The sequence below is a fragment of the Actibacterium sp. D185-2 genome (assembly GCF_054954595.1).
The window spans coordinates 57,672-112,008 of sequence record NZ_JBPWNX010000007.1 but is presented as its reverse complement, the minus strand read 5'-3'; the positions used below and the strand labels follow the sequence as shown (position 1 = coordinate 112,008).

Below are 54,337 nucleotides of genomic sequence, written 5' to 3'. Positions count from 1 at the left end.
GAACGGCGATTGAACACAGGCCTGATTCCAGTTCTCCTTCCACCACGGCATAGCCCTGCTCGCGCACCTCGGACAGCCGTGCGATCAGCGCCGCGCGATCGGTCAATGTGGTGTCAGTCCGGGGCACAAGATGAACAGCGTTCAGATAGCCGGCGAGGGCCGTCTGCGGCAGATGGGCCAGCAGGACCTGCCCCATGGACGTGCAATAGGCAGGCAGGTGGGTGCCGACGGCAATCTGCACGGCCATGACCCTGTGACGTGATGCAGAGCGCGCCACATAGACGACATCCAGCCCGTTCAGCACCGCGGCAGAACAGCTTTCATCCAGTGCCTCGGTCACGGCACGCAGATAGGGCTGGGCCAGCGACCAGAATGGCGCGGCGGCCAGCCATTGGCGCGCAATCCCCACAATTCTGGACGACAGCATGAAATGCCGCCCCTGCTGCACCGCATAGCCGTTGGCGACCAGCGTCAGCAGATAGCGTCGGGCGCCCGCGCGGGTCAGCCCGGTCTGCTCGGCCACCTCGGTCAGGCTAAGACCCTGTGGCTGGGTGGACAGCAGTTCGATCACGCGCAGCGCGTGGTCGACGGATTGAACGCGGTTGCGGTCATGTGGGGCAGAGGCATCGGGTGTCATGGCACATTCTTGACAGATCGGGGGGCTTTGGACTATCGATGCCTATCATAGCGAACAAAAGTGCGCAATGCGCACAACGGCGAATTCCAGTACTTGGGGAGAATAGCATTGGCCAAGTTCACCAGCCTGCACGACGCGGTCGCGGACAACCTGAAAGATGGCGATACCGCCGCCTTCGAGGGTTTTACTCACCTGATCCCCCATGCCGCCGCGCATGAGGCGATCCGGCAGGGGTTCAAGGATCTGACATTGGTGCGGATGACGCCGGATGTTGTCTATGACCAGATGATCGGCATGGGCATGGCTAGGCGGCTGATCTTTTCCTATGCGGGCAATCCGGGCGTGGGCCTGCTGCGGCGTCTGCGCGACGCGGTCGAAAACAACTGGCCCAACCGCCCCGAGATCGAAGAGCATTCCCATGCAGCCATGGCCAACGCCTATGAGGCCGGGGCGGCGGGTTTGCCCTGTGCCATTTTCCGCGGCTATCTGGGGGCTGGCCTGGCGCAGGTGAACCCGAATATCAAATCGGTGATCTGTCCCTTTACCGGCGAAAAGCTGGCCGCCGTGCCCGCGCACAACCCGGATGTGTCTTTCATTCATGCGCAAAAGGCCGACCGCAAAGGCAATGTGCTAATCGAAGGTATCGTTGGCGTTCAGAAAGAGGCCGTGCTTTGCGCCAGACGTGCCGTCGTGACGGTGGAAGAGGTGGTCGATGACCTTGAAAACCACCCCAACGCGACTGTGCTGCCGCATTGGACCATCACCGCGATTGCCGTGGTGCCGGGCGGCGCGCATCCGTCCTATGCCCATGGTTACTACGACCGCGACAACGCGGAATATCTGGCCTGGGACAAGATCGCGGCGGACCGCGATGTGTTTCTGGCCTGGATGAAGGAAAACGTGCTGGACGCAACGCCCGAGGATTTCAACACTCGCGTCACAGACCTGAGGAGTGCGGCATGAGCAAGCTTGGCTTTACCCCCGACGAGATGATGACCATCGCCGCCAGCCGCGTGCTGACCGACGACGACGTGTGTTTCGTGGGCATCGGCGCGCCCTCGGCCGCGTGCAACGTGGCGCGGCTGACCCATTCGCCGGACATCACGCTGATCTATGAAAGCGGCACGATCGGCACCACGCCCGATGTTCTGCCCCTGTCGATCGGGGATGGCGAGCTGTGCGATACCGCGCTGACCACCGTCGCCGTGCCGGAAATGTTCCGCTATTGGCTGCAGGGCGGCTGGGTCACCATCGGGTTTCTTGGCGCGGCGCAAATCGACAAGTTCGGCAATATCAACACCACCGTTGTCGGCGATTACGAGAACCCCAAAACCCGGCTTCCGGGCGGCGGCGGCGCGCCTGAAATCGCGTCGTCGAGCCAGAAGATCTATATCACCATGAAACAGTCCAAGCGTGGTTTTGTGGACAAGATCGATTTCTACACCTCCTTCGGCCATGGCGACGGCGGCGATCACCGCCAGCGTCTGGGCATCACGACCGAGGGTCCGGCGCTGCTGATCACCGATCTGGCGATCTGGAAACCCGACCCCGTGACCAAGGAATTCACCGTGGTGTCGCTGCACCCCGGCGTGACCCGCGAACAGGTGCAGGACACCGTCGGCTGGACCGTGAAATTCGCGGACGACCTGGCGGTCACACCCGCGCCGACCGCCGAGGAGCTGCAAGTTCTGCGCGATCTCAAGGCGCGCACGAAAGCTGCGCATGAAGGCAAGAAAGGAGCGGCCGCATGACCCGCGACGTATTCATCTGCGATTACATCCGCACCCCCATCGGCCGGTTCGGGGGCGCGCTGTCGTCGGTCCGCGCCGATGATCTGGGCGCGATCCCGCTGAAGGCCTTGATGGCGCGCAACGCTGGCGTCGACTGGGCCGCGGTGGACGAGGTCATCTTTGGCTGCGCCAACCAGGCGGGCGAAGACAACCGTAACGTGGCGCGCATGTCCTCGCTTCTGGCCGGGCTGCCCGAGACCGTGCCGGGCACCACCATGAACCGTCTGTGCGGGTCGGGTATGGATGCGGTCATCACCGCCGCCCGCGCGATCAAGGCCGGCGAATGCGAGCTGATCGTCGCCGGCGGCGTCGAAAGCATGAGCCGCGCGCCCTTTGTGATGCCCAAGGCCACAGCGGCGTTTTCGCGCAGCAACGAGGTCCACGATACCACCATCGGCTGGCGGTTCATCAACCCGTTGATGAAGGCGCAATACGGCGTGGATTCCATGCCCGAAACCGGTGAAAACGTGGCCGAGGATTTCAACATCAGCCGCGAAGACCAGGACGCCTTTGCGATGCGCAGTCAGGAAAAGGCGGCGGCCGCGCAGGCGAACGGCCGTCTGGCGCAGGAAATCACCCCGGTGACCATTCCCCAGCGCAAGGGCGATCCGGTTGTGGTGGATCGCGACGAACACCCGCGCCAGACCTCGCTTGAGAAACTGGCGGCTTTGGGCACGCCGTTCCGCAAAGGGGGCAGCGTGACCGCGGGTAATGCGTCGGGCGTCAATGACGGCGCCGCGGCGTTGATCGTCGCATCCGGGGCGGCGGTCAAGGCACATGGGCTGACCCCTATCGCGCGGATCACCGGCGGCGCGTCTGCCGGTGTGGCGCCGCGCATCATGGGGTTCGGTCCGGCGCCTGCGACGCAGAAACTGTGCGCGCGGCTTGGCCTGATTCCCACTGATTTCGATGTGGTCGAGTTGAACGAAGCCTTCGCGAGCCAGGGCATTGCCGTGCTGCGCGCGTTGGGGATCGATGAGGCCGCAGATCATGTGAACCCGAACGGCGGCGCGATTGCACTGGGGCATCCGCTGGGCATGTCCGGCGCGCGGATCACCGGATCAGCCGCGCTTGAACTGTCGAAAACCGGCGGCAAGCGCGCGCTGGCGACCATGTGCATCGGTGTGGGGCAGGGGATCTCGATCGCGCTCGAATCCGTCTGAAACGGCCCGTCTAGCGCGAATCACCCACCGACAGGGCACCCGCCTGATCGATCAGAAGATCGGTCAGGCACCGCTGCTCGGCTGACATGACGGCGTTCTCGCGCACGCTGACGCCGATTGGCCCGGCCAGAATATCGCTGTTCAGGGCGATTTGGGACAGGGCGCCGCTGGCGATCTCGTCCCGGACCACCCCGCGCGAGATGAACCAGACCACATCGGACATCTGCACCACCTTGCGCCCGAAGGCGAGCGAGACATTTTCAAACGCGGGTTCGCTGTGCTGCAACCCCACGGTCATCAGAAAGGCCCGCACGACCGGGCTGATCAGCGCGCCCTTGGGCGGCAGCATCAGCGGGAACCGCGACAGGGCCTCGGCCGAAAACGGCTGGCCGGTCAACGGATGGTCCGGGCGTGTGATCAGCGCCACCTGTTCGGTATAAAGCTGCCGGAACGACAGGCCCGCCATCGTGTCTGGCTGGGCCATGCGGCCAACGACCATATCAAGCCCCCCGTCGCGTAATTGCGACAGCAGCATCCAGTTCGGCCCGGTGGATACCCGCAGGATGCAATCGGGGTTGGTGTCACGAAACCGCAATGCGGTGCGCGGAAACAGATCGGTTCCGACCGAGGGCAGAACGCCGACCGAGACGCGCGATTTGCGCACGGCGCTTTTGCGCACCAGATCCTGCGCGCGGTTCAACTCGACCAGCGCCGCCCCGGCATGGTGCTGAAAGATGCGCCCCGCAGGGTTCAGCACCAGCCTGCGACCGACCCGGTCGAACAGGGCGGCGCCAAGCAGTTCTTCCAGTTCGCGCAGGGTTTTGGAGGCGGCGGGCTGGCTGATATGCAAGGCTTCGGCGGCGGCGCCAAGGCTGCCGATGCGCGCGGTTTCCAGAAAACACCGAATATGACGCAGGCGAATGCGGGGGTCCATTTGATAACCTGTGGGTTATGTTTTTTGTCGGAATTGATAATTTATCATCGCGCAAAAATATGCAATCCAGCATTGGCAGGCGCAAGTCATGCGGGCCTTTTCAAAGGATGGAACGGCCCTTCACCCGGTTTTTTGCGCCCGCCCGGCGGATCGCCGCAGTTCAGGAGGAACACGCCTATGTCCGACCGTTTCGACACCGGCATGACAACCCGCCGCAAGGTTCTGGGCGATGCCCATGTGGACCGTGCCGAAGCCGCCAAGACCGCCTTTGACGAACCGTTCCAGACGCTGATCACCGAAAGCGCCTGGGGCACGGTCTGGGCATCCGACGGGCTGACGCTGCGCGAACGGTCCATGCTGACCCTGGCGCTGTTGGCCGCGACCGGAAATTTCGAGGAAATCCCGATGCACATTCGCGCCACCGCCAATACCGGCGCCAGCAAATCGGATGTCATGGAAGCGTTCCAGCACGTCGCGATCTATGCAGGCGTGCCCAAGGCGAACCATGCGCTCAAGCTTGCCAAGCAAACCTATGCCGAGATGGAGGAGGCATGTGATGACTGACCTTGGACCCCTGATTCCCCGCAACCGGGACATGCACCCGGACCCGTACGACCCCGCCTACAAGACCAGCGTCGCGCGCTCGCCCTCTTTGCCGCTGTTGTCGATGGAATCGACCCCCTCGGAAGAGACCGGGCCGACCTTCGGCCACGCGCCGATCGGGGCGCTGGACAACAACCTGATCCTGAACTGGACCAAGGGCGCGGCCCCCGCCGTTGGCGAACGCATCCTGATGCATGGCCAGGTGATCGACGAAAACGCGCGCCCGGTGCCCAACACGTTGATCGAGATCTGGCAGGCCAATGCCGGCGGGCGCTATCGCCACAAGAAGGACGGTTATCTGGCCCCGCTCGACCCGAATTTCGGCGGCTGCGGGCGCACGCTGACCGACGCGGAGGGGCGCTATCAGTTCCTGACGGTCCGCCCCGGCGCCTATCCTTGGCCGAACCGGGGCAATGACTGGCGCCCGATGCACATCCACGTCTCGGTCTATGGCCACAGTTTCGGCCAGCGCCTGATCACACAGATGTATTTCGAGGGCGACCCGCTGATCGACCGATGCCCGATCGCGGCGACGATCAAGGATCGCGGTCAGCTCGACCGGCTGGTGGCGCCGCTGGATATGTCGAACTCGCGGCCGCTGGATTTCCTGGCCTACAAGTTCGACATCGTGCTGCGCGGCCGGCGCCAGACCATGTTCGAGAACAAGCTGGAAGGGATGTGAGAGATGGTTCAGAACCTTGAAACCCTGAATGAAACCCCGTCGCAAACGGCCGGTCCCTATGTCCATATCGGCCTGATGCCGACCTATGCGGGCAACCCCGGCTATTACGATCAGGAAATCGGAACCTCGCCCATCGCCGAAGGGGCGCAGGGAGAGATCATCGAGATCACCGGCGAAGTGTTCGATGGCACCGGCTGGGCGCTGCGCGACGCGCTGATCGAAAGCTGGCAGGCCGATGCCGCGGGCAAGTTTCCGGGGCAGGACGGCGCCGATCCGGCGGTCACCGGCCATTGCCGCTTTGCCGCCGATGCGATCAGCGGCACGTTTACCCTGCGCACGGTCAAGCCCGGCCCCGTTCCGGCGCGTGGCGGCAAGATGCAGGCGCCGCATATCGCGCTATGGATCGTGGCGCGGGGCATCAACATCGGGTTGCAGACCCGGATCTATTTCGAGGATGAGGATAACAGCACAGACCCGCTGCTGGCCCGCATCGAACAGCGCCCGCGCGTCGACACGCTGATCGCCAGGAAAACCGGCGAGGGGCAGTACCGCTTCGACATCCGTCTGCAAGGCCCGGGCGAAACCGTGTTTCTGGATATGTGAACCTGCAAGCGGGGCGCGGCGTCACCGTCGCCCCGCTTGCGCCGGTACAAAGCTGGGCGACAGTCCTCGTCCGAGGCGATAAGAAGATGTGAACAAGCACGCGCCCAGAATGCAGGAGCCCCGCAATGACAATCTGTGCCCTTGAAAGCCCGGTTTTCGGCGGGCTGTTTGGCGACCCCGAACTGGCGGCGCTTCTGGATGACAGCGCCAAGCTGCGCCAGATGATCACGGTAGAGGCCGCGCTGGCGCGGGCCGAAGGGCAGTGTGGCGTGATCCCGGCGGACTCTGCGCAGGTGATTTCGGAACTTCTGGCGACGGTCCGGATCGACCCCGCATCGCTGGGGGCGGGGACAGCCGGGTCGGGCGTGCCGGTGATCGGGCTGGTGGCCGCGCTGCGCAAGGCTGTGGGCGACGCGCATGGCGGTTTTGTTCATTGGGGCGCGACCAGTCAGGATATCATCGATACCGCGCTGGTGTTGCAGTTGCGCGATGTACTGGCGCTGATCGTGCCCCGGCTGGAGGCGCTGATCGCGGCGCTGCAAACAGCCAGCCAGGCACAGTCGGAACAGGTCATGGCGGCGCGCACCCGCAGCCAGATCGCGACGCCGATCACCTTTGGCCTGCGCATCGCGCAATGGGCGCAGCCGCTGATCGCGCTTGCCGGTGAATTGCCCGCGCTGAAGGCCGGGCTGCTGCGCGTACAATTCGGCGGCGCCAGCGGCGCCAATACCGCCGTCGCCCCGAACGGCGCCGGGGTTTCGGCGGCATTGGCCAGGGAACTGGGGCTGGCCGACAGCCCGGCCTGGCATGTGGACCGATCCGGCATTGCCGGGCTTTCCGCGTGGTGCGCGCGCCTGTGCGCGGCGCTGGCCAAGATGGCGCAGGATCTGGTGCTGATGGGCCGTTCCGAAAGTGACGAAGTGCGCGCAGGCGCGGGCGGCGGGTCGTCCACCATGCCGCAAAAGGCCAACCCGGTGCAGTCCGAGGCGATTGTCACGCTGGCCGGGTTCGTGGCGACCTTGCAGCCGGGCATGGTGCTGGCCGCCGCCCCAGCCGAGGAACGCGACGGTGCACGCTGGTCGCTGGAATGGCTGATCCTGCCGCAGATCCTTGTGGCGACGGGGGCCGCGCTGAACCATGCCCGCAGCATCGCCGGCACGATCGAGGCCAACCCCGACAACATGCGCGCGGCGCTGGCGCTTGGAAACGGCAGCGTGATGTCCGAGGCGGCGACATTCGCACTGACCGCGCATATGCCCCGGTCGCAGGCGCAGGGCATCGTCAAGCAGGCCTTCGCCACGGCGCGCGAAACCGGCCAGACCCTGGCCGAGGTTCTGGCCCGGGTAACGGATGCCCCGGTGAACTGGCCCGAGGTCATGCGCCCGGAAACCGCCATCGCCCCGTCAAAGGCGATGGCCGATCGCATTTTCGCGGGCTGGTCCCGCAGCGCGCCGCAGGGCTGAGCCCCGCGCGTCAGCCATCCAGCTGCTTGCGGTATTGGGTGGGCGACAGGCCGATATTGCGCTGAAACGCGCGCGAGAAATAGGCCGGATCCTCGAACCCCAGCTGATAGCCGATTTCGGCCACGGTGATCCGGGTATAGGCCAATTGGCGGCAAGCCTCTTGAAACAGCATGGTTTCGACGAATTTCGACGCGGGCAGGCCGGTCGCCTGCTGGCAGAGCCGGTTCAGATGGGTCGGCGTCATCGACAGGGCCTGTGCGTAATCGGCCACCCGCCAACGATGCCGGAAGTTCCGATGCACAAGCGCCTCGAACTGGGCGATGCGCGGGTCGTGCCCCCGGGCGGGAAGACCGACTTGCCGGTTATACAGCCCGCGCACCATCAGGCAGCTGATCTGCATTGCGATTGCCCGCAACAGCGGAACCCGGCCCGGGTCTGCCCCGCGATGCTCTGACAGGACCGCGTCGAAAAGTGGGATGACCTTTTCGGGGGGCGGGCAATGGCCCCAGGTTTCCAGCGTCGCGGACAGGGTGGCATCGCCGGCAAACGCCTCTGGCAGTTCAGCCACGGGGATGGTCAGCACATAGCCTTCCGTCCCCTTGGCAAAGCGGAAGCCATGCACGGTCAGGCGCGGAATGCTGATCAGGACCGGGGGTGTCAGGTCGTGCGACCTGCCGTCCACGCTGATCCGGATTGCGCCGCTTTGGATCAGGAAAAACTGATGCAGGTGCGGATGCCGGTGCGGCGCGATGTGCCAGTCGTGCAGGGCGGTGCGGTCGATGATCCGTTCGCAATGCAGGATGTCGGGGAAGGCCTGCCGCTCGCCGTACAGGCCATAGGCCGGAATGGCGCTGCGGGCCGCGGCGCCAGTTTCGCCGGATGTGACAAGAACCTGAGACATGTTCCGAAAGTACCATCTTCCGGCGGTTAGGTCCATTCAGAGCCGTGGCCGATGTTCTAGTTATACCGAAAATGGAGGAAACATGCGTACTCAGGTTGCAATCATCGGTGGCGGGCCTTCGGGGCTTTTGCTGTCTCAACTTCTGAACAAGGCGGGGATCGGTACGGTCGTTCTGGAACGGCGGACGCGGGATTATGTGCTGTCGCGTATCCGCGCGGGCGTGCTGGAATGGAGCACGGTCGAACTGTTGCGCGCTGCGGGCGTCGGCGAACGCATGGACCGCGAGGGCATCGTGCATGACGGCTGCTATCTGTCGACCGCGACGGGCATGTTCCATGTCGATTTCAAGGAACGCGTCGGCAAGCAGGTGATGATCTATGGCCAGACCGAGGTCACCCGGGATCTGTACGATGCGCAAGAGGCCATCGGCGCGACCGTGATTCACGGGGCCGAGGATGTCGCGCTGCATGGCGCAGACGGCGATGCGCCCTATGTGACCTATACCAGGGATGGCGCCGAGCATCGGGTCGATTGCGACTACATCGCCGGGTGCGACGGATTCCACGGTGTCAGCCGCCCGACCATCCCCGAAAGCATCCGCAAGGAATATGAGCGCGTCTATCCCTTCGGCTGGCTGGGCGTTCTGGCCGAAACCCCGCCCTGCGCGGATGAGCTGATCTATGCCAACCACCCGCGCGGGTTCGCGCTGGCCTCGATGCGCAACCCGAACCTGACGCGCTATTACATTCAGGTGCCGCTGACCGACAAGGTCGAGGACTGGTCGGATAATGCGTTCTGGGCCGAGCTGAAAAGCCGCCTGCCCAAAGAGGTGGCCGCGGGCATGGTCACCGGCCCTTCGGTCGAAAAATCCAACGCGCCGCTGCGCAGTTTCGTCAGCGAACCGATGCGCTGGGGCCGGCTGTTCCTGTGTGGGGATTCGGCGCATATCGTGCCGCCGACCGGCGCCAAGGGTCTGAACCTTGCGGCCTCTGACGTGCATTATCTGTTCGAAGGGCTGAAGGCGTTCTATCAGGCGGGGGACGCATCGGGGCTGGACAGCTATTCCGACGTTGCGCTGGCGCGGGTCTGGAAGGCAACGCGGTTCAGTTGGTGGATGACCACGTTGATGCACCGCTTTCCGGATCAGACCGATTTTGACCAACACATTCAGGAAACCGAGCTGGACTATCTGGCGCATTCGCCATCGGCTCAGGCCGCCATGGCTGAAAACGACGTGGGCTTGCCTTTCTGACAATGGTGCCCCCCCGTGCCTGCGGTTGTTATGCGGGCACGGGGGGGCATGTCTATCAGCGGACGAGGACCAGGGACAGCCAGGGCACCCCGATGATCAGCGCGAGCCTGACGATATCGGCCAGCCAGAATGGCAAAACGCCGCGAAAAATCGTGCCGAGCGAAATATCCCGCAGGACCGAGCGCAGGACGAAGACGTTCATGCCGACTGGCGGTGTGATCAGGCTTATTTCGGTCACCACCACGACGACCACGGCGAACCAGATCAATACCAGGTCGGGATCGCCCAGGATGCCGGTGCCGAAGTCGAGCTGTTCGATCACCGGATAGAAGACCGGAACGGTCAGCAGGATCATCGACAGGCTTTCGAACACGCAGCCCAGGACAAGATAGATGCACACGATCACGGCGATGACCATCCAGGCGGAAAGGTCCCAGCCATAGACAAGGTCCACCAACCCGTCAGGCAGCCCGGCAAAGTTCACGAAGGCCGAGAAAATTTCAGCGCCGATGATGATCGCGAAGATCATCGCCGAGGAAATGATGGTTTCGAAAACGGCCTGCCGGAAGCCGGAAAATGTCAGGGTTCTCAGGCCGAGCGTCAGGACAAGCGCGAAGATCGCCTCCATGCCGGCCGCCTCGATCGGGGTGAAAAAGCCGCCGTAGATGCCGATCATGATGAAGGCAAACAGCGCGATCGTCGAAAGGACGCCGACGGTGTCGCGCGGGCTCATCTTGGCGGCTTCGGTGACGGGGGGCGCCTGATCGGGGCGCAGGCGCACGGTTATGATCACCGCCAGAAGGTAAAGAAGGGGTGTATCCCCTCGGCGTCGCGCAGGCCCATGTCGCCGGTGCGCAGCCAGCCATCGCGGAAGGCCTCAGAGGTGGCATCGTCCTGCTTGTAATAGCCCAGCATCCCGCCAATGCTGTACATGCAGATCTCGCCCATTTCGCCATCGGGCAGCACATTGCCCGCGCCATCCATGACCGCGACCTTGATAAAGGCCGACGCCCGGCCACAACTGGACAGCCGTTCGCGCGGGGCGATTTCGCCGTTCACATAATGGTCCTGCGGCGGCAGGAAGGTGGCGGGGACCGCCATTTCGGTCTGGCTGTAGATCTGGCACATCACCGGGCCGAACACCCCCAGCGCATCGCGCAGCCGGTCGGGCGCCATCAGGGCGGCGCCGTAGATCAGGTATTGCAGCGATGAATAGTCGACGTCGCGCACATTGGCTTCGTGCAGCAGTTCATAGATCACCGTGGGCGGCAGGAAAGTTTGGGTGATGCCGTATTCGGGAATGGCGTTCAGCAGGTCCTGCTTGTCCACCCCTTTGTAGATCACCAACTGGCCGCCATAGACCAGAACGCTTTGTGCGATCATGCCGGCGGCATGGGTCAGCGGCGCCACGGCCAGAAAGACGGGGCGGGATTTGGGCGGCATGCAATAGACAAAGCTGGCCACCGTGATTTCCAGCGACCGGTTGGGGATCATCACCCCCTTGGAACGTCCGGTGGTGCCGCCGGTGGGCTGGATGGCAAAGACGCGCTCGGGGTCGTGCGGGGTGTCAAAAGGGGGCCGCGGGGCTGTCAGCTATCCATTCCGCCAGCGAAGGTGTATCGCCGTCGCGCCGGTCGATACAGACATAGTGGCGGATGCTGGGCACCTGATCGCGAAAGGTCTGGATCATCTCGGAGAACGAGCCGAGATAGAACAGAACGTCGCAGTCGAAGGACGCCAGGATGTTGGCAACGTCGGTCGCGACGTTGCGCGGATTGATCGGCAGCCATGTAGCCCCGCTGCGCAGGACGGACAGGACCGTGGCATAGGCCAGGGCATTGTTATAGCTCAGCACCGCCGCCTTCTGGCCAACGCCCACATTCGCGGGCGCGAGCCGATGCGCGCAGCGCAGGGTGAAGCTGCGGACCTCGTCATAGGTCATTTCGATGCCATTGCTGACATCCGTCATGCACACGCCATGCGGGTTCATTGACCATCCCTGGTCAAAGTAATCGATCGAGTTCAATGATCCCTCCCTGGACAAAGAACGACAGTGTATTACCTATCGTTCTTTTTATCGACTCATAGGTATATTTATTACGCGGTGGGCGGAGGTGTCAATATCGATATCTGTAAAGCCGTTCATAACGAACGCTAATGCGGAGTTGCCTCTTGACGTGACATCTATACCCGCTGGTATATAAATCGAATTATATACGCGGGTGGGGGTGCCAAAATCCGCGCAAGGCGGAAGGGAACAGATGACGCAACCACAGAACCCGGATCAGACGCTGGTGCTTGAGGCCCTGAAGACCGGCACCTTGCCGACAGCGTTTGACAGCACCCCTTTTGCGCGTTCGCTGAACGCCCGTCTTATCGAGGTGGACCTGAAGGGACGCATCGTGATGGAGTTCGATATCGGTGCCGACTATACGCAGGGCTGGGGGTAATTCAGGGCGGTATCGTGGCCTCGGTTCTTGATTTCGCGTTGGGATTATGCCCGTTTCCGCTGCTGGCTGCGGATAATACGCTGGCCACGACGAACCTGAACGTATCCTTCCTGCGTCCGGCACTGCCGGGGGTCGCGATCGTGCGCGCATCGGCCGATCGGCTGGGGCGGACGGTTGGTTTTACACATGGCGCGATGCATGATAGCGCAGGAAAACTCGTTGCGACCGGGACGGCGACGCTGTCAGTTTTCCCCGAACCGACATAAGCAGAGCCGAGGCCGAAGATTGGTAGAGAAACCCGCCCCAGCAAAACGATTGCGCGGTCGCCCCCGGAAAGACTACCGCTGGAGCGACGAAGCGCTTGATCGCGATACGCAGTTCGAATTGCGCCGCGAAGCGCTGGTGCGGACCGCCGCGCGCGAATTCAGCCGCAAAGGGTATTACACCACCTCGGTCGATGCGCTTGCGCGGCTGCTGAACGTGACCAAGCCGACGCTGTACCATTACATCAAGGACAAGGACGAAATCCTGTTCGAATGTCAGCGCCACGCCTTCATGATGATCGAACCCGCGATCCGTGACGCGGAACAAAGCGACGCGCCGGGGCTGGAAAAATTGCAGGCTTTCCTGCCGCATTTGGCGAAGATGATCACCAGCGAATTCGGCACATGCCTGCTGAAGACCGGGTTGGCGCCCCTGAAGCCTCAAAGCCGCGAAAAACTGGAAATCTTCGCCCGACAACTGGACGATACGATGATGAACATCATCCAGTGCGGCATCGAGGATGGATCGATCCGGGCGTGCAATCCACGCCTGACCGCCTTTGCCATTCTCAGCGGGTTCAATGGTCTGGCCAGTTGGTATGATCACGACGGCCCCCTGTCACCCGAGGACGTGGCCAGAACTTTCGCCGATCTCTATACGGGTGGCCTGTTGGCGCCGGAAAAGCTGCCCTGAGCAAGGACGTACAGGCCAGCCCGACGCCGGCCGGACCGTAGGGGTTGTAGCCCAATATAGGCGTTCTGCGGGGGCTGCCGGCAATTCCCTGAGGCTTGACCCATTCCATCAGCTTGGCGCGCAATTCGATGATCCGGTTCAACACATGGTTGATCACCGGGGCTTTTTGACGTCAGAACGCGGGGGCGCTCACAGAACCGTGGTGAGCGCCGTGGACAGTTTGCCGACGATTTCGTCGATATGGTTGTCTTCCAGAATGAAGGGCGGGGCCAGCAGGACGTGATCCCCTTGGCGCCCGTCGATCGTGCCGCCCATCGGATAGCAGATCAGCCCGGCCTCGAACGCGGCCTTTTTCAGCGCCTTGTGCACGGCGCGTTCCGGCGCGAAGGGCGTTTTCGTCTCGCGGTCCTCCACCAGTTCGATGCCGCGAAACAGGCCCCGGCCGCGGATATCGCCCACATGCGGATGCTGGCCGAAGGCGGCCTTGAGCGCGGTGTGCAGCCGCTCGCCCATCACTTGCGCGCGCGTGACCAGCCCGTCATCGGACAGCCGCGTCAGCACCGCCAGTGCCGCGGCGGCCGCGACCGGATGGCCCATATAGGTGTGCCCATGCTGGAAAAAGCCCGACCCATCCTCGACCGCCTTGTAGATCGCGGCGGAACACAGCATCGCGCCGACCGGCTGATAGCCCGCGCCCAGACCTTTGGCGATCGCGGTGATGTCGGGGGCCACGCCGTCCTGTTCGCAGGCGAACAGGGTGCCGGTGCGGCCCATCCCGCACATCACCTCGTCCAATATCAGCAAAACGTCGTATTGGTTGCAAATCTCGCGGATACGCTTGAAATAGCCCGCTACGGGGGCCACCGCGCCCAGCGTGGCGCCGACCACCGGTTCGGCCACGAAGGCCATCACGCTGTCCGGGCCAAGGCGCAGGATTTCGGCCTCCAGCTCGTTGGCCATGCGCTGGCCATAGTCGAACGCGCTTTCGCCCGCTTCCTGCCCGCGATAGGCATAGCAGGGCGCGATATGGGTGGTTTCGATCATCATCGGCGCAAAGGGTTCGCGGCGCCACATGTTGCCGCCGGTGGCCAGCGCGCCCAGCGTGTTGCCGTGATAGCTTTGCCGCCGCGCGATGATGCGGTGGCGGGTGGGCTGACCGATTTCCAGATAATACTGCCGCGCCAGTTTCAGCGCAGCCTCCATCGCCTCGGACCCGCCGGACACCAGATAGACCCGGTCGAGCCCCGCAGGCGCATGGGCGATCAGCTTGTCGGCCAGCGCCTCGGCTGGGGCAGAGGTGAAAAAGCCGGTATGGGCAAAGGCGACCTGATCGAGCTGCGCCTTGATCGCGGCGTTCACCGCCGCATCGTCATGGCCCAGACAGGACACCGCCGCGCCGCCGGAGCCGTCGAAATACTGCTTGCCGGACTGGTCATACAGGTAAACGCCGGCGCCGCGCGCAACCATGGGCAGGTCGGCTTTGGTATGGCGGGGAAAGATATGGGACATGGGGCGATCCTTTCGCGCGAATCCCGGGCGGCACAACTGCCGCCCCGCTTTTTCTGAAACATACGTTTCAATCGTTGACAAGAAATAATACGCATGAAACGTTTTGTTTCAACGAATCCTCGGGGGGTGCATGCCCGGCTCTGTGTCGATTGAAGACAAGATTGCGGCCCAATACAGTGGCCTGAGCGCCAAGCTCAGGGATGCCGCCGATTTCGTTGCGGCCCACCCGGTGGATGTGGCGACCCGATCCTTGCGGTCGATCTCGGCCTCCAGCGGGCTGGCCCCGGCGACGTTTTCGCGGCTGGCGCGGGCGCTGGGTTTCGACAGCTACGAAGAACTGCGCGAGCTGTCGCGCTATGCCGTGGGTCGCCGCATGGTCAGCTTTTCCGAAAAGGCCAGCCGGCTGCAGGCCGAAACCGCGACCGGGCCGCAGCCGCCTTTCTTTCAGCGCCAGGCCGCCGCCTGCGTCGCCAACATAGAGGCCGCCACGCGGCTGATCGACCCCGCCCGGCTGGAAGCGGCGGTCGAGCGGTTGGACAAGGCCCGCAACGTGGTTTTGTTCGGCGCGCTGGGATCGACCGGCATTGTTGAATACATGGCCTATATCGGCAATTACTTTGCCGCGAACTGGTCGATTGCCGGGCGGATGGGGGCCTCTCTGGCCACGGCCATGGCCGATCTGTCGGCAGAGGATGCGCTGATCGTGGTCACCAAGCCACCTTTCGCGCGCCGATCCGTGCTGGCTGCCGAAATGGCGGCGGAACGGGGCGCCTATGTGGTGGTCATCACCGACACCCATGTCTGTCCGGCATTGCGCCATGCCTCGGCGGGATTCATCCTGCCCTCGGACAGCCCGCAATTCTTTTCGTCCTACGCGGCCACGCTGGTGCTGATGGAAACCATCATCGGCATGCTGGTCGCCCGCGCGGGCCCCGACGCCCAGGCGCGGATCGAAGAGGTCGAAGCCCGAAATCACCGCCTGGATGAATTCTGGCGCGTGTAATCCGAACCAAAAACCAACATCCAACAACGGGAGTTCACGATGTTTGCCAATCTGAAATTCACAGCCGCCGCCATGGCGGTGGGCCTGATGGCCGCGCCGATGGCACAGGCCGAAGAGTTCATCACCATCGGCACCGGCGGTGTGACCGGGGTGTACTACCCCACCGGCGGCGCGATCTGCCGTCTGGTCAACAAGGGCCGCAAAGAGCATGGCATCCGCTGCTCGGTCGAATCCACCGGCGGCTCGGTCTATAACATCAACACCATCCGCGAGGGCGAGCTGGAATTCGGCGTGGCCCAGTCCGACTGGCAGTACCACGCCTATCACGGTACCTCGAAATTCGAAGAGGCCGGCCCGTTCGAAGGCCTGCGCGCCGTCTTCTCGGTGCACCCCGAGCCCTTCACCGTGGTCGCCCGCGCCGACAGCGGCATCAAGACCTTCGACGACCTGAAGGGTAAGCGGGTGAACCTGGGCAACCCCGGCTCGGGCGCGCGCGGCACCTTCGAGGTGGTGATGGCCGAAAAGGGCTGGACCACCGATGACTTCGCGCTGGCCGCCGAGCTCAAACCGGCAGAGCAGGCCGCGGCGCTGTGTGACAATCAGGTGGATGCGATCGTCTTTACCGTCGGCCATCCCTCGGGCACCATCCAGGAAGCAACCACCGCATGCGATTCCGTCATCGTGGCGGTCGAAGGCGCCGAGATCGACAAGCTGATTTCCGAAAACGCGTTCTACCGTTCGGCCACCATCCCCGGCGGGATGTATCGCGGCTCGGATGAGGATGTGAAAACCTTCGGTGTGGGCGCCACTTTCGTGTCCTCTGATGCGGTGTCGGAAGAGGCCGTGTACACGGTGGTGAAATCGGTGTTCGAAAACTTCGAGGATTTCAAGAAGCTGCACCCGGCCTTCGCCATTCTGAAGCCCGAGGAAATGGCCACGGCCGGCCTTTCCGCCCCGCTGCACCCCGGTGCCGCGAAATATTACAAGGAAATGGGCTGGATTGAATAACCAACTGTGACACTATGACGACAGGGCCGGGGGCGCATGCCGCCCCCGGCATCTTCGAACCGACGGGCGGATGAACCGCCCGCGCCCGGAGACGGACCCGCAAAGGGCCGGCGTATAATGATTGCCGCAGATGCGCGGCCCAACGGGGAACCTGGGACATGACGGACAAGTCGCCGAGCAATGGCCGCGCACTTTCGGAAGAGGAACTTCAGGAACTGGTCGCGGCAAGCGATTCAGGCGCGCGTAACCCGGCCGGTCCGGTCGGGCTGTTCCTGGCGGCGGTCGCTGTCATCTGGTCGGTCTATCAGGTGCTTCTGGCCTCGCCGGTGTCGAACATCATCCTGCCGGGCGATCTGATCAACAATTCGCGCCAGCTTCATCTGGCTTTCGCGATTTTCCTGGCCTTCGCCGCCTATCCCGCACTGAAATCCAGCCCGCGCGATCATATCCCGGTCCAGGACTGGATCCTCGGGGTTCTGGGCGCCTTCATCGCGCTTTACGGCTATTTCTTCTACGAAAAGATCGTCAATTCCGGCGGGCTTGCTGACAACGTCGACAAATGGGTGGCGCTTGTCGGGCTGATCCTGCTGTTCGAGGCCGCGCGCCGCACGCTTGGTCCCGCCATGGCGATCATCGCCATCATCTTCATGGCCTATGTGTTCTTCGGCTCGTCCGATGTTGTGCCAGAGGTGATCCGCTGGAAAGGCGCGTCGCTGAAAAAGGCGATGAGCCATATGTGGATCACATCGGAAGGGGTGTTCGGCATCGCGCTGGGCGTATCCACCAAATTCGTGTTCCTGTTCGTGCTGTTCGGCGCGCTTTTGGACAAGGCGGGCGCGGGCAACTATTTCATCAAGATGGCGTTCGGCGCGCTGGGCCACCTGCGTGGCGGCCCGGCCAAGGCCGCTGTTGTGGGCTCTGCCGCGACCGGCCTGATTTCGGGGTCGAGCATCGCCAATGTGGTGACCACCGGCACCTTCACCATCCCGCTGATGAAGCGGGTGGGCTTTACCCCCGAACAGGCCGGCTCGGTCGAGGTGGCGTCGTCCGTCAACGGCCAGATCATGCCGCCGGTGATGGGGGCCGCGGCCTTTTTGATGGTGGAATATGTCGGCATTTCCTATGTCGAGGTGATCACCCACGCCTTCCTGCCCGCGATCATTTCGTACATCGCGCTGGTCTATATCGTGCATCTGGAGGCGGTGAAGCGGAACATGCCGACGCTGGGCAGCCGCGCGACCTCGCTTGGCAAGACCGTGGGCGGGATGTTCCTGTTCTTCGCGGGCTTTGCCCTGCTGTGCTACGGGGTGCAATATCCGGTGCGCTGGATCGCGGGGCTGGTGCCTGCCGGGGCTGGCTGGCTGCTGGCGGCGCTGGTCTTCGCGGCCTATGCCGTGCTGCTGTGGCTGGCCGCGCAGGTGCCCGATCTGGAACCCGACGACCCCAATGCCGAGCAGGTCGAACTGCCGGTGGTGGGCGAGATTTACAAGGCCGGGCTTTACTACCTGCTGCCGATCATCGTGCTGGTCTATTTCCTGATGATCGAGCAGAAATCGCCGGGCCTGTCGGCGTTCTGGGCCACGATGCTGCTGTTCGCGATCCTGCTGACGCAACGCCCGCTGAAGGCGCTGTTCCGGGGTGAAAACGACGCGGCCAACGCGGCCCGCGAGGGGCTTGTCGATCTGATCCAGGGGCTGATCGACGGGGCGCGCAACATGATCGGCATCGGCCTGGCCACCGCCACCGCAGGGGTGATCGTGGGCACCGTCACCCTGACAGGGGTGGGGCAGGTGATGGCCGACCTGGTCGAGTTCCTGTCGGGCGGCAACCTGATCTTGATGCTGGTCATGGTCGGGCTGCTGAGCTTGGTTCTGGGCATGGGCCTGCCGACCACGGCGAACTATATCGTCGTCAGTTCGCTGATGGCCGGTGTGGTGGTCGAACTGGGCGCGCAATCGGGGCTGATCGTGCCGTTGATCGCGGTGCATCTGTTCGTGTTCTACTTCGGGATCATGGCGGATGTGACGCCACCTGTGGGGCTGGCCAGTTTCGCCGCCGCCGCCGTGTCGGGCGGGGATGCGATCAAGACCGGCTTCATTGCCTTCTTCTACAGCCTGCGCACCGTGGCGTTGCCGTTCATGTTCATCTTCAACACCGATCTGCTGCTGATCGACGTGGGTTGGTTTCGGGGCATCGTGGTGTTCATCGTGGCGACCGTTGCCATTCTGGTCTTCACGGCGGGCACGATGGGGTATTTCATGGCCCGCAGCCGGATTTATGAAAGCGTGGCGCTGGTGTTGATCGCCTTCATGCTGTTCAGGCCCGATTTCATGATGAACCAGATCGTGCCGCCGTTCCACAGCATCGCGCCGACCGAACTGACCCAGGTTCTGGGCGGGATGGAGCCGGAGCAGGAACTGCGGCTGGTGGTCTCGGGGCCCGATTTCGACACTGGCGAGATCAAGCAGACCACGCTAATCGTGCCGGCCGGCGATCCGGGCACCGGCGCTGCGCGGCTGCAGGCCCTGGGGCTGGCGGTGATCGAAGAGAATGGTGCGCTGAAGCTGGACGAACCCTTCCCCGGTACGCCGTATTTCGACAAGATGAACAATTTCGACTTCTACGGCGACACGGCGGTGACCGTAACCCAGGTTCAGGCGGCCAGCGATCAGCCGCTGAAAGAGCTGATCTTCATTCCGGCGCTGCTGCTTCTGGCGGGCATCGCTTTCGTGCAAAGGGCGCGCGCGCGCCGCGAAGAAGGAGCCATGGCATGAGCGAGAGCATTCTGTGCGCCGTCGACATCAGCCAGCCCGAGGTGGACCGTCAGGTTCTTCAGACGGCGCATAAACTGGCGAAGCTGGACAATGCCCGGCTGGATGTGATCACCGTGGTGCCCGATTTCGGGATGAGCGTCGTGAGCGGCTATTTCGACAAAAGCTTTCACGAACGGGCCGTGGCCGAAAGCCGCGGACTGCTGAACGCGTTCGTCGAGGAAACCATCGGCGCCGAGGCCAATACGGGCGTGCGCCACATTGTGGCCACCGGCAAGGCCTATGCGGAGATCCTGCATGCCGCCCGCGCTGCGGGAACCGATCTGATCGTGATCGGGTCGCACAAGCCGGAACTCAGCGACTATCTGCTGGGACCCAACGCGGCGCGGGTGGTGCGTCATTCCAGCTGTTCGGTCTATGTGGTGCGCGCACCGGCGGCTTCGCGGGCCTGACGGTTCTTTCCGCCACCGCCGGGGGCAAGAGATTTCATGCCTCCGGCGGGAGTATTTTCGCCAAGAAGAAGCGGCAGATCAGCCGCGCTGGCCCGCGAACTGGTCGTGCCAACCTTCGCGTTCGTCATCGCCGATCTTGCGGAACAGCACATCGGGCACGGTAAAGGCGTGGCCGGCGGGCAGGGTGGCCAGTGCGGCCGCCACATCGTCGGGCCAGTTGTCATCCCGGGTCTGCATCGCCGCCAGCATCGACGCGGCGGCGTCGGGGATGAAGGGGCGCGACAGCACCGCGTAAAGCCGGATCAGGTTCAGGGCCAGACGGATCTGCGCGGCGGCGGTTTCGGGGTCGGTCTTGAAGGTGGACCAGGGTGCCGCCGACTGCAGATATTCGTTGCCCGCGACCCAGATCGCGCGCAGTTCGCCCGCGGCCTTGCGGATCTCCATCGCTTCCATATGCGCCTCATAGGCGCGGATGCGGGTGGTCAGGTCGGCGATCAGCGTGTCTTCGGCCGGGCCGAACGTGCCGCCCTCGGGCACTGCCTCGCTGAATTTGGAGCGGCAGAACTTGGTAACGCGGGACACGAAATTGCCCAGCACATCGGCCAGATCCTTGTTCACGCTGGCCTGGAAGTTTTCCCAGGTGAATTCGCTGTCGGAATTTTCCGGCGCGTGGCTGAGCAGCCACCAGCGCCAGTAATCAGCGGGCAGGATCGCCAGCGCCTGATCCATGAACACGCCGCGCCCCTGACTGGTGGAGAACTGGCCGCCGTCATAATTCAGATAGTTGAACGACTTGATGTAATCGACCAGCTTCCACGGCTCGCGCGCGCCCATGATCGTGGCCGGGAAGGACAGCGTGTGGAAGGGCACGTTATCCTTGCCCATGAACTGGACATAGCGCACATCGTCCGCGCCCTTGTCGGTGCGCCACCAGCGCTGCCAATCGGCATCGGATTTGCCGTTCGCATCGGCCCATTCGGCGGTGGCGCCGATATATTCGATCGGCGCGTCGAACCAGACATAGAACACCTTGCCTTCCATGCCGGGCCAGTCCGCGTCGCCCTTTTTAACCGGCACGCCCCAGTCCAGATCGCGGGTGATGCCGCGATCCTGAAGCCCGTCGCCGTCATGCAGCCATTTCTTGGCGATGGAGGTCGTCAGGATCGGCCAGTTCTTCTGGCTGTCGATCCACTGGTCGATCTCGTCCTTCAGCAGCGACTGACGCAGGTAGAGATGCTTGGTCTCGCGCACCTCCAGATCGGTCGAGCCGGAAATGGCGCTGCGCGGGTTGATCAGGTCGGTCGGGTCCAGCTGCTTGGTGCATTCCTCGCACTGGTCGCCGCGGGCCCGCTCATAGCCGCAATTCGGGCAGGTGCCTTCGATATAACGGTCGGGCAGAAAGCGGCCGTCGGCGTGGGAATAGACCTGCTTTTCGCTGACCTCCTCGATGAACCCGTTTTCGGCCAGCTTGCCGGCGAAATGCTGGGTCAGCGCGTGGTTGCGCGCCGATGACGAGCGCCCGTAGTGATCGAACGACAGGCGGAAGCCCTCGGCCAGTTCGGCCTGCACATCGTGCATCCGGGCGCAATAGTCGGCCACATCCTCGCCCGTCTTGGCGGCGGCCAGTTCGGCGGGGGTACCGTGTTCGTCGGTGGCGCAGATGAACATCACCTCATGGCCGCGCTGCCGCATGTAGCGGGCATAGAGATCGGCCGGAAGCTGTGAGCCGACCAGATTGCCCAGATGCTTGATGCCATTGATATAGGGCAGGGCCGAGGTGATGAGGATGCGTGCCATGTGGGGTATGCCTTTGTCCCGGTTTGCCGTCCCGTTTAACGCCGCGATGCAAAAAGGGCCAGAGGGCGTGTGCCCAGCCCCTTGCAGTAAATGGTGCAAAGGGCAGTGAATGTCCGGTCGGAGCCCAGACCTACCGATGCTGCGAAGCGAATGAACGACAGCTTTCCCGCAATAGCGCTCAAGCTGCGATGCTGGTATGGTCGCTGAAAAGGATACGTCAGTGACGATACAACAGCTTCTGATCTTTCTTCCCGCAGCGTTTCTGCTTGGGGCATCACCCGGCGCGAACAATCTTCTTGCCTTCATTTCCGCGACTAAGGCGGGCTGGTTCAAAACGGCAAAAAGCATCATCGGCCGTCTCGCAGCTTGGGCGGTATTAGTTGTTCTCGTCTCGCTGGGCCTGGATGCACTGTTGCGCACGTCAGAGTTTACTTTCGTGGTGCTCAAGTGGGTAGGCGTCGCTTATCTCTTCTGCCTCGCATGGCAGTTTTGGAAGGCAGACGTCAGCACCGAGATTGAGGCACCCGAGGTCTCGACACTGATGCAGCGCGAGTTTCTGACCCTCATGGGAAACCCAAAGGCTTATCTGCTTCTCACAGCGTTCTTGCCGCAGTTCGTAACCGATGCTGCACCGCTGATGCCGCAATTGTTCACCTTGGGGGCGATTTACCTTGTCGTTGAAGGGGCGGCTGCACTTCTTTGGGTCACGGCAGGAACGCTGGTCGGTACCCATGCACTGACGCCAATAAGGCGGCGCATTATCAATCGCGCTTCTGCCGGTTTGATGGGGATAGCAGCATTCCTATTGGCGCGAACAGAAAAGGCCGCATAGCAACCGAACCAGTCACTCATTTGCCCAATTCCAACAGCCGCAATGTCCCGCAGAGCGGTCATAGGAACGGTCCAACAAACAACTCGATCCAGAGCGCCCGAAGATTTCTTCGGGAGCTTCATGCGCTCGGGGCCCCTTCACCGCAAGCCTCAATCATGCGATCTACACCATTTACTGCAAAGGGCTGGGGCGTGTGCCCCCGGGCCCCCTCACGCGCGCAGGCTTACTGCGCGGTATAGCCGCCGTCGACCAGATGATAGCTGCCGGTGACGAAGCTGGCCCTGTCCGACAGCAGGAAGGCAACCAGCCCGGCCACCTCTTCAGGGGTTCCCAGCCGCCCGGCCGGGTGCATTCCTGCCAGCGCGGTCAGCTGTTCGGGGGACATGGTGTCATCGACCATCGGGGTGTGGATGAAGGCCGGACCGACCGCGTTGACCCGGATGCCCCTGGGCGCATATTCGATGGCCGCGTTTTTCGTCAGGCCGACGACACCGTGCTTGGCGGCGACATAGGCGCCGGCGGTGGCAAAGCCCACGCTGCCCAGGATCGAGGCGATGTTGACCACGGCCCCGCCGCCGGCCGCCTCGATCGCTGGCAGGCCGAAGCGCAGCCCGTAGAAGATGCCGTTCAGGTTGATGTCGATCACCTTGTGCCAGCCATCGAGCGGATATTCCGCCATCAGTTCTGCCGGCCCGCCAATCCCGGCATTGTTCACCAGATGATGCAGCGCGCCGGTCTGCTCTACGGCGAAGGCGATCATCGCCTCGACCGATGCGGGGTCGGCGACATCCACCGCCACCGACAGCGCCGTGCCGCCGGCGGACGTGATGCCGTCGGCGATTTCATCGGCATGCGCCGCGTTCAGATCGGCGACGATCACCGTCGCGCCCGAGGCGGCAAGCTCTTGCGCGATGGCTGCGCCGATCCCGGACCCTCCTCCGGTTACAATTGCGGTTTTGCCGTCGAAGCGGATATCCATCATTGCTCTCCATCAAGTATGCGCGTCCACATCGAACATGGGCCGGTCGCGGGGCGGCGGCAAGGCAAACTGCTGCATGGCCCCCATCGCGCGGGATCAGGGCTCGCGCCGGTTGTCGCGGCTGCCTTTCATCAGGCGCCCGACCATGAACGAGGTGCGCGGCGACCAGACATAGCGGGTGCGCCGGACGCGGGTCGGCCGCACCCGCATCCGGGCCAGGCCGAACACCACCAGCAGCGCATGACCCGCCGCGATCAGCACGAACAGCGCGGCAGGGCCGAACCAGTCGATCAGCGCCGACGCCACCAGCGGCGAGGCAATGGCCCCGAGCGCGAAGAAGAACATCAGGGCGGCGGACAGCTCGACCCGTTCATGCGCCTCGGCGAAGTCATGGGCATGGGCGGCGGCGACCGAATAGATCGGAAAGGTGGTCAGCCCGAAGAACCCCGCCGTCAGCAGCACGCCCACCGTGCCGGTGCCGCTGGCCGACACCGTGACTGCACAGGACAGCATCGCCGCCACCGACATCCAGATCAGCACCCAGCGGCGGTCGTATTTGTCGGCCAGCCAGCCCACCGGGTATTGCGCCACCGCGCCGCCCAGCACGAAGGCCGCCAGGAAATAACCGATCTGATCGGCGCGCAGCCCGACCTCCTGCCCGTAGACCGGGCCGACCATGCGGAAGGCGGCGCTGGACAGGCCCGCGACCATTACCCCGGCGGCGGCCAGCGGCGAGCGGTCCACCGCCAGGCGTGGCCGCAGGCGCGGGGCATCGGGGGTTTCGGGCTGGCGCACCGTGGTCAGGGTCAGCGGCAGCAGTGCGGCGCAGCAGATGATCGCCAGCAGATTGTAGGAGACATAGGCGCCGGGCTCCAGCACGCCGATCAGCAGTTGCGCGACCAGCGAGGCGCCCATGTCGACGACCCGATAGGCGCCCAGGGTGCGGCCGCGGGTCTCGTTGCTGACCTTGGCTTGCAGCCAGGCCTCGATCACCGTGAAACAGCCGGCCACGCACAGGCCGGACGCCACCCGCATCAGCGCCCAGGCCAGCGGATCGACCACCATCATATGTGCCAGCAGCCCGATTGCCCCTGCGGCGGTAAAGGCCGCGAAGGCGCGCGAATGCCCGACCGAGCCCATCAGCCGCGGCGCCCACCAGCAGCCGATGAAGAAGCCCACGAAATGGGCCGAGCCCAGCAGGCCGACCTCGGCGCGGGTAAAGCCCAACGCAAGGCCCGACAGGGCATCCAGCGGCCCGACCCCGCCCGAGGACAGTTGCAAAAGGGTGACCGACAGCAAAAGGGCGGCGAAGGAGATCAGAACGCGCATTCCCCTTGGCTAGCCGATCGCCCCGCGCCAGACCAGCCCGTTCGCGGCACCATCTGTCGTTTGTCGCGGGGTGGTCAAAGGCAGGGCGTGCGCGTCGCGCGGGTGGCGTGATTTTCTGCAATCGCGAAACCGGGGGTTGCCCTTGGGACGGCGAGCGATAAGTGTTGCGTCCGACAGCCGGGAATAGGGGGCAGAGATGCGAAAGACGACACTGGGCCGCAGCGGTCTTGAGGTTTCCGAGATCTGCCTTGGGTCGATGACCTGGGGCACGCAGAACACGATGGACGAAGGCCATGCGCAGATCGACATGGCGCTGGACCGCGGCGTGAACTTTATCGACACCGCCGAGATGTACCCGGTCAACCCGGTCAGCGCCGAAACCGTGGGCCGCACGGAAGAGATCATCGGCGAATGGTTCGCCAGGACCGGCCGCCGCGACGATCTGGTGCTGGCCACCAAGATCAGCGGCCCCAATGGCGGGTTCGTGCGCGACGGTGCGGGCATCACCCCCGAAACGGTGCGGGCGGCGGTCGACAGTTCGTTGACCCGGCTGAAGACCGATGTGATCGATCTGTATCAGCTGCACTGGCCCAATCGCGGCTCGTATCATTTCCGGCAATACTGGTCCTATGATCCGTCCGCGCAGAACCGGGCCGAGACGCTGGAGAATATGGAGGCCGTGCTGGACACCTTCGCCGCGCTGATCCAGGCGGGCAAGTTGCGCCATGTCGGGCTGTCGAACGAAACCGCCTGGGGCAGCGCGCAATGGTTGCGTCTGGCCGAGGAAAAGGGCCTGCCGCGGATGCAAAGCGTGCAGAACGAATATTCGCTGCTGTGCCGGCTGTTCGATACCGACATGGCCGAACTGTCGGTGAACGAGGATCTGACGCTGCTGGCCTATTCACCGCTGGCGGCAGGGCTGCTGACCGGAAAATACGCGGGCGATGTCACCCCCGAAGGCACCCGCCGCGCGCGCACCCCCGATCTGGGCGGGCGCGTCGCCCCCCGGGTGTGGGAGGCGGTCGCGGCCTATCTGGGTATTGCCAACGCGCATGGGCTGAATCCGGTTCAGATGGCGATTGCCTTTGTGATGTCGCGCCCGATCCCGGTGGTGCCGATCATCGGCGCGACCTCTGTCCGGCAGCTCGACACGGTGCTGGGGGCGGCCGATCTGACCCTGTCGCCCGAGGTGCTGGCCGATATCGAGGCCGCCCACAAGGCGCATCCGATGCCGTTCTAGACGTGGCCCGCCCCGCATGGCATCAGGGCACATGGAATTTTGGGTCACCGTGACACTTGCGGCGGCGGCGGCGGTGCAGACCGTTCGCTTCATGCTGCAAAAGCAGCTGAAGGGCGCGGGGCTGTCGACCGGCGGCGCCGCATTTTCGCGCTGATCGCGGGATCGGTGTTGATGATCGTGCTGCTGGCCTGAGTCCGGGCGGCCCCGTCTCAGCCCAGCCTCAAAAATTCGGCCCGCCCATCGGCGTTGTTGAAGAACGGCACGCTGGCGGGGGATAGCCCGGCCTGCAACAGGCCCGCGACCTCGGCCAGGACGACCTCGGTGATGAAGGGCAGGTTGAAGGTCCGCACCTTGGCCAGCGGGATCCATTGCAGATGCGACAGCTCGTCCTCGGCGCGCGAGAAATCGTCCAGATCGCCCACCGCCTGATCGGCTTCGACCAGAAAGAACCGCGCATCGAACCGGCGCGGTCGGCCCGGCGGGGTGATCGCGCGGAAGATGAAGTGGAACCCTTGTGCGCTGGGCAGATGGCCCGAGGCGGCGAACCCGCGCCAGCCCCGCGGTGCATCATTGGTCCAGGTGCCGGGTGTGCCCAGGATCAGGCCGGTTTCCTCCCACACCTCGCGGATGCCGGCGGCGACCAGGGCGGCGGCCCTGTCGGGGTCGGCGCGGGCCTTCAGCCGCGCGTCGCAGGCAGGCGTCAGCGGTGGCGACAGCGGCACGGCGGCGTCGACGTCATCGACCGCGCCGCCGGGAAAAACGAACTTGTTGGGCATGAACGCGGCCGCGGATCCGCGCTGTCCCATCAGAACCTTCGGTCCGTCCGCCGCGTCGCGCAGCAAGATCACCGTCGCCGCGTCGCGCAGCGCTGTCTTGTCGGGGGCGGTCAGCCCTTTGCTCCGAATCCGTGCATCCGTTTCGCCCATTGCAATGCCACCAGTGCGCCTTTCAATCGGGGCAGAAGGTACAGCGACAGGCCGACGCAGCCAACCGTGAAGATAGAGGCCAGCACCAGCGGGTCGGGCCGGAACGCGGTGAAGGCCCACAGGATCAGCGGCGCCATCAGGTGACCGACGACCAGGATCGTCAGATAGGCCGGGCCGTCATCGGCGCGGTGATGATGCAACTCTTCGTGGCAGACCGGGCAGGTCTCGCGCACTTTCAGATATCCGTTCAGCATCGGACCGGCCCCGCAGCTGGGACACCGCCGCCGCCAGCCGCGCCACAGCGCTGGCCGCACCAGCCGTTCAGTCGGCTCAGTCATTCCACATGTTTCCCTGTTCCCGCGCGCATCCCGCCATGCACGCCGCATTTAACATATACGGCTCGGGCGCGTCCGACAGGGGGGCAAAGGCCCCTTGCGTCGGGATGTCGCAAGAATTTTGACTTCGACGCGACGGAAACCGCTGCCTGACCCGTTTATGGATCACGACGCAGGGAAACACCGCGTCGATACAGGAAACGGACAAGCAGGAGAAAACGCAGATGAAACGCACGAGCATACTGACCCCCCTTACGGCCCTGTCGATCGGTGCCGCGCTGGCGCTGAGCGCGCTTCCCGCCGCCGCACAGAACGCGATGCCCGCGTTCGAGAAACTGGACACGAACGGCAACGGCACGCTGAGCGCAGAGGAATTCCAGGCCCCGATGGAGGCCCGCTTTGCCGCCATCGACACCAATGGCGATGGTGCGCTGTCGGTCAAGGAAATGCAGGACGCCCGCGCCGCGGGCGGGGCTGGCGGCGGCATGCTGGGCGACCGCCTGGCTTGGCACGAGCCGAACCCGCAGCAGCGCGAGGAACGCGCCGCCCGGATGATGGAACATCTGGACCAGAACGGCGACGCGCTGCTGAGCTTCGAAGAATTGTCGGCGATGCCCGCCAGCGACCGCATATTCGACCGGATCGATACCGATGCGAGCGGGTCGATCTCGCGCGATGAATTCGAGGCGGCCAAGGCGGAATTCGCCGAGTTCCGCAAAAACCGTCAGTCGAATTGACGGCACTCGCCTTGCCCCCGATCATGTGCCGGGGGCAAGGCGGCAACAAGGCCGGTGCGCACCACTGGATGAGGCAGGTTGGGCAATTGCGGGATGGGCATGGCCTTCGACGCACAGAACGAACTTTCGGACGAGGCGTTGCTGGTGTTGTACGGCAACGGCGACTCTGCGGCGGCGCGGGCCTTGGCGATGCGGCTGACGCCGCGGATGCTGGGCTATGCGACCCGGATGCTCAAGGATCCGGCCGAGGCCGAGGACGTGGCGCAGGAGGCGATGCTGCGGTTGTGGCGGATCGCACCCGACTGGCGCCAGGGCGAGGCGCAGGTCAGCACCTGGCTTTACCGGGTGGTGGCCAATCTGTGCACCGACCGGCTGCGCCGGGCGCGGGGCGTGGCGATCGACAGCGTGGCCGAGCCCGAGGATGACGCCCCGGGGGCCGAAGAGCGGATGCAGAACGCGGCGCGGGTGCAGGCGCTGGATCAGGCCCTGCAGACCCTGTCGGACCGGCAGCGGCAGGCCGTGGTACTGCGGCACATCGAAGGGTTGGGGAACCCCGAGATCGCCGGAATATTGGAAATCAGCGTCGAGGCGGTCGAAAGTCTGACCGCCCGGGGCAAGCGGGCGCTGGCGGCGGCACTGAGCCACCGGCGCGAGGAACTGGGGTATGACGATGGCTGACACACAGGATACCGAGCGCGAGTTGGAGCGTTTCTTTGCAGCGGCCCGGCAGGCGGCGCCGATGCCGTCCGAGGCGTTGATGGCGCGCGTTGCGGCCGATGCGGCGGCGCAGATGCAGGTGGCCAGTGCTGCCGCGCCGCGCCGGGATCGGCCCGGCCTTCTGGCGGGGCTGATGCGGCAGATCGGCGGCTGGCCCGCGCTGGCCGGTCTGGCGACGGCAACGGTGGCGGGGGTCTGGATCGGCTATGCCGCGCCGGGCGAGGTGGGGCCGCTGACGGCTGGGCTTTGGCCCGGGGAGGATGCGGGCTATGACGTGGTCGATCTGATCCCGTCGATGGATGGTTTTCTGACAGAGGGCGGGGCATGAGCATGGATGAAGCCAGGACCGGGGCGATGAAGACGGCGCAAGGGCCCGGTTTTCGCTGGGGGCGGGCGGCGCTTGTGGTATCGTTGACGCTGAATTTCCTGTTCCTGGGGCTGGTGGGGGGTGCGGTGCTGCACCGGGTCGGCCCGCGGGCCGACGCGCCGCCGCCGGGGGGCGATCTGCTGAGTTACGGCCCCTATACCCACGCGTTTAGCCCCGAGGACCGCAAGGCGCTGCGCGCACTTTTGAAACGCGATGCGGCCGATCTGCGCGACAACCGCCGCGCGGTGCGGCGCGGGTTCGACCAGGTTGTGGCGGCGCTGCGGGCGCAGCCCTATGACGCGGCGGCGGTGCAGGCGCTGCTGGAGCAGCAGCAGGCCGGGGTGGCGCAGCAGGTGAGCCACGTGAGCGGCTTGATGCTGGAGCATATCGCGCGGATGAGCGATGCCGAGCGCGCCGCCTTTGCCGACCGTCTGGAAGAGGTGTTGCGCCGCGGCCCGTCGCGCCATTCAGCCGCCACACAACGCGAAGAATAGCACGGCGAACGGCACCGCGCCCGGGGGGTCAGGCGGCGGTGTTGCTGATCGTGACCTTGTTGCGGCCTTCGGCCTTGGCTTCGTAAAGGGCGGCATCGGCGCGGGCGAGCAGGATATCGACATCGCAGCCCCCCCCTTCGCAGATTGCCACGCCGATACTGGCTGAAATCCGCAGCGTGCCGGTGCCGCCCGGCAGCAGGATCGGCGCGCCGTCGATCTGCTGGCGCAGCCGCTCGGCGGTGGCGCGGGCCTGATCGGGGGGGGTGTCGGGCAGGGCGACCAGAAACTCTTCGCCGCCGATGCGCGCGATCAGATCGACGGGCCGCAGATTGCTGCTTAGCAGTCGGGCCACCTGTTCCAGAACCTTGTCGCCGGCGGCGTGGCCATGGCGGTCGTTGATCCGTTTGAACCGGTCCAGATCCAGCAGCATCACCGCATAGGGCCGCCCGGTTGTGCCAGCGCGGTCCGCGATATGCCCCAGATGCGGCAGCGCATAGCGGCGGTTGAACAATCCGGTCAGCGGGTCGGTCACCGCCAGGCGCAGCCCGTCCTTGACCGAGGCGCGCAGCCGGTCGGCCTGATGTTTGCGGGTCAGCTGGGTGTCCAGCCGCAGCGCCATTTCCTGCGGATCGAACGGCGCGCCGACCAGATCGTTGGCCCCCAGATCCAGCGCCATCGCCGCCGCCTCGCGTGCGCCGTCGGGGACCACCATCAGCACCGCGCCGTGGCGGGTCGCGGCGCGGGCGCGCAGATCGCTCAGCAGGCGCAGCCCGGCGCCGGGGCGGTCCAGATCGGCGGCGATCACGAACAGATCGGGGCTGGTGGCGGCGTCGGGCTGGGCCAGCGCCTCGGCCCGGGTCATCACCACAAGGTCGGCCCCCAGCCGATCCTTCAGCGCGGTTTTCCAGGCCAGCGCCTGTTCGCGCCGGGCGGCGATCAGCGCCACCCGGCCCTGGCGGGCAAAGCCCTGCGCCGCCTCGCCAAAACCCAGCGCGCGGCGGGTGCTGTCGCGCAGCGCCAGTTCCTGCGCGGTTTCGCGGGCGCGCAGCAGGCTGCGGACCCGCGCCAGCAGCGTCAGCTCATCCAGCGGTTTCGACAGGAATTCATCGGCGCCGGCCTGCAGCGCGCGCATCTTTTCCTCGGTCCGGCGGGTGGCGGTGACGATGATGATCGGGATTCCGGCGGTTTCGGGATCCGATTTCAGTTCGCGGCACACGTCGATCCCGTTCATGTCATCCATCAGCACGTCGAGAAGGATCAGATCCGGGCGTTCCCGGCGGGCCAGGTCCAGCGCCATGCGCCCGCCATCGGCCTGAAGCACCTCGTAACAGGCTTCGGCCAGACGCACTTTCATAACAATCCGATTCGTCGCAACATCGTCGACGACGAGGATTCGCCCCGGCATCAAGGTTACTCCCTTGCCTGTGTGACACTTTGTTCTTATCGCGTTCAGTATTGGCGAAGAAGTGTTAACAAACCCTTTAACGCGGGCCGGTCGGGGGGCGAAATGCGGCAGGACGAGGCAGAGACGATCGCGCTGAAGGCGCTGGGCTGGCTGGTGGGCAACGACGATCTGTTGCCGGTCTTTCTGGGCGCCAGCGGCGCCACGCCGGACGAGGTGCGCAGCCGCGCCGGCGATCCGGAATTCCTGATCTCGCTGCTGGATTTTCTGACCATGGACGATGCCTGGGTGGTGGCGTTCTGCGATGCGGCGGGCCTGCCCTATGAGACGCCGCTGCGGGCGCGTCAGGCGCTGCCCGGCGGGGCCCAGATCAACTGGACGTGACCGCGCGCCGCCCACGACGCTTGAACCGGCGGGCCAGACGCGTCATATCCGGGGGCAGGGAGGACGGCACGAGATGGCACGCATTGGCGGTATCCTGTTCGACAAGGACGGCACCCTGTTCGATTTCCAGGCCACCTGGGGCGTCTGGGCCGGGGCCTTTCTGGCCGAGATCGCCTGCGACGACCGGGACCGGGCGCAACTGCTGGGCGAGGCGATCGGCTTTGACTATGGCGCGCGGCGCTTTGCCCCCGACAGCCCGGTGATCGCCGGCACGCCGGGCGAGGTGGCAGAGTTCCTGCTGCCGCATCTGCCGGGCATGACGCCGGCCGCGCTGATCACCCGGATGAACACCGCCGCCGCCAATGCCCCGATGCAGGAGGCCACGCCGCTGGCCCCGCTGCTGAGCGCGCTGGCGGGGCGGGGGCTGAAACTGGGCGTGGCCACCAACGACGCCGAGGCCCCGGCCCGCGCGCATCTGGCCGCGGCGGGGGTCGAGGCGCGGTTCGATTTCATCGCGGGTTTCGATTCCGGCCATGGGGCGAAGCCCGGGCCGGGGCAGCTTTTCGCCTTTGCCGATACGGTCGGGCTGGACCCGGCCTGTGTGCTGATGGTGGGCGACAGCCGCCATGACCTGATCGCGGGCCGGGCGGCGGGCATGGGCACGGTCGGGGTTCTGACCGGGATGGCGCGGGCCGCCGATCTGGCCGACCTGGCCGATGCGGTGCTGCCCGATATCAGCCACCTGCCGACCTATCTGACGGGCCTGCCGGCCTGACCGGCCAACAACAGCCACACAAATAAAAACGACGCCCGCAGGTCGCTTTCGGCGCGGAACCCGGGGCCGTGGCGGTGTCTGCTGACCGATATGGCAGGAGGAGGGGCGCAATGGCTGACACATCCCAACGCAGACGGCGCGCGGGCGGGCACGCTGGCAATGCACGGCGCCACGGCAGCGCGGTGATCGAGCAAAGCCCGTGGCGCGTTCCGGTCAATACCGACCGGCCCACCGACCCGCTATCCGAAGAGGGCGTGCAGGCCGTTCACGACGGCGCGATGCGCATCCTGGAAGAGATCGGGATCGAGTTCCTCAACGAAGAGGCGCTGACGATCCTGAAACAGGCGGGCTGCACCGTCGCCGGCCATACCGTGCGCATGGGCCGCGATTTCGTGATGGAGATGGTCGCCAAGGCGCCCGCCAGCTTTACCATCACCCCGCGCAATCCCGACCGGCAGGTCACGATCGGCGGGCGGAAGATGGTGTTCGTCAACGTCTCGTCGCCGCCCAATTACTGGGACATGGAGGTGGGCAAGGTTCCCGGCACACGCGCGCATTGCCGCAACCTGCTGAAGCTGACCCAGTATTTCAACTGCATCCATGTGGCAGGCGGCTATCCGGTCGAGCCGGTGGATGTGCACGCCTCGGTTCGGCATCTGGACGTTCTGTTCGACAAGCTGACGCTGACCGACAAGGTGGCCCATGCCTATTCGCTGGGGAAAGAGCGGGTCGAGGACGTGATGGAGATGGTGCGCATCGCGGGCGGGCTGAGCCATGCGGAGTTCGAGGCCACGCCGCGCATGTATACCAATATCAATTCCACCTCGCCGCTGAAGCATGATGTGCCGATGCTGGACGGCTGGATGCGTTGTGTGCGGCGCGGGCAGGCGGTGATCGTCACGCCGTTCACGCTGGCGGGGGCGATGGCGCCGGTGACGCTGGCGGGCGCTGTGGCGCAATCGCTGGCCGAGGCGCTGTGCGCGATCGCGCTGGCGCAATACATGCGTCCCGGCGCGCCCTGTGCGCTGGGCACCTTCACCTCGAACGTCGATATGAAATCCGGCGCGCCCGCCTTCGGGACGCCCGAATACATCCGCGCCACCCAGATGACCGGCCAGATGGCGCGGTTCTATGGCCTGCCGCTGCGGTCGTCGGGGTCGTGTGCGGCCAATGTGCCGGACGGGCAGGCGATGTGGGAAACCTCGAACGCGCTTTGGGCGGCGGTGCAGTCGGGCAGCAACATGGTTTATCACGCCGCCGGCTGGCTGGAGGGCGGGCTGATCGCCAGCCCAGAGAAGTTCATCATGGATTGCGAGGTGTTGCAGCAGATTCAGCGCTATTTCGAGCCCGAGCTGGTGGGCACCACCCCCGGTGACATCGCGCTGGACGCGATCCGCGCGGTCGGGTCGGGCGGTCATTTCTTCGGCTGCGATCACACTCAGGCGCGCTATACCACGGCGTTTTATCAGCCGTTCCTGTCGGACTGGCGCAATTACGAGGGCTGGGCGCAGGAAGGCGGGGTCTGGACCGCCGAGCGCGCCCATCACCTGTTCAAGGAAATCATCGGCCGTTTCGAGCCCCCGCCGATGGACGCGGCCATCCGCGAAGAGCTGGAAGCCTTCGTGGCAAAGCGCAAGGCAGAAGGCGGCGCGCCGACGGATTTCTGAGGGCGGGCGCCCTGCCGTGAAAACCTGACTGGAGCCCGCGCGCCCGCCGCCCTATGCTGACCCCGAAACGGGAGGGCCGCACAGATGCAACCTGTACAACACTCACCCGCCTTCGGGCGCCTGATGCTGGGCGCGGTGGGCGCTTTGGCTGGGCTGTGTCTGTGGCTGCTGGTCGATGTGCTGCCCGACCGGATGCAGGACAGCCCCCGGTTTTTCCTGTTTCTGGTCGGCTTTTACGGCACCTTCTTCATCGCCCTTTTGGCGCTGATCGGGCCGCTGACCCTGCCACGCGCCGCCGGCGCCGCGGCGGGGCAGGCGCTGATCGTGGCGCTGCTGGTGCTGTGGGCCAGTACCCGGTTCGGCGATGTGAAAGCCTTTGTCGAAACGCCGCACCCCTGGGCCGCGGCGGGGATCCTGACGCTGATCCCGCTGCCCTTCGCCATTTCGCGCGCGCGCGAAGGGCGCTGGTTCGACTATCCGGCGCTGTTCGCCCATTCCTGGGACATCGTGGTGCGCTATGCCGCGGCCTGGGTCTTTGTCGGCGTGGTCTGGGGCGTGGTGATGCTGTCGGACGCGCTGTTTCAACTGGTGGGGATCGAGATCATCAAGCACCTGCTGGAGATCGAGGTCGTGCCCTTCCTGCTGACCGGTATCGCGCTGGGCGTGGCGCTGGCGGTGGTGAACGAGCTGTCGGATTACGTCTCGCCCTATCTGGTGTTGCGGCTGTTGCGGCTGCTGCTGCCGGTGGTGCTGGCGGTGGTCGCGGTCTTTCTGGCGGCCTTGCCGTTTCGCGGGCTGTCGCATCTGTTCGGCAGCTTCTCGGCCGCGACCACGCTGATGGCGATGGCGATGGGGGCGACGACGTTGATCACCACCGCGCTGGATGCCGACGACGCGCGGGCGGTGGATTCGCCCGTGATGCGGGTCGTGGCGCAACTGATGGCGCTGGTGCTGCCGGCGCTGGGCGTGCTGGCCGGGGTCGCGATCTGGATGCGGGTTAATCAGTATGGCTGGTCGCCGGACCGGCTGGCGGCGGCCACGCTGGCGGCGCTGGTGCTGGGCTATGGGCTGACCTATGCGGTGGCGGTGCTGTTGCGGCACGATTGGGGCGGACGGATCCGCCGGGCCAATATCGTGCTGGCGCTGGTGGCGCTGGCCGTGGCGGCGCTGTGGCTGACGCCCGCGTTCAATCCGCAGCGGATCGCCACCGCCAGCCAGATTGCGCGGTTTCAGTCCGGCCGGACCGAGGCCGCGAAGCTGGATCTGTGGACAATGGCCCGTGACTGGGGCCGCCCCGGCCAGGCCGGGCTGGCGCGGCTGGCGGCGATGACGGATCATCCGCAGGCCGAAGAGATGGCCGCGCGGCTGGAAAAGCTGGCGGGCGCGACGACCCGCACGGGGTTCGATCAGGTGGAGGTGGATCAAGGCCGCGCCGCCCTGCTGGCGCAGTTGCTGGCCGATCTGCCGGTCCTGCCCGCCGGGGCCGTGTTGCCGCAGGGCCTGTTCGACGATTTCAGGACATGGGAACTGACCGATCTGCTGGCGGCCTGTGCGCGCCGCACGCCGGCGGATAATCCGGGCTGCGCGCTGCTGCTGGCCGAGCTGTCGGGGCGCAACGCGGGGGACGAGCCGGTGCTCGCCCAGTTGACCGCCTATGACGGGTTGCAGATCGCGGCGTTGTTCGGCGACAGCGCGCGGGGGTACGAGCGGCGCTATCCGACCTTCCTGAAGGGCGGTCAGCTTGCCACCGGCGGTGGCACGGCGCTGGACAGCCTGTTCACCGGGGCGTTCACCTTTGTGCCGTTGCAGACGCAGGCGCTGACGCTGAACGGGCGGTTGTTGTTCTTCGGCCCCTGAGGGGTATTGGGGATTTGTTAACACCTGCGCCCTAGGCTGAAGCCAAATCGGCAAGAGGGTGTGTTTCATGCATGGTCTGATCAACAGATCCATCCAGTGCTTCGTGCATGAGACCTATGGCGTCGCGCTGTGGCAGGCGGTGGCCGAAGAGGCCGGCGTCGGCCCCGACGGGTTCGAGACGATGCTGCGCTACGACGATGCGCTGACCGAGGCGGTGCTGACGGCGGTTTCCGCCCGGCTCGACAAGCCGCGCGAGGCGGTGCTGGAGGATCTGGGCACCTTCCTCGTCTCCAACCCTCAACTCGAGGCGCTGCGCCGGCTGCTGCGCTTTGGTGGCGAGACCTTTCTGGAATTCCTGCATTCGCTTGACGATCTGGCCGGGCGCGCGCGGCTGGCGGTACCGGATCTGGAGGTGCCGGATCTGGAGATTCTGGATGACGGGCCGCGCTCGTTCCGGCTGATCTCCCGCGGTCGGTTTCCCGGCGCCTGCCACTTGATGACCGGGGTGCTGCGGGCGATGGCCGACGATTACGGCGCGCTGGTGTTTCTGGAATTCGGCGGGGCCGGGGAGGACGGCGAGATCCTGCAGATCGAATTGCTGGATTCCTCCTTCGCGGAAGGGCGCAGTTTCGCGCTGGCGATGCGCGCGGGATAGGGGGCGGGATGTCGGATCGGATATCACTTTCGCATCAGGCGGTCGCGCGACTGATGCCGATGCACGTCTGGCTGACCCCTTGTGGCCGGATCCGCCGCACCGGGCCGACCCTGCAAAAGCTGCGCCCCCGGGTGCTGTTGACCGGGCGCCCGTTTCTGGACGTGTTCGAACTGCGCCGCCCACGCAGCGCGCGCAGTATCGAAGGGTTGATGCGGGCCGGGGAGGCGCGGCTGCAGCTGGCCTTCCGGCAGCCGCCCTGCACCTCGCTCAAGGGGCTGATCATCGGGCTGGACGACGAGAATGGCGCGCTGATCAATCTGTCCTTCGGCATTTCCGTGGTCGAGGCGGTGGCCGATTACGGCCTGACGGTGGGGGATTTCGCCGCCACCGATCTGACGGTCGAGATGCTCTATCTGGTCGAGGCGAAATCGGCGGTGATGGAGGAATCGCGCAAGCTGAACCAGCGGTTGCAGGGCGCCCGGATCGCGGCCGAGGAACAGGCCTTTACCGATACGCTGACCGGGCTGAAGAACCGGCGCGCGCTGGACCATGTGATGGGCCGGCTGATCGACGGCGGCCAGAGTTTCGGGCTGATGCATGTCGATCTCGACTTTTTCAAATCCGTGAATGACACCTATGGCCACGCTGCCGGGGATCATGTGCTGCAGCAGGTGGCGCGGGTGCTGGTCGAGGAAAGCCGCCGCAATGATACCGCCGTGCGGGTGGGGGGCGACGAATTCGTGCTGATCTTCGAAGGGCCGATGGACATGGCGCGCCTGAACGCCGCGGCCCGGCGCATCATCGCGCGACTGGAAGAGCCGATCATGTTCGAGGGCAAACCCTGTCGGATTTCCGCCAGCATCGGCACCACCCTGTCCACCTATTATTCGCCACCGGATCCCGAAACGATGCTGCATGACGCGGATATGGCGCTTTATGCGTCGAAACGCGCGGGGCGGTCCCGGGTCACGCCGGTCGACCTGACGCGGCCCGCCGGCCGCAACCGGCCGCCTGCGCAGATGGACGACCCGCGCCTGCAATAGGCCCGCGCGACCCGGTTGGCGCGCGTACCTGCGACATCACGCCGCGCTGGCCCGGCCTCGGACGCTGGACAACCTGCCGAGCGGCTGCGCAAATGGGGGGCAGGCTTTTACCCTCATATCATTGTGCATTAATCAGCGAGCAAATCTTGCCCATGACGATTACCAACCGGGCCGATACCACTTTTTCCCCTACCGGCGGGCTGGACCCGGGTGCAGACCGCCTCAGTTGTTTTCGATGGCTGATCTTTCTGCGTATCGCGCTGGTGCTGCTGGTCGCCGAAGGCGTGATCCGGGTGATCATGCCGGTTCTGCTTGAACCGTTTCAAGGCGATGGCGCCCACAACACCTGGCTGACAACGGGCGTGCATATGCTGTTTGCGGTGCTGCTGGCTGCCCCGGCGATTTTTTGCTGGGCGATCCGCCCGACGACCCTGGCGCGCAACAACGCCCTGGAAGCGCTGCGGGCACAGAATTACCGTCTGTCCGAGGCGCAGAGCATTGCCAAGATCGGCTCGTGGGAGCTGGACATAAAGAGCGGCGATCTGCGCTGGTCGGACGAGATTTACCGGATCTTCGAGGTTGCGCCGGGCGCGTTCGGCGGGACCTATGCCGATTTCCTGACCTATGTTCATCCCGAGGACCGGGAAATGAACGATACCGCCTACAAGACCGCGCTAGACAAGCGCGTGACCTATGATGCCACATATCGGATCGTGGTGCCGGGCGGTGGCGTCAAATGGCTGCACGAGCGCTGCAATACGGTGTTCGATGCCGACGGCAATCCGCTCCGCTCGTTCGGCACCGCGCAGGATATCACCCGGCAGAAGGTGGCCGAGAAAGCGAAGTCCGATTTCATCTCCACCATCAGCCATGAGCTGCGCACGCCGCTCACCTCGATCAAGGGGGCGCTGGGGCTGGTGCGGGCGGGGGCCGCCGGCACCCTTCCCGACAAGGCCCGCAGCATGCTGGACATCGCCTATGGCAACAGCGACCGGCTGCACCGGCTGATCAACGACATTCTGGATTTCGCAAAGCTGGAATCGGGGATGATGACCTTCCATCTGGGGCATGTCGATCTGGCCGCGCTGGTGCGCGAGGCGATCGCCGCCAATGACGGCTATGCCGATCTGTATGGCGTGCGCTTCAAGGCATCGGGGATCGATGCGCCGCTGGTGCTGGAGGGCGACAAGGATCGGCTGATGCAGGTACTGGCCAACCTGATGTCCAACGCGGCCAAATTCTCGCCCCGCGGCGGCGAGGTCGAGATTGCTGTGTCGGATCGCGGGGCGGGGATCCGGCTTGTGGTGAAAGACTACGGTGTCGGCATCCCCAAGACTGCGCAGGCCTCCATTTTCGAAAGGTTCACCCAGGCCGATTCCGCGAACCAGCGCCAAGCCGGTGGAACCGGCCTTGGCCTGAGCATCGCCAAAACCATCGTGGAGCGCCATGGCGGCGAGATCGGGTTCACCAGCGAGGAGGGGGTCGGGACGACCTTTGCCATCGACCTGCCGAAATGCGCGCCCGCCCGGCCCGCGTTGGCGGGCTGATCCGCAGCCGGTGCCGGGCGGGTAAAAAATCCGTCATTTTTTATCTGCCCACTTGACCTTCTAGCGGGTGGAATCTTTATCGATTTATTCGAATGATCCATTCGGTGAGGCTTTCGTGACCCGGCAAAACAGCTTGAAGATGCCGGTGGAGGGCCTGTTTGGCGTCCGCCGCCGGGATCGCCCAGCCAAGGCTTTTCTGACTGCACCGGGGCACTGCGCATGAAATCAGGAGACGTGTAATGAATATCGGCGATGTTGCCCGCCTGTCCGGTCTGCCCGCAAAGACGATCCGGTATTACGAGGAGATCGGCCTGATCCGGCCGCTGCGCGAAACCAATGGTTATCGCGCGTTCCGCGACAGCGATCTGCACAAGCTGGCCTTTCTGGGCCGCGCGCGTTCGCTTGGATTCACCATCGACGATTGCCGGACGCTGATGACCCTTTATGCGGATCAGTCGCGGGCCAGCGCGGATGTGAAACAGGTCGCGCAGCAGCATCTGGCGCAGATCGACCGCAAGCTGACTGAACTGAGCGAGATGCGCAACACGCTGTCCCGACTGATCGATGCCTGCGCCGGCGACCACCGTCCCGACTGCCCGATCCTGCAGGATCTTGCCACGGTGCCCATGGAGCGCAAAAACGGGTCCGCCCGCGCCTGAATGCCCCACTTGCAGCCGGGGTCCGGCTCTTGTCATATGCGGATGAACATCGCCAAACGGAGGAGAGGGCATGGTTCATCAGCTTTTTATCGGCACCGGGCTGATCCTGATCACCGTCGCGATCGCCGGGCTGGGATTCTGGGCGGCGGAAGGGTTGGTGACGCTGACAAGCCCCTGGCTGGTGCGCCGCCCGCACGCGGTGAAGCTGTCGCTGGTGCTGATGTTCACGGTAATCCTTGTGCTGCTGGTGCTGACCCTTTCGGTCTGGGTCTGGGCCGCGACCTTCATGGCGCTGGGGATATTCATTCAGTGGGAGGCCGCAGTCTATTTCGGGATCGTGGCCTTCACCACGCTGGGTTTCGGCGACATTCTGCTGCCGCATGACTGGCGCATTCTGGGCGGGCTGACGGCGGCGAACGGGCTGCTGAACATGGGGCTTTATACCGCGATGCTGGTCGAGATCCTGCGCCGGGTCCGGTCCGAACAGGTCGAGGGGCAGACCGATGGTGGCTGATGGGGCGCCACACCCCGTGATCCGGCTGCGCGTCGTCGTGGGGGAACAGTTCACGATGGGACCGGGAAAGGCCGATCTGTTACAGGGCATTGCCGAAACCGGCTCGATCTCGGCGGCGGGGCGCGGCATGGGCATGAGCTATCGGCGCGCCTGGTCGCTGGTCGAAGAGATGAACAGCGCCCTGCGCGGCGCGGCGGTGGAAACCAGCCGGGGCGGGGCAGAGGGCGGCGGCGCGCGCCTGACCGAGCTGGGCGTGGAACTGCTGGCGCTGTATCGCGGGATGCAGGCCGATGCCGACCGCGCCACAGCCGCGGCGCAGGCCCGGCTGGCGGCGATGCTTTGCGTTGTGTCCGGTGAAACATAACGCTTGCGCCCCGGTCGCCGCCCGTTATGTTTCCCTGGACATAACGAGGAGCCAGGCATGATCCGTCCTTTCCCTTCCCAAAGCCTGCTGCCGGTGCTGGCGGCCGTTCTGGGCCTGTCGGCGCCCGGCGGCGCGGCGGCGCAGCAGGTCGTTCTGGCCGCTGTCGCCGCCAATTTCAGCGAAACCGTGGCCACGCTGGAACCCCTGTTCGAAGCGGCGTATCCGGGCACCGATCTGCAGATCGTCACCGGCTCGACCGGCAAGCTTTACGCGCAGATCCGGGCGGGTGCGCCGTTCGATCTGTTGCTGGCTGCCGATCAGGCCAGACCGGCGTTACTGGAGGAGGAGGGGGCCGCAGTGGCGGGCAGCCGGTTCACCTATGCGCTGGGCCGGCTCACACTCTGGAGCCCCGATCCCGGCCGGATCGGCGCCGATGGCGTGGCGGCGATGATCGCGCCGGAAACGCGGTTCATCGCCATGGCCAACCCGGAACTGGCGCCTTACGGTGCCGCCGCCGCGCAGGCGCTGGGCGCGCTGGGGCTGGCCGGAGCGTTGCAAGACAAGCTGGTGATGGGGCAGAATATCGGCCAGACTTTTTCGATGGTGGCCACCGGCAATGCCGATATGGGGCTGGTCGCGTTGTCGGCGGCGCTGAGCCCGCGCAACGCCAAGCCCGGCAGCCGCTGGGACGTGCCGCAGGTTCTGTATGATCCGATCCGGCAGGATGCGGTCTTGCTGGATGCGGACAATGCGGGTGCGGTGGCGTTTCTGGCGTTTCTGGGGACAGACGCGGCGCATGCGGTCACGGCCCGGTTCGGCTATGGCGTGGACTAGGCCGTGACGGTGCTGCCCGATCTTGCGCCCCTGTGGCTGACGCTGCGCCTGGCGGCGGTGACGACCGGCCTGTTGCTGCTGATCGGCACGCCGCTGGCCTGGGCGCTGGCGCGGGGCCGGGGCCGCTGGAAACCGGTGGTCGAGGCGATGACCGCGCTGCCGCTGGTGCTGCCGCCGACGGTGCTGGGGTTCTATCTGCTGATCTTTCTGTCGCCCGCCGCGCCGCTGGGGGCGGCCTGGCGCGATGTGACCGGCGAAAGCCTGACCTTTTCCTTTGCCGGTTTGGTGGTGGCGTCGTGCCTGTATTCGCTGCCGTTCATGGTGCAGCCCCTGCAGGCTGCGTTCGAGGCGCTGGGCCGTGCCCCGCTGGAGGCCGCCGCCACCCTGCGCGCGGGGCCGCTGGATGCGTTCCTGACCGTGGTGCTGCCGCTGTCGGCGCGCGGCTATCTGACCGCAACGGTGCTGAGCTTTGCCCATACGATCGGCGAATTTGGCGTGGTGCTGATGGTGGGCGGCAATATCCCCGGCAAGACCAAGGTCATCTCGATCGCGATCTATGAACATGTGGAAACGATCGCCTATGCCCAGGCGCATGTACTGTCTGCGGGGCTGTTGGTGTTTTCCTTCCTGATCCTGCTGCTGGTCTATTCGGTCAACCGGCGCTTTCCGGTGCAGGTGGGCTAGGCATGGCGCTGTTGTCCCTTGATGTGCGGCTCGATCAGGGCGGGTTTTCCCTGAACGCTGTTCATGAGGCCCGGCTGTCGGGCATCACCGCGCTGTTCGGCCCGTCGGGCGCGGGCAAAAGCACGTTGCTGCGGGTGATCGCGGGGCTGGAGCGCGGCGCGGTCGGGCGGGTCGGTTTCGACGGCGCGCTGTGGCAGGACAGCGCCGCGCGCGTCTTCGTGCCGCCGCACCGGCGTGGGGCCGGGCTGGTGTTTCAGGATGCGCGGCTGTTTTCCCATCTCAACGTCGCGGGCAATCTGCGTTATGCGGCCCGACGCTCGGCGGGGGCCGGGGCGATCACCGAAGCGGCGGTGATCGAGGCGCTGGATCTGGCCCCGCTTCTGGCGCGCCGCCCCGCCGCGCTGTCGGGGGGCGAGCGGCAGCGCGCCGCCATCGGCCGGGCGCTGCTGGCGCGGCCCCGGCTGATGCTGATGGACGAGCCGTTGTCGGGGCTCGATATGCGGCGCAAGGCGCAGATCCTGCCCTATATCGCGCGGCTGCCGCAGGCGTTCGGCCTGCCGGTTCTGTATGTCACCCATGCGATCGACGAGGTGACGCGCATCGCCGACGCGATGATCGCGCTGAACGGCGGCCGGGTGGTGGCCGCCGGTCCGCTGGCCGAAACCTTCGCGCGGCTTGATCTGGTCGCGGGCGGCAGCCGGTTCGAGGCGGGCGTGATCCTGACCGCGCGCGTTACCGGGCAGGACGCGGCCTATCATCTGACCCGGCTGACGGTGGGCGGCCAGCCGCTGACGATGCCGGCGGCGCAGATCGCGCCGGGGACGGCGGTGCAGCTTCGGGTGCGGGCGCGCGATGTACTGCTGGCCACCGAACGGCCCCGGGGGCTGAGCGCGCAGAATATTTTGGCAGGTACGGTGCGCGAGATCCTGACCGAGCCCGACACCGCCTTTGCCGAGGTATTCGTCACCGTGGGCGAACAGGTGGTGCGGGCGCGGGTGACGCGGGCCGCCGTGGCGCAGCTGGGCTTGGCCGCGGGCCAGCCGGTGTTTGCGGTGCTCAAGGCGATTTCCTTTGACCGGCGCGCGCTGTAGCCATCTATGACGGGGCAGGAAGAATTTTCACGAAAATTCTTCTGTCTGAAAAATCTTCGTGAAGATTTTTCCGGCTCGCTTAGCCCAGGTCGACCACCCGGCCACCGGCGGCGCGCGCATCGTCGGCGTCATGGGTGACCATCAGCACCGGCAGGGCGCGGGCCTTTGCGCGGGCGAAGACCAGATGCCGGATCTGATCGCGCAGGGCTGCGTCGAGCCGCGAAAACGCCTCGTCCAGCAGCAGCGCGCGCGGCTCTGACAGCAGCATCCGCATCAGCGCGACCCGCGCCTTCTGTCCGCCGGACAGGGTGGCAGGGTCGCGGTCGGCGAAGCCGTCCAGCCCGACATCGGCCAGCGCCTCGGCCAGTTTCGCGCGGCGCGCGGCGCGGCCCCGGATGGTCGGCGGCAGGCCGAAGGCCAGATTGCCGCCGACCGACATATGCGGAAACAGCAGCTCTTCTTGAAACAGGATGCCCACATGGCGGTGTTCGGGGGCTTTGCGGGTGATGTCCGTGCCGTTCAGAACGACCCGGCCCTCGGCGCGGAAGCCGGGCGGCAGGGTGCCGGTGATCGCGGCCAGCAGGGTGGATTTGCCCACGCCCGACGGGCCCATCACCGTCAGCACCTCGCCCGGCGCCACATGCGCGTCCAGCGCCACAAGCGGCGCGCCCGCGTGGATCACGCGCAGGGCGTCAAGGGTCAGGCCGGGCCGGGTCATGCCGTGCCCCTTAGCGCGCGGCGCCGGGTCCAGACAAGGCGCGGCACCGCCAGGGCGGCGACAAAGCCCAGAACCACCACCCCGGTCTGTGCCAGCGCATAGAGGCCGATCACCCGGCGGTCACCCCCCGAGGCCAGCGCCACGGCTTCGGTCGTCAGGGTCTGCACCCGGCCCGCGCCGATCAGCAGCGTGGGCAGGTATTGCCCGACCGACACGGAAAAGCCCACCGCGGCGGCGGTCAGGATCGGGGCCAGCAGCATCGGCAGGCGGATGCGCCACAGGATGCGGCCCGGCCCCGCGCCCAGGGCGGCGGCGATGGTGGCATGGCGCGTGTCCCAGCGGCGGAACGGATCGCCCAGCGACAGGAACACATAGGGCAGCACAAAGACCACATGCCCCAGCACCACCGCACCGCGCCCCATATCGGCCCCGGCCATCAGTGCCAGCGTCTGCAGCCCCGGCAGGAACGCCACCTGGGGGATCAGCAGCGGCAGGTAAAGCAGCCACAGGCTGCGGGCGCCGGGGGTTAGGCCGAAGCGATGCTCTGCCTGCAGGCAGGCCAGGGTCAGGGTCAGGGCGATTGCGGTGGCGGCGGCGGCGATCAGCAGGGTTTCGCGGGTGGGGTCGCCCAGGCCCGGGCCGTGGCGCATCCAGGCGTGCAGGCTCAGCGTGTCGGGCAGGGCGCCGGGAAAGGCCCAAGGGCCGGCGAGCGACCACAGCACCAGCCCCGCCAGCCCCAGCAGCACCGCGCCCGCGGTCAGCCCGGCGGCCAGCAGCCCGGCCAGTCCCAGCACCCGGTCGAACCGGCCGCGCCCGCCGCGCGCGATCCAGCGCTGGCCCAGCCGGGCGGCCACCGCCTCGGCCCCGCGCCACAGCACCAGCGCGCCCAGCACCAGGATCAGTTGCAGCATCGCCCCGGCGGCGGCCTGAAACCGCATCGACAGATCCGGGTCGCCCATCCAGCGCACCACCTGCACCGCCAGTGGCGGCGGCGTGTTCGGCCCAAGGATCATCGCCACATCCACCACCGACATCGAATAGGCCAGCACCGCATAGACCGGCAGCCGGATCCGGGCATAGACCTGCGCAAAAAGCACTTTCATCCAGCCGGTCACGCGGCAATAGCCCAGCGACTGGGCGATGGTCAGGCTGCGTGTCGGCCGGGTCTGCGGCAGCGCGGCCAGCGCCATCAACAGCAAGAACGGCACTTCTTTGGCGACCAGCCCCAGCACCATCGCCGCGCCCCAGGGGTCCTGCACGATCAGCAGGTCGGGCGGGCGGTGCCAGCCGGTGGCCCAGGGCGACAGCGCCCGCGCGATCCAGCCCGAAGGCGCGATCAGAAAGGCGATGCCGAAGGCGGCGGCGGCGTGGGGCACCGACAGCAGCGGCGACAGCGCCCGTTCCATCCAGCGAAAGCTGCGCGTGCCCGACCAGCCCGCCAGGATCAGCGCGGTAATGCCCAGCGACAGGGCGGTGGCGACCAGCCCGGTGGTCAGACTCAGCCGCACGGCGGGCCACAGGCCGGGCCAGTCGAGCAGCGCACGCGCCGGTTCAAGGCTGGGCCGCGTGCCGCCCAGGGCCGGGAAAACCCCCAGCGCGGGGGCCAGCGTGCCCGCCAGCCCGGCCAGAACCGGACCAAGCAACAGCAGCAGCGTCAGCGCCGGGGCCAGGCGCATCGCTCAGGGTGCCACGCCGTGGCGGGCGGTCCAGTCGGCGTTGATTCTTGCGACCCAGCTTGGGTGCGGCTCGGGCAGGGCGGGGCCCAGATCGGTGGGGGACAGGGTGGCGATGCCCAGATCCAGCGCGTCGAAGGCGGCGCGCTGATCGGCGCTCAGCGTGTCCATCGCCAGTACGGTGCCATAGCCCAGCACCGCCGGATCCTGCGCGCGGGCCTGCGCCTGCGGTGACAGCAGGAAATCGGCCAGCACCATCGCGCCCGCCTTGGCGGTGGCGTTATAGGGGATCGCGACGAAGCTGGCATTGCCGATCGTGCCGCCCTGCATCACGAAGGTCCGCACGGTGTCGGGCAGTTCGCCGTTGGCGATCGCGGTCGAGGCCTCGCCCGGGGAAAAGGAAATCGCCAGGTCGATTTCGCCATCGGCCATCAGCTGCAACTGGCGCGGGCCGGTCTGCGGATAGGCGCGGCCCTTGCGCCACAGGTGCGGCGTCAGGTCGTCCAGAAAGGTCCAAAGCGGCGCGGTGACCGCGCCGTAATCGACCGTTTCGACCGGCTGTTGCAGCAGCGCGGGGTCGTCCACCAGCCCGTAAAGCGCCTGTTTCAGGAATGTCGTGCCCAGAAAATCGGGCGGCTGCGGAAAGGTGAACCGGCCGGGATGGGCAGCGGCCCAGTCCCGCAGCGCGGGCATGGTGTCGGGCGGGGCGGGCAGGCGGGCGGTGTCATAATAGAACACCACCTGCGCCATCGCCCAGGGGGATTCGAGCCCCTCGGTCGGCACGGTGAAGTCCGAGGTCACGGCAGGCTTTCCGGCCACATCGACGAAACGCCAGTTCGGCAGCGCCTCGGCCCAGGGGCCGAACAGCAGGTCCGCCTGTTTCATCGCGGCGAAATTGGCGCCGTTGATCCAGATCAGATCGACCGCGCCGCCCTTGTCCTTGCCGGCGGTTTTTTCGGCCAGAACCCGGCTGACCGCATCGGCGGTGTCGGCCAGTTTCACATGCTCAAGCGTCACGCCGTAGCGTTCGGACACCCGGTCGCCGGCCCATCGGATGAAGTCATTGGTGGCGGTCGATCCGCCCCAGGCGTTCCAGTAAACCGTCTGGCCGCGGGCCTCGGCCAGAACCCCGTTCCAGTCGGCCGGATCGGGATCCGCCAGGGCGGGCGCGGTCAGCGCGGCAAGGGCAAAGGCGGCAGCAAGGCGTTTCATCGGTCATCCTCCCAAAGCATGTTTTGCACAGGTAAAAGCGCATATGGCACGGCGCCGCCACACAAAAAACCGTGTGATTGCGCCGGAATTTCGTAACAATTGGCGCGGGTTGACGGGCCGACCCGCCGCAAGCCGCCGGATAACAGGCGGGCAGGGCCTTGCAGCCACCCGGACGCGCGCCTAAGACTCTGGCAGGTTTCTTCGCCCTATGATGGGCACAGTTCAACAGGCAGGCGACAATGCACGATCCATATGAGACTTACATGAACACGCTCGTTCCCATGGTGGTCGAGCAGACCTCGCGCGGGGAACGCGCCTATGACATTTTCTCGCGCCTGCTGAAGGAGCGGATCATTTTCGTCACCGGCCCGGTGCATGACGGCATGTCCAGCCTGATCGTGGCGCAGTTGCTGCATCTGGAAGCCGAGAACCCGACCAAGGAAATCTCGATGTATATCAACAGCCCCGGCGGCGTCGTGACTTCGGGCCTGTCGATCTATGACACGATGCAATACATCAAGCCCAAGGTGTCCACCCTGGTGGTGGGTCAGGCGGCGTCGATGGGCTCGCTGCTGCTGGCGGCGGGCGAGGCGGGGATGCGGTTCTCGTTGCCCAACAGCCGGGTGATGGTGCACCAGCCTTCGGGCGGGTATCAGGGGCAGGCGACGGATATCATGATTCACGCCCAGGAAACCCAGAAGCTGAAGGACCGGCTGAACGAGATCTACGTCAAGCATACCGGCCAGACGATGAAGGCGGTCGTGGACGCGCTGGAGCGCGACAACTTCATGTCGCCGCAGGATGCGAAGGACTGGGGCCTGATCGACGAGATCGTCGAGAACCGGGCCAAAGGCGACGAGGCGGCGTCGTAAACCCGTCTGTTACGTTTGGGCGCAGCGCCGGATTTTGGCGTTGTGCCCGGAAATTCTCTGCCATAGGCTGTTTCGAAGGAAAGAACAGACCGGGCAGACGCGGACGTTCCGCGGGATATGAAGCCTCAGAGGATGAATATGGCGAACAACTCAGGCAATGACTCCAAGAACACGCTTTACTGCTCGTTCTGCGGCAAAAGCCAGCATGAGGTTCGCAAACTGATTGCGGGACCGACGGTTTTCATCTGCGATGAATGCGTCGAACTGTGTATGGACATCATCCGCGAGGAGACCAAGACCGCCGGTCTGAAATCCTCTGACGGGGTGCCCACGCCCAAGGAAATCTGCGAAGTGCTGGACGATTACGTGATCGGCCAGGCCCATGCGAAGCGCGTGCTGTCGGTGGCGGTGCACAACCACTACAAGCGGCTGAACCACGCGGCGAAAGCGGGCAGCGATATCGAGCTGGCGAAATCCAACATCATGCTGATCGGCCCCACGGGCTGTGGCAAGACGCTGCTGGCGCAGACGCTGGCGCGGATTCTGGATGTGCCCTTCACCATGGCCGATGCCACCACCCTGACCGAAGCCGGTTACGTGGGCGAGGATGTGGAAAACATCATCCTCAAGCTGCTGCAGGCCAGCGAATACAACGTCGAACGCGCGCAGCGCGGCATCGTCTATATCGACGAGGTCGACAAGATCACCCGCAAATCCGACAATCCCAGCATCACCCGTGATGTTTCGGGCGAGGGCGTGCAGCAGGCCCTGCTGAAGATCATGGAAGGCACCGTGGCCAGCGTTCCGCCGCAGGGGGGGCGCAAGCATCCGCAGCAGGAATTCCTGCAGGTGGACACCACCAACATCCTGTTCATCTGCGGCGGTGCCTTTGCGGGGCTTGAGAAGATCATCGCGCAGCGCGGCAAGGGATCGGCCATCGGGTTCGGCGCCGATGTGAAGGAAAACGACACCCGCGGCGTGGGCGAGATGTTTGGTGAGCTGGAGCCCGAGGATCTGCTGAAATTCGGTCTGATCCCGGAATTCGTCGGCCGTCTGCCGGTAATCGCCACGCTGACCGATCTGGACGAGGACGCGCTGGTCACCATTCTGACCGCACCGAAAAACGCGCTGGTGAAACAGTATCAGCGCCTGTTCGAGCTGGAAGACGCGCAGCTGACCTTCACCGAAGATGCGCTGAAGGCAATCGCCAAGCGCGCCATCGCGCGCAAGACCGGCGCGCGCGGACTGCGTTCGATCATGGAAGACATCCTGCTGAACACGATGTTCGAACTGCCCGGCATGGACAATGTCGAGGAGGTCGTGGTCAACGAAGAGGCCGTGACCGCCGCCGCCGCGCCGCTGCTGATCTATGCCGACCAGCCCAAAGAGGGCGTCAGCGCCGGTTAAGGCCGCGTCGCGATGTGATACGACAAGGCGGGCGTTCAGCCCGCCTTTTTCATGGGCCGATCCCTGCCGGGGCCATGCCCTTGCCACTGGACCTCGGCGCGCGCATGGTCCATATGAAAAGGAAGGATCGCCGGAGGGTTTCATGGGCATCATCGACAGCGTTCTTCGACTTGTGACCTGGTGGAACGGCCAGACGCTGGGCACCCAGTTGTTTACCATGCGCAAAGGCGTCAAGGTCGGTGAGGATGAGCAGGGCAACCTGTATTACGAAACCCGCGACGGCAAGCGGCGCTGGGTGATCTTCAACGGCGAGGTCGAGGCCAGCCGCATCAACCCTGACTGGCATGGCTGGCTGCACCACACGTTCGACGATCGCCCCGGCGACACCCCGCTGGTTCACAAACCCTGGGAAAAGCCGCATCACGAAAACCTCACAGGCACCGCGCTGGCCTATGCGCCGCCGGGCTCGATTCGCCGGACGGACCCCGCCGCGCGGAGCGACTACGAGGCCTGGCAGCCGGAATAAAACGCAAATGGCTGAAAACAAGATAGAAGTAGTGGTTGGTGGCGTGGTTCTGGCCGCCGCGATAGGTTTTCTGGTCTATCTGACCAATGCCACGGGCGTCGGCAGCACCGTGTCCGGCAGCTATGAGCTGACGGCCTCGTTCCGCTCGGTCGAGGGGGTGTCGGTGGGCACCGATGTCAAGATGGCGGGCGTCAAGGTCGGTACCATCACCGGGCTGGATCTGAACCCGGTCACCTTCCGCGCCGATGCGCGCTTTTCCATCAAGAACGGCCTGGAACTGCCCGACGACAGCGCGATCGTGATCGCGTCCGAGGGGCTTCTGGGCGGCAATTACATTGAAATCGTGCCCGGCGGCTCGCCCATCAACCTGGAACCCGGCGACGAGATCGAGGATACTCAGGGTTCGGTCAGCCTGATCACACTGCTGATGAAATTCGTTTCCGGCTCGCCCTCTTCGGATGGCGAGGAGGGGGCGCAGTGAGGCTTTCCGTTGCGCTGTGCTGCCTTGCGCTGCCGGCCTTCGCGCAGGTGGACCAGTTCGGCCAGCCGGTTCAGGAACGCGCCGAAACCGCCGCCGGCGGCGTGGTGCGGGTGCTGGACAAGGTGTCCGGCACGTTGAGCGACCTGACGCTGGCCACGGGGCAGAGCACCGGCTATGGGCGGCTGGAAATCACGCTGGGCGAATGCCGCTTTCCGGCCGACAACCCGGCCTCGGACGCTTATGCCTATCTGACGATCCGCAACGCCGGAACAGAGACCCTGGTCTTTGCCGGGTGGATGATCGCCTCCAGCCCGGCGCTGAACGCGCTGGACCACCCGCGTTATGATGTCTGGGTGATGCGCTGCACCAATACCTGAGGGCTGGGCGTGTCGGGGCCGCTGAAATCGCCCTGCTGCGTCAGCGCGCGTTCCAGCATTTCGTGATAGGTGACGCGCGGAATTTCGATCCCGCCCAGGCTGGCCAGATGCGGCGTCAGAAACTGGGTATCCAGCAGGCTGAACCCGCCTTGGGTCAGTCGATCCACCAGATAGGCCAGCGCGATCTTTGACGCATCCGTGCGGCGCGAGAACATGCTTTCACCAAAGAACGCGCCCCCCAGTGCGACGCCATAGACACCGCCGACCAGTGCCGGGCCGTCCCATAGTTCCAGAGAATGGGCAAAGCCCGCCCGGTGCAGCGCCAGATACAACCCAAAGATCGTATCGTTGATCCAGGTTTCTTCGCGGTCGGCGCAGCCCCGCACTACGCCCGCGAAATCGGTATCGATGCGAATCGCGAAAGGGGTGCGCAGGATTCGGCGGCGCAGCGAGCGCGACAGATGAAACCCGTCCAGCGGCAGGATGCCCCGATGCCGCGGATCGACCCAGAACACATCCGGGTCGTCGCGATGTTCGGACATTGGGAAGATCCCCGCCGCATAGGCGTTCAGCAGCAGCGCGGGGGTCAGCGCGGGGTCAGCCATGCCGCTCAGGCGGCAAGGTTGCTTTCCAGCCAGCGTTCCAGCCAGTGGATGTCGTAATCCCCGCTCTGGATGTCGGGCTCTTGCAGCAGGGCGTGGAACAGCGGCACGGTGGTATCCACCCCGTCGACGATCAACTCGGCCAGGGCGCGGGCCAGACGGGCCAGTGCCTCGCGCCGGTCACGGCCATGCACGATCAGCTTGCCGATCAGGCTGTCGTAATAGGGCGGGATCGAATAGCCGTCATACAGCGCCGAATCCATCCGTACGCCAAGCCCGCCGGGGGCGTGGAACGCGGTGATCTTGCCGGGGCAGGGCGAAAAGCTTGGCAGTTTTTCGGCATTGATCCGCACCTCGATCGCATGGCCGTTCAACACCAGATCGTCCTGGGTGAACGACATCGGCAGGCCTTCGGCCACGCGAATCTGTTCGCGCACCAGATCGACGCCGAAGATCGCCTCGGTCACCGGATGTTCGACCTGAAGCCGGGTGTTCATCTCGATGAAATAGAATTCGCCGTTTTCGTAGAGGAATTCGATCGTGCCGGCGCCGATATAGTTGATCTTGGCCACCGCGTCGGCACAGACCTTGCCGATCCGGGCGCGCATGTCGGCATCGATGGCCGGGCCGGGGGCCTCTTCGAACACTTTCTGGTGGCGGCGCTGAAGCGAGCAGTCGCGCTCGCCCAGATGCACCGCGCCGCCCTTGCCGTCGCCGAAAACCTGAATTTCGATATGGCGCGGGGTGCTGAGGTATTTCTCGATATAGACTTCGTCATTGCCGAAGGCGCTTTTGGCCTCGGATCGCGCGGTCTGGAACGCATGGTCCAGATCATCCTCTGTCTTCGCCAGCTTCATGCCGCGCCCGCCGCCGCCGGCGGTGGCCTTGATGATGACCGGATAGCCGATCTTGGCGGCCGCGATGCGGGCGCTGGCCAGGTCGGGTACGCCGCCATCCGAGCCGGGCACGCAGGGCACGCCCAGGGCCTTCATCGTGTCCTTGGCGGTGATCTTGTCACCCATCATGCGGATATGTTCTGCGGTGGGGCCGATGAAGGCGATGTCGTGATCTTCGACGATCTGCACGAAATTGGCGTTTTCGGACAAAAAGCCATAGCCCGGATGGATCGCGTCGGCGCCGGTGATCTCGCAGGCCGAAACGATGGCCGGGATCGACAGATAGCTTTGGTTTCCGGGGGGCGGGCCGATGCACACGGCCTCGTCGGCCATGCGCACATGCATCGCATCGGAATCGGCGGTGGAATGCACCGCGACCGATTTGATGCCCATTTCGCGGCAGGCGCGGATTACCCGCAGCGCAATTTCCCCGCGGTTCGCAATCAGGATTTTTTCGAACATGGACAGGGCCTTATTCGACAATCATCAGCGGTGCGCCGAATTCCACCGGCGCGCCGTCTTCGATCAGGATGCGTTTGACGGTGCCCGAACGCGGTGCCGGAATCTGGTTCATGGTCTTCATCGCCTCGATGATCAGCAGGGTTTGACCCTCGGTCACCGTTTCGCCCACCGAAACGAAGGGCTTGGTGCCGGGTTCGGGCTGCAGATAGGCGGTGCCGACCATGGGCGAGGTCACCGCACCGGGCAGTTGGGCGGGGTCGCTGATGGCGGCGGGCGCCTCTGCGACGGGGACGGCGGCGGCTGCGACCGGCGCGGCGGGTGCAGCCACGGTGGTGACCACCTGCGCGGTGCGGGCAACCCGCACATCAAGGCTGTCGTCCTCACCATATTCCCGTTTCACCTGTAATTCGGTGAGGTCGTTTTCGCGAAGCAATTCGGCCAGCGCCTGGATGAAGGCCACATCCGCGTCGTGGGTGTGTTTTGTCATACCGTCCTCGATCGGTGAACTTGTGCCCGCTGAAACTGCGGGTCTGTACTTTGACGTTGCGCCGCTTATACGCGAGCCACCGGCCAGAGAAAAGCGCCAGTTGTCTTTTTGTGGGGTCTTTGCCGCAATGCGGCGGCTGTGAGTGTGCCGGTTTTTTGTGCAATTTGCAGGAAAACCGGGGTGGTTTTGATCAGTGGTCCGGCGCGGTGTAGCGGATAAAATTTACCATTTGATAAAATAACGGGGTCATGCCACGATTTCTGCAAGCAACGACATTAGAATACAGGGAGATTGCACTTGGCCAACAGCCATCTGACCCCCGGGGTGGTCCCCGGCCGTCTGGGTGCCAATGAGTACCACGATAATTTCGCAGACAAAGAGCCGCCTTTTGACGCACATGAGGCCGCAGTGGCGGCGGACCGGTGCTATTTTTGCTATGATGCGCCTTGCGTGACGGCCTGTCCGACCTCGATCGACATTCCGATGTTCATCCGCCAGATCCAGACGGGCAAGCCGGATGCGGCCGCCAGGACGATCTTCGACCAGAATATTCTGGGCGGCATGTGCGCCCGCGTCTGCCCGACAGAGCAACTGTGCGAAGAGGTCTGCGTGCGCGAGGTGGCCGAGGGCCGGCCGGTCGAAATCGGCCGTCTGCAGCGGTTTGCCACCGACACGGTGATGGACACCGGCGTGCATCCCTTCAGCCGCGCGCCCGAGACCGGAAAGCGGATCGCGGTGGTCGGCGCGGGGCCTGCGGGCCTGTCCTGTGCGCACCGGCTGGCGATGAAAGGCAATGATGTCGTGCTGTTCGATGCGCGCAACAAGCCGGGCGGGCTGAACGAATACGGCATCGCCACCTACAAGACGGTGAACGATTTCGCCCAGAAAGAGGTGGAGTGGCTGACCCAGATCGGGGGAATCACCATTCAGACCGGCATGGCGCTGGGGCGCCAGCTGTCGCTCGAAGGGCTGCGGGCCGAATATGACGCGGTGTTCCTGGCGATCGGTCTGGGCGGGGTCAACGCCCTGCGCACCGAAGGCGAAGAGAAATCCCATGTTCAGGACGCGGTCGATTTCATCGCTGAATTGCGTCAGGCTGAGGATCTGTCCAAGGTCGCCATCGGCCGCGAGGTGGTGGTGATCGGCGGCGGCATGACGGCGGTCGATGCCGCGGTGCAGTCGAAGCTGCTGGGGGCCGAGCATGTCACCATGGTCTA

60 protein-coding genes (2 of these 60 only partly in view) are annotated in these 54,337 nt (G+C 65.2%); 41 read left to right on the top strand and 19 right to left on the bottom strand.

Annotated features, from left to right (window positions below; genetic code table 11):
• On the bottom strand, positions 1-637 hold the 5' portion of the coding sequence (locus tag ACSR1C_RS13210; RefSeq protein ID WP_460259783.1) for an IclR family transcriptional regulator domain-containing protein. The gene continues 146 nt to the left of window position 1, outside the view; 637 of the gene's 783 nt are visible here — the first part of the coding sequence; its start codon is at positions 635-637; the stop codon falls past the left edge of the window.
• A 108-nt stretch (positions 638-745) separates the two neighbouring features.
• Between ACSR1C_RS13210 and ACSR1C_RS13205 the strand changes: the two genes are divergently transcribed.
• From ACSR1C_RS13205 to pcaF, 3 genes are read left to right on the top strand one after another with little or no spacing between them, the layout of a single operon-like run.
• Complete coding sequence (locus ACSR1C_RS13205; RefSeq protein WP_460259784.1) at positions 746-1,600, top strand: CoA transferase subunit A; 855 nt, start codon at positions 746-748, stop codon at positions 1,598-1,600.
• Positions 1,597-2,388, top strand: coding sequence for a CoA-transferase subunit beta (locus tag ACSR1C_RS13200; protein WP_460259785.1), 792 nt, complete (start codon positions 1,597-1,599; stop codon positions 2,386-2,388). The genes ACSR1C_RS13205 and ACSR1C_RS13200 overlap by 4 nt, the downstream gene beginning before the upstream one ends.
• Complete coding sequence (gene pcaF, locus ACSR1C_RS13195) at positions 2,385-3,590, top strand: 3-oxoadipyl-CoA thiolase (RefSeq protein WP_460259786.1); 1,206 nt, start codon at positions 2,385-2,387, stop codon at positions 3,588-3,590. Before ACSR1C_RS13200 ends, pcaF begins: the two co-directional genes overlap by 4 nt.
• 10 nt (positions 3,591-3,600) lie before the next feature.
• On the opposite strand, the gene pcaQ is transcribed toward pcaF, so the two are convergent.
• A complete protein-coding gene (pcaQ, locus tag ACSR1C_RS13190; RefSeq protein WP_460259787.1) occupies positions 3,601-4,524 on the bottom strand; it encodes a pca operon transcription factor PcaQ in 924 nt (307 codons plus the stop codon).
• Positions 4,525-4,701: 177 nt separating this feature from the next.
• Here pcaQ and pcaC point away from each other — a divergent pair, with 177 nt between their 5' ends.
• The 4 genes from pcaC to ACSR1C_RS13170 all read left to right on the top strand — a co-directional run bounded on the left by pcaC (position 4,702) and on the right by ACSR1C_RS13170 (position 7,875).
• Positions 4,702-5,088 (top strand): 4-carboxymuconolactone decarboxylase, encoded by a 387-nt coding sequence (gene pcaC, locus ACSR1C_RS13185; protein WP_460259788.1) that lies wholly within the window; start codon positions 4,702-4,704, stop codon positions 5,086-5,088.
• On the top strand, positions 5,081-5,809 hold the full coding sequence (pcaH, locus tag ACSR1C_RS13180; protein ID WP_460259789.1) for a protocatechuate 3,4-dioxygenase subunit beta: 729 nt from the start codon (positions 5,081-5,083) through the stop codon (positions 5,807-5,809). The genes pcaC and pcaH overlap by 8 nt, the downstream gene beginning before the upstream one ends.
• A 3-nt stretch (positions 5,810-5,812) precedes the next feature.
• Complete coding sequence (gene pcaG / locus ACSR1C_RS13175) at positions 5,813-6,412, top strand: protocatechuate 3,4-dioxygenase subunit alpha (RefSeq protein ID WP_460259790.1); 600 nt, start codon at positions 5,813-5,815, stop codon at positions 6,410-6,412.
• A gap of 125 nt (positions 6,413-6,537) precedes the next feature.
• A complete protein-coding gene (locus ACSR1C_RS13170; protein ID WP_460259791.1) occupies positions 6,538-7,875 on the top strand; it encodes a lyase family protein in 1,338 nt (445 codons plus the stop codon).
• Between the two features lie 10 nt (positions 7,876-7,885).
• Here ACSR1C_RS13170 and ACSR1C_RS13165 read toward each other — a convergent pair whose 3' ends face one another.
• A complete protein-coding gene (locus ACSR1C_RS13165) occupies positions 7,886-8,776 on the bottom strand; it encodes a helix-turn-helix domain-containing protein (protein ID WP_460259792.1) in 891 nt (296 codons plus the stop codon).
• A gap of 82 nt (positions 8,777-8,858) precedes the next feature.
• Here ACSR1C_RS13165 and pobA point away from each other — a divergent pair, with 82 nt between their 5' ends.
• Entirely contained in the window at positions 8,859-10,028 is a 1,170-nt protein-coding gene (gene pobA / locus ACSR1C_RS13160) for a 4-hydroxybenzoate 3-monooxygenase (RefSeq protein WP_460259793.1), read from the top strand.
• Positions 10,029-10,083: 55 nt separating this feature from the next.
• Here the strand turns inward: pobA and ACSR1C_RS13155 are convergent, their stop codons facing one another.
• Genes ACSR1C_RS13155 through ACSR1C_RS13145 form a run of 3 tightly spaced genes read right to left on the bottom strand, consistent with a single transcriptional unit; the run spans position 10,084 to position 12,018 of the window.
• Positions 10,084-10,809, bottom strand: a complete 726-nt coding sequence (locus tag ACSR1C_RS13155) for a TRAP transporter large permease subunit (protein WP_460259794.1) — start codon at positions 10,807-10,809, stop codon at positions 10,084-10,086.
• 8 nt (positions 10,810-10,817) lie between these two features.
• Positions 10,818-11,621, bottom strand: coding sequence for an AMP-binding protein (locus tag ACSR1C_RS13150; RefSeq protein ID WP_460259887.1), 804 nt, complete (start codon positions 11,619-11,621; stop codon positions 10,818-10,820).
• Complete coding sequence (locus ACSR1C_RS13145) at positions 11,596-12,018, bottom strand: AMP-binding protein (protein ID WP_460259795.1); 423 nt, start codon at positions 12,016-12,018, stop codon at positions 11,596-11,598. Before ACSR1C_RS13145 ends, ACSR1C_RS13150 begins: the two co-directional genes overlap by 26 nt.
• A gap of 271 nt (positions 12,019-12,289) precedes the next feature.
• Between ACSR1C_RS13145 and ACSR1C_RS13140 the strand changes: the two genes are divergently transcribed.
• The 3 genes from ACSR1C_RS13140 to ACSR1C_RS13130 are packed head-to-tail and all read left to right on the top strand — an operon-like array spanning position 12,290 to position 13,435.
• On the top strand, positions 12,290-12,478 hold the full coding sequence (locus tag ACSR1C_RS13140) for a hypothetical protein (RefSeq protein WP_460259796.1): 189 nt from the start codon (positions 12,290-12,292) through the stop codon (positions 12,476-12,478).
• Between the two features lie 14 nt (positions 12,479-12,492).
• Positions 12,493-12,744, top strand: coding sequence for a PaaI family thioesterase (locus tag ACSR1C_RS13135; RefSeq protein WP_460259797.1), 252 nt, complete (start codon positions 12,493-12,495; stop codon positions 12,742-12,744).
• Between the two features lie 49 nt (positions 12,745-12,793).
• On the top strand, positions 12,794-13,435 hold the full coding sequence (locus tag ACSR1C_RS13130; protein ID WP_460259798.1) for a TetR/AcrR family transcriptional regulator: 642 nt from the start codon (positions 12,794-12,796) through the stop codon (positions 13,433-13,435).
• A gap of 189 nt (positions 13,436-13,624) precedes the next feature.
• Here the strand turns inward: ACSR1C_RS13130 and ACSR1C_RS13125 are convergent, their stop codons facing one another.
• A complete protein-coding gene (locus ACSR1C_RS13125; protein ID WP_460259799.1) occupies positions 13,625-14,944 on the bottom strand; it encodes an aspartate aminotransferase family protein in 1,320 nt (439 codons plus the stop codon).
• A 130-nt stretch (positions 14,945-15,074) separates the two neighbouring features.
• On the opposite strand from ACSR1C_RS13125, the gene ACSR1C_RS13120 reads away from it, so the two are divergent.
• The 4 genes from ACSR1C_RS13120 (at position 15,075) to ACSR1C_RS13105 (ending at position 20,178) form a co-directional block, all read left to right on the top strand.
• Positions 15,075-15,947 carry a MurR/RpiR family transcriptional regulator gene (locus ACSR1C_RS13120; protein ID WP_460259800.1) on the top strand — a complete coding sequence of 291 codons (873 nt, stop codon included), beginning with the start codon at positions 15,075-15,077 and terminating at the stop codon, positions 15,945-15,947.
• A 39-nt stretch (positions 15,948-15,986) separates the two neighbouring features.
• On the top strand, positions 15,987-16,955 hold the full coding sequence (locus tag ACSR1C_RS13115; protein WP_460259801.1) for a TAXI family TRAP transporter solute-binding subunit: 969 nt from the start codon (positions 15,987-15,989) through the stop codon (positions 16,953-16,955).
• A 158-nt stretch (positions 16,956-17,113) separates the two neighbouring features.
• Entirely contained in the window at positions 17,114-19,729 is a 2,616-nt protein-coding gene (locus ACSR1C_RS13110; RefSeq protein ID WP_460259802.1) for a TRAP transporter permease, read from the top strand.
• Positions 19,726-20,178 (top strand): universal stress protein, encoded by a 453-nt coding sequence (locus ACSR1C_RS13105; RefSeq protein WP_460259803.1) that lies wholly within the window; start codon positions 19,726-19,728, stop codon positions 20,176-20,178. Before ACSR1C_RS13110 ends, ACSR1C_RS13105 begins: the two co-directional genes overlap by 4 nt.
• A gap of 78 nt (positions 20,179-20,256) precedes the next feature.
• On the opposite strand, the gene metG is transcribed toward ACSR1C_RS13105, so the two are convergent.
• Positions 20,257-21,975, bottom strand: a complete 1,719-nt coding sequence (gene metG / locus ACSR1C_RS13100; RefSeq protein ID WP_460259804.1) for a methionine--tRNA ligase — start codon at positions 21,973-21,975, stop codon at positions 20,257-20,259.
• Between the two features lie 220 nt (positions 21,976-22,195).
• On the opposite strand from metG, the gene ACSR1C_RS13095 reads away from it, so the two are divergent.
• The gene (locus tag ACSR1C_RS13095; RefSeq protein WP_037208505.1) at positions 22,196-22,807 is read left to right on the top strand and encodes a LysE family translocator; all 612 of its coding nucleotides are present in this window, start codon (positions 22,196-22,198) and stop codon (positions 22,805-22,807) included.
• A 223-nt stretch (positions 22,808-23,030) separates the two neighbouring features.
• Here ACSR1C_RS13095 and ACSR1C_RS13090 read toward each other — a convergent pair whose 3' ends face one another.
• Together ACSR1C_RS13090 and ACSR1C_RS13085 are read right to left on the bottom strand one after the other, a co-directional pair.
• Positions 23,031-23,786: an SDR family NAD(P)-dependent oxidoreductase gene (locus ACSR1C_RS13090; protein ID WP_460259805.1), complete on the bottom strand. Its 756-nt coding sequence runs from the start codon at positions 23,784-23,786 to the stop codon at positions 23,031-23,033.
• 96 nt (positions 23,787-23,882) lie between these two features.
• Positions 23,883-25,115, bottom strand: coding sequence for an MFS transporter (locus ACSR1C_RS13085; RefSeq protein WP_460259806.1), 1,233 nt, complete (start codon positions 25,113-25,115; stop codon positions 23,883-23,885).
• 196 nt (positions 25,116-25,311) lie between these two features.
• Here ACSR1C_RS13085 and ACSR1C_RS13080 point away from each other — a divergent pair, with 196 nt between their 5' ends.
• Together ACSR1C_RS13080 and ACSR1C_RS13075 are read left to right on the top strand one after the other, a co-directional pair.
• On the top strand, positions 25,312-26,355 hold the full coding sequence (locus ACSR1C_RS13080) for an aldo/keto reductase (RefSeq protein ID WP_460259807.1): 1,044 nt from the start codon (positions 25,312-25,314) through the stop codon (positions 26,353-26,355).
• A gap of 31 nt (positions 26,356-26,386) precedes the next feature.
• Entirely contained in the window at positions 26,387-26,509 is a 123-nt protein-coding gene (locus tag ACSR1C_RS13075) for a hypothetical protein (RefSeq protein ID WP_460259808.1), read from the top strand.
• 55 nt (positions 26,510-26,564) lie between these two features.
• Here the strand turns inward: ACSR1C_RS13075 and ACSR1C_RS13070 are convergent, their stop codons facing one another.
• A complete protein-coding gene (locus ACSR1C_RS13070) occupies positions 26,565-27,281 on the bottom strand; it encodes an NUDIX hydrolase (RefSeq protein WP_460259809.1) in 717 nt (238 codons plus the stop codon).
• On the bottom strand, positions 27,242-27,619 hold the full coding sequence (locus ACSR1C_RS13065) for a DUF983 domain-containing protein (RefSeq protein ID WP_460259810.1): 378 nt from the start codon (positions 27,617-27,619) through the stop codon (positions 27,242-27,244). Before ACSR1C_RS13065 ends, ACSR1C_RS13070 begins: the two co-directional genes overlap by 40 nt.
• 221 nt (positions 27,620-27,840) lie before the next feature.
• Here ACSR1C_RS13065 and ACSR1C_RS13060 point away from each other — a divergent pair, with 221 nt between their 5' ends.
• From ACSR1C_RS13060 to ACSR1C_RS13045, 4 genes are all read left to right on the top strand, one after another.
• A complete protein-coding gene (locus ACSR1C_RS13060) occupies positions 27,841-28,353 on the top strand; it encodes an EF-hand domain-containing protein (RefSeq protein WP_460259811.1) in 513 nt (170 codons plus the stop codon).
• 93 nt (positions 28,354-28,446) lie between these two features.
• The gene (locus ACSR1C_RS13055; RefSeq protein WP_460259812.1) at positions 28,447-29,031 is read left to right on the top strand and encodes an RNA polymerase sigma factor; all 585 of its coding nucleotides are present in this window, start codon (positions 28,447-28,449) and stop codon (positions 29,029-29,031) included.
• Positions 29,024-29,398, top strand: a complete 375-nt coding sequence (locus ACSR1C_RS13050; RefSeq protein ID WP_460259813.1) for a dihydroorotate dehydrogenase — start codon at positions 29,024-29,026, stop codon at positions 29,396-29,398. Before ACSR1C_RS13055 ends, ACSR1C_RS13050 begins: the two co-directional genes overlap by 8 nt.
• A complete protein-coding gene (locus tag ACSR1C_RS13045) occupies positions 29,395-29,931 on the top strand; it encodes a periplasmic heavy metal sensor (RefSeq protein WP_460259814.1) in 537 nt (178 codons plus the stop codon). Before ACSR1C_RS13050 ends, ACSR1C_RS13045 begins: the two co-directional genes overlap by 4 nt.
• A 28-nt stretch (positions 29,932-29,959) precedes the next feature.
• Here the strand turns inward: ACSR1C_RS13045 and ACSR1C_RS13040 are convergent, their stop codons facing one another.
• Positions 29,960-31,336 (bottom strand): diguanylate cyclase, encoded by a 1,377-nt coding sequence (locus ACSR1C_RS13040; protein ID WP_460259815.1) that lies wholly within the window; start codon positions 31,334-31,336, stop codon positions 29,960-29,962.
• Between the two features lie 102 nt (positions 31,337-31,438).
• Here ACSR1C_RS13040 and ACSR1C_RS13035 point away from each other — a divergent pair, with 102 nt between their 5' ends.
• The 13 genes from ACSR1C_RS13035 to modC all read left to right on the top strand — a co-directional run bounded on the left by ACSR1C_RS13035 (position 31,439) and on the right by modC (position 43,407).
• Complete coding sequence (locus tag ACSR1C_RS13035) at positions 31,439-31,717, top strand: DUF3572 domain-containing protein (protein ID WP_460259816.1); 279 nt, start codon at positions 31,439-31,441, stop codon at positions 31,715-31,717.
• A 73-nt stretch (positions 31,718-31,790) separates the two neighbouring features.
• Entirely contained in the window at positions 31,791-32,492 is a 702-nt protein-coding gene (locus tag ACSR1C_RS13030; RefSeq protein WP_460259817.1) for an HAD family hydrolase, read from the top strand.
• Positions 32,493-32,602: 110 nt separating this feature from the next.
• A complete protein-coding gene (locus tag ACSR1C_RS13025) occupies positions 32,603-34,159 on the top strand; it encodes a trimethylamine methyltransferase family protein (protein ID WP_460259818.1) in 1,557 nt (518 codons plus the stop codon).
• Positions 34,160-34,243: 84 nt separating this feature from the next.
• The gene (locus ACSR1C_RS13020) at positions 34,244-36,016 is read left to right on the top strand and encodes a DUF4153 domain-containing protein (protein ID WP_460259819.1); all 1,773 of its coding nucleotides are present in this window, start codon (positions 34,244-34,246) and stop codon (positions 36,014-36,016) included.
• A 67-nt stretch (positions 36,017-36,083) separates the two neighbouring features.
• Entirely contained in the window at positions 36,084-36,671 is a 588-nt protein-coding gene (locus tag ACSR1C_RS13015; protein WP_460259820.1) for a heme NO-binding domain-containing protein, read from the top strand.
• A gap of 8 nt (positions 36,672-36,679) precedes the next feature.
• Positions 36,680-37,714: a GGDEF domain-containing protein gene (locus ACSR1C_RS13010; RefSeq protein ID WP_460259821.1), complete on the top strand. Its 1,035-nt coding sequence runs from the start codon at positions 36,680-36,682 to the stop codon at positions 37,712-37,714.
• 152 nt (positions 37,715-37,866) lie between these two features.
• Positions 37,867-39,261 carry a sensor histidine kinase gene (locus ACSR1C_RS13005; protein ID WP_460259822.1) on the top strand — a complete coding sequence of 465 codons (1,395 nt, stop codon included), beginning with the start codon at positions 37,867-37,869 and terminating at the stop codon, positions 39,259-39,261.
• Positions 39,262-39,500: 239 nt separating this feature from the next.
• Positions 39,501-39,920 carry a Cu(I)-responsive transcriptional regulator gene (cueR, locus tag ACSR1C_RS13000; protein ID WP_460259823.1) on the top strand — a complete coding sequence of 140 codons (420 nt, stop codon included), beginning with the start codon at positions 39,501-39,503 and terminating at the stop codon, positions 39,918-39,920.
• Positions 39,921-39,990: 70 nt separating this feature from the next.
• Positions 39,991-40,434 (top strand): ion channel, encoded by a 444-nt coding sequence (locus ACSR1C_RS12995; protein ID WP_460259824.1) that lies wholly within the window; start codon positions 39,991-39,993, stop codon positions 40,432-40,434.
• A complete protein-coding gene (locus ACSR1C_RS12990; protein WP_460259825.1) occupies positions 40,424-40,798 on the top strand; it encodes a winged helix-turn-helix domain-containing protein in 375 nt (124 codons plus the stop codon). The genes ACSR1C_RS12995 and ACSR1C_RS12990 overlap by 11 nt, the downstream gene beginning before the upstream one ends.
• A 57-nt stretch (positions 40,799-40,855) precedes the next feature.
• On the top strand, positions 40,856-41,632 hold the full coding sequence (modA, locus tag ACSR1C_RS12985) for a molybdate ABC transporter substrate-binding protein (RefSeq protein WP_460259826.1): 777 nt from the start codon (positions 40,856-40,858) through the stop codon (positions 41,630-41,632).
• Between the two features lie 3 nt (positions 41,633-41,635).
• Positions 41,636-42,316: a molybdate ABC transporter permease subunit gene (gene modB / locus ACSR1C_RS12980; RefSeq protein ID WP_460259827.1), complete on the top strand. Its 681-nt coding sequence runs from the start codon at positions 41,636-41,638 to the stop codon at positions 42,314-42,316.
• A gap of 2 nt (positions 42,317-42,318) precedes the next feature.
• Positions 42,319-43,407 carry a molybdenum ABC transporter ATP-binding protein gene (gene modC / locus ACSR1C_RS12975; protein ID WP_460259828.1) on the top strand — a complete coding sequence of 363 codons (1,089 nt, stop codon included), beginning with the start codon at positions 42,319-42,321 and terminating at the stop codon, positions 43,405-43,407.
• A 79-nt stretch (positions 43,408-43,486) separates the two neighbouring features.
• On the opposite strand, the gene ACSR1C_RS12970 is transcribed toward modC, so the two are convergent.
• From ACSR1C_RS12970 to ACSR1C_RS12960, 3 genes are read right to left on the bottom strand one after another with little or no spacing between them, the layout of a single operon-like run.
• Complete coding sequence (locus tag ACSR1C_RS12970) at positions 43,487-44,125, bottom strand: ATP-binding cassette domain-containing protein (RefSeq protein WP_460259829.1); 639 nt, start codon at positions 44,123-44,125, stop codon at positions 43,487-43,489.
• The gene (locus ACSR1C_RS12965; protein ID WP_460259830.1) at positions 44,122-45,801 is read right to left on the bottom strand and encodes an ABC transporter permease; all 1,680 of its coding nucleotides are present in this window, start codon (positions 45,799-45,801) and stop codon (positions 44,122-44,124) included. The genes ACSR1C_RS12970 and ACSR1C_RS12965 overlap by 4 nt, the downstream gene beginning before the upstream one ends.
• A 3-nt stretch (positions 45,802-45,804) precedes the next feature.
• Positions 45,805-47,010 (bottom strand): ABC transporter substrate-binding protein, encoded by a 1,206-nt coding sequence (locus tag ACSR1C_RS12960; protein ID WP_460259831.1) that lies wholly within the window; start codon positions 47,008-47,010, stop codon positions 45,805-45,807.
• Between the two features lie 239 nt (positions 47,011-47,249).
• On the opposite strand from ACSR1C_RS12960, the gene ACSR1C_RS12955 reads away from it, so the two are divergent.
• The 5 genes from ACSR1C_RS12955 to ACSR1C_RS12935 all read left to right on the top strand — a co-directional run bounded on the left by ACSR1C_RS12955 (position 47,250) and on the right by ACSR1C_RS12935 (position 50,673).
• The gene (locus ACSR1C_RS12955; RefSeq protein ID WP_460259832.1) at positions 47,250-47,882 is read left to right on the top strand and encodes an ATP-dependent Clp protease proteolytic subunit; all 633 of its coding nucleotides are present in this window, start codon (positions 47,250-47,252) and stop codon (positions 47,880-47,882) included.
• Positions 47,883-48,020: 138 nt separating this feature from the next.
• On the top strand, positions 48,021-49,289 hold the full coding sequence (gene clpX, locus ACSR1C_RS12950) for an ATP-dependent Clp protease ATP-binding subunit ClpX (RefSeq protein ID WP_460259833.1): 1,269 nt from the start codon (positions 48,021-48,023) through the stop codon (positions 49,287-49,289).
• Positions 49,290-49,431: 142 nt separating this feature from the next.
• A complete protein-coding gene (locus tag ACSR1C_RS12945; RefSeq protein WP_460259834.1) occupies positions 49,432-49,815 on the top strand; it encodes an NADH:ubiquinone oxidoreductase subunit NDUFA12 in 384 nt (127 codons plus the stop codon).
• A gap of 7 nt (positions 49,816-49,822) precedes the next feature.
• Positions 49,823-50,296: an outer membrane lipid asymmetry maintenance protein MlaD gene (mlaD, locus tag ACSR1C_RS12940; RefSeq protein ID WP_460259835.1), complete on the top strand. Its 474-nt coding sequence runs from the start codon at positions 49,823-49,825 to the stop codon at positions 50,294-50,296.
• Positions 50,293-50,673 carry a DUF2155 domain-containing protein gene (locus tag ACSR1C_RS12935; RefSeq protein ID WP_460259836.1) on the top strand — a complete coding sequence of 127 codons (381 nt, stop codon included), beginning with the start codon at positions 50,293-50,295 and terminating at the stop codon, positions 50,671-50,673. Before mlaD ends, ACSR1C_RS12935 begins: the two co-directional genes overlap by 4 nt.
• Here ACSR1C_RS12935 and aat read toward each other — a convergent pair.
• Genes aat through accB form a run of 3 tightly spaced genes read right to left on the bottom strand, consistent with a single transcriptional unit; the run spans position 50,637 to position 53,120 of the window.
• On the bottom strand, positions 50,637-51,278 hold the full coding sequence (gene aat / locus ACSR1C_RS12930) for a leucyl/phenylalanyl-tRNA--protein transferase (RefSeq protein ID WP_460259837.1): 642 nt from the start codon (positions 51,276-51,278) through the stop codon (positions 50,637-50,639). The genes ACSR1C_RS12935 and aat overlap by 37 nt on opposite strands.
• A gap of 5 nt (positions 51,279-51,283) precedes the next feature.
• Positions 51,284-52,633: an acetyl-CoA carboxylase biotin carboxylase subunit gene (gene accC, locus ACSR1C_RS12925; RefSeq protein ID WP_460259838.1), complete on the bottom strand. Its 1,350-nt coding sequence runs from the start codon at positions 52,631-52,633 to the stop codon at positions 51,284-51,286.
• Positions 52,634-52,643: 10 nt separating this feature from the next.
• A complete protein-coding gene (gene accB / locus ACSR1C_RS12920) occupies positions 52,644-53,120 on the bottom strand; it encodes an acetyl-CoA carboxylase biotin carboxyl carrier protein (RefSeq protein ID WP_460259839.1) in 477 nt (158 codons plus the stop codon).
• A 297-nt stretch (positions 53,121-53,417) separates the two neighbouring features.
• On the opposite strand from accB, the gene ACSR1C_RS12915 reads away from it, so the two are divergent.
• Positions 53,418-54,337 carry the 5' portion of an NAD(P)-dependent oxidoreductase gene (locus ACSR1C_RS12915; RefSeq protein WP_460259840.1) on the top strand. It continues 415 nt past the right edge of the window, so 920 of the gene's 1,335 nt are visible here — the first part of the coding sequence; its start codon is at positions 53,418-53,420; its stop codon lies beyond the right edge, outside the window.

Bases quoted from the DNA above. Each gene is read 5' to 3' on its own strand.
- ACSR1C_RS13200 (WP_460259785.1), top strand. From the start codon at position 1,597: ATGAGCAAGCTTGGCTTTACCCCCGACGAGATGATGACCATCGCCGCC.
- pcaF (WP_460259786.1), top strand. From the start codon at position 2,385: ATGACCCGCGACGTATTCATCTGCGATTACATCCGCACCCCCATCGGC.
- pcaQ (WP_460259787.1), bottom strand. From the start codon at position 4,524: ATGGACCCCCGCATTCGCCTGCGTCATATTCGGTGTTTTCTGGAAACC.
- pcaC (WP_460259788.1), top strand. From the start codon at position 4,702: ATGTCCGACCGTTTCGACACCGGCATGACAACCCGCCGCAAGGTTCTG.
- pcaH (WP_460259789.1), top strand. From the start codon at position 5,081: ATGACTGACCTTGGACCCCTGATTCCCCGCAACCGGGACATGCACCCG.
- pcaG (WP_460259790.1), top strand. From the start codon at position 5,813: ATGGTTCAGAACCTTGAAACCCTGAATGAAACCCCGTCGCAAACGGCC.
- ACSR1C_RS13170 (WP_460259791.1), top strand. From the start codon at position 6,538: ATGACAATCTGTGCCCTTGAAAGCCCGGTTTTCGGCGGGCTGTTTGGC.
- ACSR1C_RS13165 (WP_460259792.1), bottom strand. From the start codon at position 8,776: ATGTCTCAGGTTCTTGTCACATCCGGCGAAACTGGCGCCGCGGCCCGC.
- pobA (WP_460259793.1), top strand. From the start codon at position 8,859: ATGCGTACTCAGGTTGCAATCATCGGTGGCGGGCCTTCGGGGCTTTTG.
- ACSR1C_RS13145 (WP_460259795.1), bottom strand. From the start codon at position 12,018: ATGAACCCGCATGGCGTGTGCATGACGGATGTCAGCAATGGCATCGAA.
- ACSR1C_RS13140 (WP_460259796.1), top strand. From the start codon at position 12,290: ATGACGCAACCACAGAACCCGGATCAGACGCTGGTGCTTGAGGCCCTG.
- ACSR1C_RS13125 (WP_460259799.1), bottom strand. From the start codon at position 14,944: ATGTCCCATATCTTTCCCCGCCATACCAAAGCCGACCTGCCCATGGTT.
- ACSR1C_RS13120 (WP_460259800.1), top strand. From the start codon at position 15,075: ATGCCCGGCTCTGTGTCGATTGAAGACAAGATTGCGGCCCAATACAGT.
- ACSR1C_RS13115 (WP_460259801.1), top strand. From the start codon at position 15,987: ATGTTTGCCAATCTGAAATTCACAGCCGCCGCCATGGCGGTGGGCCTG.
- ACSR1C_RS13110 (WP_460259802.1), top strand. From the start codon at position 17,114: ATGACGGACAAGTCGCCGAGCAATGGCCGCGCACTTTCGGAAGAGGAA.
- ACSR1C_RS13105 (WP_460259803.1), top strand. From the start codon at position 19,726: ATGAGCGAGAGCATTCTGTGCGCCGTCGACATCAGCCAGCCCGAGGTG.
- metG (WP_460259804.1), bottom strand. From the start codon at position 21,975: ATGGCACGCATCCTCATCACCTCGGCCCTGCCCTATATCAATGGCATC.
- ACSR1C_RS13090 (WP_460259805.1), bottom strand. From the start codon at position 23,786: ATGGATATCCGCTTCGACGGCAAAACCGCAATTGTAACCGGAGGAGGG.
- ACSR1C_RS13085 (WP_460259806.1), bottom strand. From the start codon at position 25,115: ATGCGCGTTCTGATCTCCTTCGCCGCCCTTTTGCTGTCGGTCACCCTT.
- ACSR1C_RS13080 (WP_460259807.1), top strand. From the start codon at position 25,312: ATGCGAAAGACGACACTGGGCCGCAGCGGTCTTGAGGTTTCCGAGATC.
- ACSR1C_RS13075 (WP_460259808.1), top strand. From the start codon at position 26,387: ATGGAATTTTGGGTCACCGTGACACTTGCGGCGGCGGCGGCGGTGCAG.
- ACSR1C_RS13070 (WP_460259809.1), bottom strand. From the start codon at position 27,281: ATGGGCGAAACGGATGCACGGATTCGGAGCAAAGGGCTGACCGCCCCC.
- ACSR1C_RS13065 (WP_460259810.1), bottom strand. From the start codon at position 27,619: ATGACTGAGCCGACTGAACGGCTGGTGCGGCCAGCGCTGTGGCGCGGC.
- ACSR1C_RS13060 (WP_460259811.1), top strand. From the start codon at position 27,841: ATGAAACGCACGAGCATACTGACCCCCCTTACGGCCCTGTCGATCGGT.
- ACSR1C_RS13055 (WP_460259812.1), top strand. From the start codon at position 28,447: ATGGGCATGGCCTTCGACGCACAGAACGAACTTTCGGACGAGGCGTTG.
- ACSR1C_RS13050 (WP_460259813.1), top strand. From the start codon at position 29,024: ATGGCTGACACACAGGATACCGAGCGCGAGTTGGAGCGTTTCTTTGCA.
- ACSR1C_RS13045 (WP_460259814.1), top strand. From the start codon at position 29,395: ATGAGCATGGATGAAGCCAGGACCGGGGCGATGAAGACGGCGCAAGGG.
- ACSR1C_RS13040 (WP_460259815.1), bottom strand. From the start codon at position 31,336: ATGCCGGGGCGAATCCTCGTCGTCGACGATGTTGCGACGAATCGGATT.
- ACSR1C_RS13035 (WP_460259816.1), top strand. From the start codon at position 31,439: ATGCGGCAGGACGAGGCAGAGACGATCGCGCTGAAGGCGCTGGGCTGG.
- ACSR1C_RS13030 (WP_460259817.1), top strand. From the start codon at position 31,791: ATGGCACGCATTGGCGGTATCCTGTTCGACAAGGACGGCACCCTGTTC.
- ACSR1C_RS13025 (WP_460259818.1), top strand. From the start codon at position 32,603: ATGGCTGACACATCCCAACGCAGACGGCGCGCGGGCGGGCACGCTGGC.
- ACSR1C_RS13020 (WP_460259819.1), top strand. From the start codon at position 34,244: ATGCAACCTGTACAACACTCACCCGCCTTCGGGCGCCTGATGCTGGGC.
- ACSR1C_RS13015 (WP_460259820.1), top strand. From the start codon at position 36,084: ATGCATGGTCTGATCAACAGATCCATCCAGTGCTTCGTGCATGAGACC.
- ACSR1C_RS13010 (WP_460259821.1), top strand. From the start codon at position 36,680: ATGTCGGATCGGATATCACTTTCGCATCAGGCGGTCGCGCGACTGATG.
- ACSR1C_RS13005 (WP_460259822.1), top strand. From the start codon at position 37,867: ATGACGATTACCAACCGGGCCGATACCACTTTTTCCCCTACCGGCGGG.
- cueR (WP_460259823.1), top strand. From the start codon at position 39,501: ATGAATATCGGCGATGTTGCCCGCCTGTCCGGTCTGCCCGCAAAGACG.
- ACSR1C_RS12995 (WP_460259824.1), top strand. From the start codon at position 39,991: ATGGTTCATCAGCTTTTTATCGGCACCGGGCTGATCCTGATCACCGTC.
- ACSR1C_RS12990 (WP_460259825.1), top strand. From the start codon at position 40,424: ATGGTGGCTGATGGGGCGCCACACCCCGTGATCCGGCTGCGCGTCGTC.
- modA (WP_460259826.1), top strand. From the start codon at position 40,856: ATGATCCGTCCTTTCCCTTCCCAAAGCCTGCTGCCGGTGCTGGCGGCC.
- modC (WP_460259828.1), top strand. From the start codon at position 42,319: ATGGCGCTGTTGTCCCTTGATGTGCGGCTCGATCAGGGCGGGTTTTCC.
- ACSR1C_RS12970 (WP_460259829.1), bottom strand. From the start codon at position 44,125: ATGACCCGGCCCGGCCTGACCCTTGACGCCCTGCGCGTGATCCACGCG.
- ACSR1C_RS12965 (WP_460259830.1), bottom strand. From the start codon at position 45,801: ATGCGCCTGGCCCCGGCGCTGACGCTGCTGCTGTTGCTTGGTCCGGTT.
- ACSR1C_RS12960 (WP_460259831.1), bottom strand. From the start codon at position 47,010: ATGAAACGCCTTGCTGCCGCCTTTGCCCTTGCCGCGCTGACCGCGCCC.
- ACSR1C_RS12955 (WP_460259832.1), top strand. From the start codon at position 47,250: ATGCACGATCCATATGAGACTTACATGAACACGCTCGTTCCCATGGTG.
- clpX (WP_460259833.1), top strand. From the start codon at position 48,021: ATGGCGAACAACTCAGGCAATGACTCCAAGAACACGCTTTACTGCTCG.
- ACSR1C_RS12945 (WP_460259834.1), top strand. From the start codon at position 49,432: ATGGGCATCATCGACAGCGTTCTTCGACTTGTGACCTGGTGGAACGGC.
- mlaD (WP_460259835.1), top strand. From the start codon at position 49,823: ATGGCTGAAAACAAGATAGAAGTAGTGGTTGGTGGCGTGGTTCTGGCC.
- aat (WP_460259837.1), bottom strand. From the start codon at position 51,278: ATGGCTGACCCCGCGCTGACCCCCGCGCTGCTGCTGAACGCCTATGCG.
- accC (WP_460259838.1), bottom strand. From the start codon at position 52,633: ATGTTCGAAAAAATCCTGATTGCGAACCGCGGGGAAATTGCGCTGCGG.
- accB (WP_460259839.1), bottom strand. From the start codon at position 53,120: ATGACAAAACACACCCACGACGCGGATGTGGCCTTCATCCAGGCGCTG.